Genomic DNA, 54,894 nt, shown 5'->3' with positions numbered 1-54,894 from the left:
TTGACTGCCTCGACGTGGTACTCGGTCTTGGTGCCCTTGCCGGTCTTGTGGACGGCGATGTAGAGCTGCGGGGAGGTGAGGTCGCCGACGTTGTCCTTGCCGACCTTCTTGGGGTCCTTGGCGATGGCCTGGAGGGTTCGGGCAGCACGGATGCCGACCTCCCAGACCTTGTGGGCCCACTTCTCGTCGTCCTCGTCCCAGACGGCCACGTTGAAGGTGGCGACCTTGCGGCCGTAGTGGTCGAGGTCGTCGCAGAGCGGGCAGTCGTCGGCCGGCGCGAGTCCTCGGAAGGAGCGCTTGCCGGAGGTGATCTCGCGGACGTAGTGGTACTCGTAGCTGTCGAACGGCTCGGGCTCCAGCAGCCGGATGAGCTGGGGATCCTTGGTGATCTCCAGGCGCATCTCGTTCTTGGCCTCGAAGTCCTGTCCGCCGCTGCCGGCGACCGAGTCGAAGGCGTCCCAGCCGGATGCCGCACCCTGCTTGCGGGCGGAGTTGGTGCGCTCCCTGCCCTTGCGGGGGGTCTCGTCGTCGTCCTCGTCGAAGGCGTCGCGGCCCTGAGCCTTTCGGCCGCGTCGCGTCTTCGGGGCGTCGTCCTCGTCGAGCGCGCCTCGCCGGCTGCGTCCCGGCCGGCGGGAGGTCGTCTCCTCCTCGTCGAAGATGTCGTCGATGGTGCCTCGGGCCATATCAGTCCTCGTCGTCGGTGATGGCGGGGTGGACGTGCGCGAAGGAGTTGTCCTCGGTGGTGAGGTCGGCCGCCATCTGTCTCTCTCGCGCGAGCAGTTCGTCGATGGCGTCGTCCAGGACCCGCGGATCGGTCGACTTGACCGTGGCGGTCACCTCGATGTGCTCGTAGGAGCCGAGGTTGAAGCGTTCCGTGACCGTCTTCGTGTACTCCAGAACAGGCTTCACGCCGCCGTCTCCTTCTGCCTGAGCTGCTCGAATGCGTCCTTGACCCGCTGAGTGAAGTTCGTGTCGGTGATGCGGATGCCGCGGGGGTCGCCGTCGAACAGACCCTCCTCGTGCGCGATGCGGACGATGACCTCGATCTGCTCGCGGGTGTAGAGGCGGCGGTTGCCGTTGGCGGTCTTGCCGCTGATGACGTAGGTGGCCTTCGGGATGACCCCGTTCGCCTCCCACTTGCGCATCGTCACGGCATCGCGGTGCAGGGCCTTGGCGAGGTCGCCGATGCCGAAGAACTCGCGGTATCCGCCACCGAAGGGTTTGACCTGGGGCTTGGCGTCCCAGCGGTCGTGGTCGACGTAGGTGTCCTGGTGGGCGGCCTGGACGTCGTTCTGGGTGCGTACCGGCCGCCGGGAGATACGGCGGGTGGAGCCGGGGTAGAACTGCGTCGGCGGAGGGCCGGCGATGGTGGCGAACTCGCTGTCCCAGTCCCTCATGCGTCCACCCGCTTGAACCGGAAGCCTTCCTTCTCCGGGAAGATCCGCTCCATGTGCTCGTCCGTCAGGAGACCCTCCTGGTAGAGGACGTAGGCCTCCTGGGGGTCGAACTGGCGGACCATGGGGAAGAGCCGCTCGTAGACGACGGCGTCGGCTCCGTTGTCGGCAGCTTCGGTGTCGAGAACGCGGGCGATGTCCTCGGCTTCGTCCTCGTTCAGGCCCTGGGTTGTGTACCGCTCCAGCTTCATGCCCTTGAAGGGCTTCTCGCCGACTCGAAGGGGGCGCGGCAGCTCGATGATGTAGCTGCCCTTCTCGTCCTGGATCCCGACCTCTCGCAGGTCCGCAGTCATGTCGTCGCGGAGCTTGTTGAGCAGCGTGGTCTGGGTGTCGACGCGGTGCCTGATCAGAGCCCACTGGGCGGCCTTGCGTTCGAATGCGGATTCCGGCGTGTTCGCGGTCAGAACCGACTCTGCCGGGGCGTCTGAGAAATCCACGCCAGTCTCCTCAAGTACGAGTAGGGAACAGTCGCCAGGGCGGCTGACTGCGCGGTAACGCGGACCGCCGCAGTTCGGAGGCTCGCCCTGGCGACTGATCACAGACTAACACTCTTGTGGAACAAGTTGAAGGACAAGTTGTGGATCTAGTTGTTGGGCAGCAGAGAGCCCCGGTGGCACGTACGTCCACCGGGGCTCTTTGGTGACTCAGGCGTTCAGCGACTCCATCTGCTCGATCCGCTCGTCCGCCTCCAGCTTGGCCTTCTGCGCCGCCTCCCACTTCTCCTTGATCTTCGGGAACTCCTCCCGCATGATCTGCCGGCAGCGCTCGACCGTGGGCACCTCACCCTCCCCCATCTCAGTCACCAGCGCCTTATGCCAGGCAGCGGCCGGGTGGTCGTCGTAGCTCTTGCCGTCGTCCAGCCACTTCCAGATGAACTCTCGCGCGGTCGGCCGCAGCCTGGACTCCCGCCGGCCTCGCGGCTTGCTGGCGCGGGCCTCCTGAGCCACGTCCTGCGCCATGAACTCTGCGAGCAGCTCCTCAAGGGTGCGCTCGATGCCGTCAACTCGGTCGCCCTCGATCGCCGGCTCGGCGACCTCGGCGGCGCGCTCCCGAGCGGTGTGGACCTGACGCATCAGCCACGGGGCCAGCTCGCCCCACATCAGCAACAGAGTGGGCATGACGGCATCGAAGGCCGCCTCTCCGTAGGCCTCGCGCATGAAGGCATCGCCGCAGTTGAGGGCGTAAGTCATGACGCCGATGAGCAGCAGCCACAGGCGGGGCTTGCGCAGCTCGCGGTTCGTCCAGCCGCGCAGGGCCAGGTACTGCTGGCCGACCATGAGGGCGAGGTAGCTGATGGTGACGGCTGGCGCGGTGAGTGGCTGGACCTCGGCGGGCACGCCGAGCCGGGCCGCGAGAGCCCAGACGTTGCCGAAGTCGAAGGCGAAGGCGAGGAGGATGGCGGCGACGGCGCCGGTCATGACGAAGGCGACGGTGAAGCGCTCACCGGGGATGCGGGCGTTGTGGTCGATGGGGGCCTTCGGTCGCCGCTTGCGGATAGGGTTTCTCATGGGAGTCACGGCTCCTGTTTCCGACGGCTCTGGGTGCGCGCCCAGGGCCGTCTTTTCGTGTCGGTGTACGAATGTCCACGAGGGCTAAGAACCTGTCAGCCCTTACAGACCTTACAGAACTGCCAGGCCGGTACGCTACCGACATGGCGAGGATCGAGACCGTTGGTGTGCAGCAGGCGCGCGACAAGCTGCGAGACCACATCGACGCTGCGGTGCAGGATGACCAGATCACGGTCATCACGAGGCACGGGAAGCAAGTGGCCGTCCTGGTGCCGGCCGGGTGGTACCAGCGGGCTCAGGCTGCCCTGGATGCTCAGGCAGCCGGCGAGAGCTGACGCAGGGAGCGTTCAAGGTTCTCCCTGAGGCTCTCGACGTCGTTGACGACCTTGCCGTCGGCGTCGGCTCCGCGGCCGTCCAAGATGGCGGCAGCGGTTCTGGTCTTGAACTGCCGGCGCTGGCTGCGCCGCTCCTCGACGGTGCCGGCCGCCATGAAGTCGATCACCTGGACGACGTCGTGCTGACTGGAGGCGCGCACGTGCCGGGTGTCCTGCTGGTCCTGGGCGCCCGCGCTGTCCCTCTGGTCGTAGTTGATGAGGATGCGGGCTTCCGGCAGGTCGAGTCCGTACCCTCCGGCACCTGAAGCCAGGAAGAGTCGTACGTCCTTCTCGTAGGAGAACAGCGCCTTGGCTTCCGCCTTCTTGAGCGCGCTGTGGTCTCCCGTGAAGGACACCGATCGGTACTGGGGCATCGCCTCGGCGACGAGCTTGAGCATGCCCTTGAAGAACGAGAAGACCACGATCTTCAGCTCCGGGTCCAGCATCAATTCCTTCCGCAGAAGGCGGGTGAGTTCCTCCAGCTTGGGCGAGTGGTCCAGGCCGTCGAGGGCCCCGGATTCCACCAGCGACAGGCAGTACCGGCTGCCTCCCTTGCCGGCCAGGTAGCGCTTGGCGCTGTCGCGGATCAGGCCCGGATGGTTCACCAGCATGTGGAGGGCCAGGAGCCGTCCCATCACGCGCCCCTGGGCGGTGTCCTCGGTCGGCTTGGCCTTGCCCGAGTAGAGCGCGGCTAGGTCGATGCTGCCGGAGCCGTGGCCCGCCGCCTTGGACAGCTCGAACAGGGTGTCCTTGGCGATGCGGCGGTAGACCCTTGCGGTGTCCCGGTCGAGGTCGACGAGCCGGCTGCTGTGCTCGACCCGCGGCATGTACTTCGCGACCTCGGGGTCTTCTCGCGTCTTGCGGACCATCGCGGTGGCGACCTTCTGATGCAGAAGGGGAAGGTTCTTGTACGCGACGGGGAAGCCGGCCCTCCCCTTCCCCTTGCTGCGGACGATGAAGGCCGGGTCGAAGTACTCCCAGGGCCCCAGAACTTCCGGGTCGACCCACTGGAAGATGGAGAACAGTTCCTCCGGGTTGCCGTTGTCCATCACCGTTCCGGTCAGGCCGATGCGGTGATCGGACTTGATCCGCTTGATCTTCCGGGTGCGCTCGGCTTGGAAGGTCTTGATCAGGGACGCCTCGTCGGCGACGACGATGCCGGGCTTGATCTTTCGCACCTCGGTCCAGTCGTGCACGAGGTTCTCGTACGCGGTGACGACGTAGTCCGGCTGGTGTTCGTGGATGAAGGCGAACTGCTTCCTCTTCTGTTCCGGTGTTCCGTCGATGACCGTGCAGTGGTGGTCGGCCGGCACAACGATGTGGGCCTTGCCGACCTTCCTCTGCTTGGTGTCGACGTCGGTGAACTGGGCGATGCGCTCGGCCCACTGCCACTTCAGCGCGGCCGGCACGACGACCATGCAGGTGATGTGCTTGTCGCTGTCCATAAGCATCTCGGCCGCGGCGATGGCCATGACGGTCTTGCCGGTGCCCATCCCGTACGCGGCGAGCATGGAGCCGCGCTCGACGATGCGGTCGACGTCGTCGGCCTGGTAGGGGTGAAGGACTCCGGTGAACATCAGCGCCTCCCGAAGGCCGACAGACGGCGCATCATCGGGTGGTAGGCGCCCTCGTACGCGGCCCGGTTCTGCTCGGGCGTCATCTCGCCGGGGTCCTTCACGGCCAGGTCGCCGTAGTCGAAGTAGCGCACGAGCAGGCCGGTGCCGTGGAAGTGGTCGAAGACCTTCCTGCGCTCGCGCTTGCCGTCGTGGTCGTTGTCGTGTGCGTCGACCAGTCGGCTGAGTCGGCCGCCGAGGATACGGAACTGCCTTGGGGTGAGGATGGCACCGTAGGCGGCGAGCCCGCCGGCTATGCCGGCCGTCCACAGCACGGCGGTGTCGATGGGTGACTCGACGAGGACGCCTTCCTCCCCGTCGAGGGCCTGAAGGCCGAAGAGCGAGTCGCCCTTCTGCATGCCCTCGGGGTAGTTCAGGAAGTGACCCTTCCCCTTCTCCTGCCACCCCAGAAGCCTTCCGTTCTCGTCACGGACCGGGAAGATCCAGTACTTGCGCTTGGGGTCCCACAGGATCTCGAAGCGGCGGGCGGCTTCGGCCGTGATGCCCTTGGAGGCGAGGACCTTGGCCGGCGGCTCGGTGAAGAGCGCCAGGTGCGACTCGGTGACCTCTTCCGTCTCCCGCTTCCGGGTGTAGGTCTCGCCTGCCAGGAGGCGCACGGCACGGTCGATGACGCCCTGCTCGCTCACCCACTGTGATGCGTCTTCTGCTCCCTCTCCGCGGATCTCCTCGGCGAGGCGGACGAAGGGACCTCGGAAGTCACAGGAGAAGCAGAGGAAGACTCCGGTGTCCTTGTGCACGTAGCAGGAAGGGTTCCGGTCTTCTCTTCCCTTCCGGCGCAGGTGTGCCGGGCAGGGGATGCGCCAGTTCTCCGAGTCTTCCCCCACGATCTCGATGCCCAGCTTCCCCAGCGCCGAGAGGACGTCGCCGGGGATGGGGGCGTCGAAGAGGTCCTCGCTACCAGCCCGCGTACGCCGGGACATCGTCCTCCACCTCCTCGCCGAAGGGGTCGCCGTCCTGCTCGATCAGGGAGCCGGACTCCCAGTCGAGCTTCACGAACCACTCCGCCTTGGGGACGTTGCGGCCGGCCAGGACCTTGAGCTTGTAGAACATCGGATCGTCGGTCTGCTCGACACCGAGGGCAAGGGTGGCGTCCTGGGCAAACGCCGAGGTGTAGCCCATGGAGCCGGAGTTCAGGCCGTTGGAGCCGAGCTTGCTGCGCAGGGCCTGGGTGGTGACGACGAAGGGGAGACCGTTGCGGGCCGCCATGCGCTTGATGCCGCGGCTGATGTTGGTCATGGCCAGCGGGGTCTGCTGCTCGCCGGAGATCGAGTCGACGAAGAAGTACGCGCCGTCGATGATGACCGCGTCGGGTTTGTACTCGTCGATCTTGGCCTGGACGTTGTCAAGGGTCATCCGGGCGGAAGGATCCTCGGCGATGATGTAGTCGCCCATTCCCTCCAGCTTCCGCATGGCCTTCTCCAGGCGCTTCCACTCCAGCTCGTTGAGTTCGCCGGCTCGGAGCTTGCGCTGGCTGATGCCGGCGAGGAAGGAATCCAGGCGCTCGGAGATCTCCATGGCGGACATCTCGAAGGAGAAGAGCAGCGGTCGGGCGCCGACGGCGTGCATGGCGCGGGTGATCGCCAGGAGTGTCGTGGTCTTGTTGGACTTCTCCAGACCGGTGAGGGTGACCATCTGGCCGGCCTGGAGGCCGAGGGTGAGCCGGTCCAGGGAGGGGAAGCCGGTCGGAAGGCCGATCAGCTCACCTTCCTCCCGCTCGGCGTAGGAGCGGTAGGTGGCCAGTCGGTCGTCAACGGTCCTGGCCCAGTTGAAGTCGTTGCCGACAGGGGTGTCTTCGGCGACCTTGCTGATGAGGGCTCGGACGATGTCCAGTGCGTGGTCGGTGTCGCCCTGAGAGACCAGCGCCTCGACGGCGGCGTTCAGGCCGCGTTCGGTCAGTGCTGTGCGGCGCCGGTCGCGGATGCGGTCGATGAGGTAATCGAGCGGCTCGTCGACCTGGGCGACCTCGAAGGTCGGGTGGTCGGCTCGGACCGCGTCGAGGGTGGGCGCCGTGCCGTACTCGGCGTTGTAGGCGATCATGTCCTCGAACACGCGCCGGATCTCGGCGTTGGTGATGTGCCGAGGCTTGATCTTGGCGTTGAGGACCGTGGAGATGTCTCCGGTCTGGATGACCTTGCAGAGCAGCTTGTGCTCGTGCGACAGGGTCGACTTCACTCGTCTCCCCCCTTCAGGGCCGCGATGATGGTGTTGATCAGGACGGTCTTGCCGGTGCGCCGGGGCCACTCGACGTGGAGGCGGAAGGTGCTCCAGTCGGGCTCAACGCCGTCCGCGCGCATCTGGGCGAGGATCACCGTGAGGCCGGAGCGCTCGATGCGTCGGATCTGGTGGCGGGGCAGCCAGGCCGGCAGTTCGAAGCTGTGCTCGTAGGTGCAGGCGTGGATCACGCGGCGTTCTCTTCCTCGACGAAGCAGCCGCAGCCGCCGATGTCGTACGGGTCGACGTTGATCTGCTCGGACTCGACGCGCTGGCGGAAGTCCGTCAGCGTCATGGGCTTGGTGGTCCCGCCGCGCCGGTCCCGGAGGATGGCGACGTCCTTGCCGAGGTAGTTGCGCAGGGCCTGCTCCTGCTGCTCGTGATAGGCGTAGCGCTCTGGCATGACCTTCAGCAGGTTCTTGAACTGGGCCTGACCGGAGCGGACGCAGAAGCCGCCACAGTTGGCGTGGGCGAAGCCCATGTCGTAGAGGCGGGGCGGCTTGATGCCGCGTTCCCGGAGCTGCTCCAGGATGTCTTCCTTGTCGAGGTAGGGCGGCTCGCAGAGCGGGGCGACGGCCTTGTAGGGCTGGTAGGAGCGCTCGATGGCCGGCAGGCGGTGTGCTTCGCTCCAGTCGATGCCGACGTAGACGGTGGTCTCGTCTGGGTCGCAGTGGGCCTCCAGCCATTCACGCGCTGGCCGTTGCTTGAGGAACTTCGAGCAGTTGGCGAGGCGGGTGTTGCCGAGGAACCGGTCGTCCCGGAAGACCTGCCAGATGTCGCGTCCCTCGGTCAGCCAGACCAGTTGGCCGCCCAGGTCCCAGGCCGCCTGGCGCAGGAAGCGGTAGTTGTCCTTGTCTTCGCCGGCGTGGGGGCTGGGGTTGTCGCCCTTGACATCGGAGAAGACGAGGTAGAGGTTCTCGTTGCCGTGCTGCTCGACCACGCGCCGGGCCGCCGCCCAGGAGCCGGCACCACTGCTGAACATGACGACGTGCTTATGCGCCACGGCGGTGGTCCCTTCCGGCCATGGGGACGACCTCGCAGGCTTCGGTGAGGAATGACTGCATCGAGGCGTTGTAGGTCTTGTCCCAGTCGCCCGGACGGTTGTTGCTGGTCAGGATGGTGGGGCGGCCGTTGCGGTGCCGGCCGCGGATGAGGGCGTCGAAGACGTCGGCTGCGAAGCCGCTGGAGGTGTGGTGCTCCTTGCCCATGTCGTCGAGGACGACCAGCGGGCAGGTGAGCACCTTGTCCAGCAGCTTCTGGAGCGCCAGGAACTTCTCGCGGGCGAACTCGTCGCCCGTGGCCTGGTAGAGCTCCCGCCAGCGGCCGTGGTCGATCAGGGCCTGGATGTAGTCGGCGAAGGGGACGAAGAAGACCACTGCGCCGTAGTGGCGCCGGATGGTGGTGGCGACGCCGGCCGCGGTTGTCGTCTTGCCGGTGCCCGCGTTGCCGAAGAGGAGCAGCCCCTTGCCGACAAGGCTGCGATCCTCCGGGAGTTGGGCCATGGTCGCGTCGAGCGGGATGTAGCGCTGGAGCCACGTCGCGATGAAGCGCTCGACGGTCGTCCGGACCTCGGGGTTCATTTGGTTGAGGTCCTCGATGCCGCGGCCCCAGTGCTTCACCGGGATGCGGGCGGTGCGCCAGACCAGGCTCTCGTCCCTGGTCTGTGGCTCGGCGGTCTGCACGGTCCCCTCCTTGATCGATGAGGACCTCATTGAACCACAAGTTGTGGAACAACTTAAGTAACAAGTTGAGGGTCACCAGGACCAGTCGTCAGCCGGCTTCTCCTGCTCGGGCTCGCCCCAGCCGTCGTAGACCTCATCCGGGCGCTCCTGCGCGGCCTTTGCCTCGCGCCCCTTGCGGACCGCATCGATAAGCAGAGCCCGCTTGCCGATGAAGTCCTGCCAGGCGAGCGTCCGCGGGTTCCGCAGCCCCTCCGTGGTGGCGTACAGCTCGCTCATCTCCCGCAGCTCGTCCGGGGTCAGGCCGGCCTGCTTGAGCTTCACGAAGTGGCTGGCGAGGGCACGAACGTTGCTCTCCAGGCCGAACGCCCACGGCTGCGCCTCGACCGTCTCCCGCCAGTGCCGAGCCAACCCAGGACCGGTGTCAGGGCCCGGCCGGCGGCTGCTGGAGGCGCTGGTGCGCTTGCCGGCTCCCCATCCGCCACGGGACGGCTCACCGTCCTCATGCGGCACCTTCTCGTCGTCCCACAACCCCATGGCCTTGGCCGGGTCGTAGGCGTCTTCCTCAGCCGCCCGCCTCCGTTCCTCAGCTCGCCGGGAGACCCTCCGGGACGTCGTGCGCGGAGCGTGCGGCCCTTCCGTAGGAAGGAGATTCTTTGAATCTCCTTCTTGTTGCGCCACATCTGTCGTGACCCCTACGCCAGTTTTGGCGTAACCCATCTCCTCAGGTGTGGCCAGGTAGTAGTTGCAGGGGCCTCCGGGCCAGCGCCGCTCGGAGCGCAGCCAGCCCCTGTCCCGCAGTTCGGTGATGCGGCGGGAGACGGTGCGCAGGGACCAGTTGAGGTCCTTGGCGAGCGTCGCCTGCTTCGGGAAGGCGCAGCCGTTGCGGCCGGCGTACTTGGCCAGCAGGCAGCCGAGACGGAAGGCGGCGTCGGAGATCTTGTGGTCGACAATGAAAACGTGCGGGGTCTGGACCCACAGTTCGTGGGCCTGGAGGCGGTCCTCTGGTGCGTCGGTCACTGGCCACTCGCAGCGGTGATGAGGCCGGCAGCGCGCAGCTCGACCCACCAGCCGTTGATCTTCGGCAGGCTGTCGGGCAGTTCGCCAGCGAGGGCCGCGGGCGTCATCTCGGCGCCCTCCTCGCGGGTCAGCAGGTACAGGTACAGGCCTCGGGCTCCGGTGGAGAGGCGGCGATCGGTGGCGACCTCTCGCGGGACGCTGACGGGCGCGCTGGCCCAGCCTTGGAGCGTGCCGGTCGGGAAGTCCTCGTGGCTCATCTGGTCACCTCGGGAAGCGTGGGGCGTGGGAAAGCGGGGCGGCTCGTGGCCGCCCCGCTGGCGTGCTGCTTCAGGCAGCGACCGGGCGGATCTCGACTCCCTTGCGCGGTCGGCCTCGCAGCGGCTCCCACCGCTCCGTCTCGGGGTTGAACCACTCCTTGCGGACCTTGCCGCTGCTCCGCTTCGCCGGCTGAGGCTCCTCCGGCTCCGCCGCGGACGTCACGGGCTTCAGGCCGTCGTACTGGAGGGCCTTGGCCCATTCGAGCCCTTGGATCGACCGCTCGGTGATCGGCCGGTACCGGGGAGCGGCGAGGTTGGCGGCGGCGTTCGACTCGTCCACCAGGCGCAGGTGGTGGGTGACGTCCTCCAGGACGGCAATGACGCCCTGAATACCCTTCGGGTCGGCGGCCGTGATCCGGTGGTGTGCCGCTGCCACCTCGTCCTCCAGGGTCGCGGCCGGCTGCGGCTGCGGAAGGGGGACGAGGGTCTGAGTGCCACCCTCACAGGGCTCTTCGTCGGCCTCGGCCTCTTCCTCGGGGGCCGGCTTCTCGTCGACCTGGTCCGCGCTCTCTTCGGCGTTGTCGGCCTCGGGCTCGGGCGGGGTGATCTGCTTCAGTGCGTCGCGCAGGTCGAGGACGGTGATGTCCTCGTCGTGGCAGTAGCCGACCAGGTCGGCCAGATCCTCGTCGTCCTGGCCGCCAGCAACGAGGAGGAAGCGGTCGCCGGTGAGACGATCGGCGAGCGTGCGACCGAGGACGGTGTAGACCTCGCCGTCGCGGGCCGGTTCGGCGCTTTCGGCGTTGTCGCGGATGACCTTGGAGGCCTTGTCGAGGGTCTGGGCGACGACGGCGGTGTAGGGGATCTCGGGGTCGACTTCCCCGGACCAGTTGTAGACCGCCTTCACGGCGGGGGTGACGTGTTCCGCGGCGGCCGGGAGGACGAGAAAGACCTCTTCGTCGGTGGTGGGCTTGCCGTTGGCGTCGATGCCGAGCCAGTCGTCGAGAAGTTCGGTGACGGTGCTCTTGTCGACCGGACCGGCCCCGGCGACAGCGATATGGATGGCCAACTGTGCTCCTTGTACGGGCACGCCTCGTCGTCCTGACGGACGCGCCGAAGATCATGACTTGTGGAACATCTTAACGTACAAGTTGAACAACAAGTTGGCCAACAAGCGGAAAGCCCGCCCCACGTAAGGACGGGCTTCGCCGCAACGGAGCTCGGTCAGCCGGACGTGTCCGCCGGGGCTGGAGCCTTGTACAGGGCCTTGGCGAGCAGCTCCTGGACGGTCGTTCCCTTGTAGACGCCGTAGTGGGCAGCGACACCGAGGACGAAGGCGGAGGCTGCGCTCCAGCCGGCGACGCTCAGCCTGAAGGCGTCGGGGTCGGCAACGAACTCTGTCCCCAGACCGCCGGCCGCCGAGAGCGCCGCGAGCAGCAGGCCCTTGACCCAGCCGGCCCAGGTCTCCTTCGAGATAAGGGCGACGATCAGCGGAAGGACTGCGCCGACCAGTAGGTTGACAATACTTACCTTGTCCATTGACACTCCGGAATTCCTAGGAGAAGACGAGATCGAATGTTGTTCCCCACGGCACATTGTCCCGGACAATTTCGGTAAGTCGTTGCGCGTGCCTCGCCCTTCCAGGGAAATAGAGACTCTTCGACATGTTGGAGGTGCCCTGCCATAGATAGTCTGCGGAGATGTCAGCCCCATCGAAGTAGTCGCGCAGTTCGTCTGTTTCCTCCAGCAGGACATCGTCCAGCCAGAAAGACAGCCCATTGCTGCTGGCCGTGTAAGTGGCCTTGGGGACCAGGACTCCGCCGTAGAACTGGCGGGTGCTGGTTGCTGGCGGAGTCCACGTGTAGTAGACGCGGACCCATTCTCCTTGGACCAGCTCAGGACGGTTGGCTCTGATCCAGTCGGAGTTCGGGCCGTACCTGTAGACAGCGGCGAGCGGGTCCCAGGCAGCCGCACTCACTGGCGGGTAGCCGGCAGGCACCTTCACCCAGGCCGAGAGTATGTGGGGTACTCCCGTCCGCAGCATGTCGCCGCCCTTAGTGCCGGGGTTGATGCCAGATATGGGTGCGATGCCGACTATCGAGTTAGTGACGGTGTTTCCGTTGGCGAGGTGGAACTTGACCGACCCCGGTTTCCCTCTCCCGGTAGAGCTGTCCCAGGTCATCTGCCCAGACACTCCGGAAGCTCCGAAATAGCCCCATCCCGAGCTCCCGGTGTTGAAGCCCGGATTGTTCACTAGATTGACGCGTGCGGGCTTGACACGAATTTTCAGACTTCGCGGCGCACGCCACTCGGGAACGCGGAAATTCGGGTCGGAGATGTCGTAGGAAAGGTAGTGGGCGTCGGAGTAGAAGTACCAGCCCGGCTGAGGGGTGGCACTGTCGTAGTACACGTATGGCGTGACAGCCACGTACCGGGCGGTACTCGGCATCGTGGCGCTGAACTGAGCCGTTGACCAGACACCGTTGGCATGCGAGGTGTTGTTCGGTGCGGAGGAGAGCCCGTCGTAGACCAGGCTGTAGTTGGAGTCGTACGCACGGATACGGACACGCCAGCGCCGAGGAACGTCGGTGGATACCGAGACCCGACCGGTGACGCGGCCACCGCCGGCCTTCAGGGAGGCGAGCGCATCGGTGTGCGGGGACAGTTCCCATCCGTCGGTACCGCCGGGGATGTAGGAGAGAAGACACTTTGCGCTGTACTCGCCGACCATCGTCCGTTCACGCGTGCGGGTGGTGATCGTGCCGGCGCCGGACTCGTAGCACATGTGGTCGTCGTGGAAGGCGGCCGAGCGCCCGAGCAGGTTGCCCGAGGGCGTCCTGGCGAACTGGACCCGATCGAACGCCACGGTGCTACTGGCTGGCAAACCGTCCCAGCTCAGTCCGACACTCGCGTACGCGGCACCGTTCCACAGCTTTCCGGCTTCTCCGCGCTCATAGTCGATGGGCGCCGTGGCAGTAAGGCTCATGCGCTGCCACGTCGAATTCAGGGTATGGGGCGTTTCGGATCCGACCACGTAGGAGATGGCCGGGTCCACCGTGGTGCCTACAGCGACGCCAAGGTCCGCGAACCCGCCGGCCGGGCGCAGCGTTGTGATACCCGCCTCGCCGCTGGAGGTGCTGGTCGCGCTGCCGCTGATGACGATCGGGTACTGGATGAGGGGGTCGCTGCCGTGGGTGGAGGCGGCGGCCTGTGCCGGCTGGCTGGCTGGCTATCAGCAGGGTCGCCATCACAGGCTCCGTTCCATGAGGCCGAAGCCGCCGCCGTCCGGCGTAGCTTGGGCAACCGAGGCGATCTTGACGGGGGCGACGCCGGGGCTGACGTACCGGTAGACCTCGATGAGGCCTGCTGCGAGGTGGACGTAGATGCGCCCGCCATCCGGGATCTCTGGCCAGGTGGCCATCACAGTGACGGCTCCATTGACGTTCTTGGTCAGCCGCGTGCGCGAGGCCATCCAGAAGTTCGCGGCGGTGTTGTCGGAGCGAAAGATCATGCCTTGCTCGGCGCCTGCACCCAGGCGCGGTCGGGTCATGAACGTGATGTAGAACCGCAGGTCTCCGTTCGGGGCTGCTCCCGTCGGAATGGTGTTCAGTGCCCACCGTGTGTAAGGCGTGGTGCTGGGTGTGACCGGGGATAGCACGCCGTTGGAGACGACCCAGGTGCCGCTTGTCGACCAGGCGCCGCTGCTGTCCCACAGCCAGTCCGTCGAGTAGCTCCGGTCGCCACTGAGCGTTGTGGTCGGTTCATCGAAGCGCTGGAAAAAGCCGGAGGGGGTTGCACCTGTCACGGTGGTGATGAGATTTCCCTGCGCGTCATACCAGTCGAGGAAGAGCTTCGCGGTGGTGCTGGTCGTTCCAGCCAAGAGCTTGGTGTACGCAGAGGCGGTCCACATCCGCTGTGCCGGGCCGTCGAACTGCCAGTAGGTGTTGTCCGCGGCGTCGCCGTCCGGCTCCCGGTTCCGTGACGAGGTCATGGCGGTATAGGTGAAGTTGTTGTACGCGACCCTGTCGCCGGCTGCGTACTCGACCTGGGGACTCCACTGCGGTGTTTTGTTCAGCGGAGCGCCCCACTGGCGGACCATGGCGGCGAGCGGCAGTGGGTCACTGCTCTGTATGTCGGCCACCTCCCAGACGTCGCGGTCCGTGCCGGGGGTGACGCCCCGGCTGGCCGCGAGCGCCCGCCAGACGGTTCCTTTGGTGTCGCGCACGAGGTTGTCGAGAACGTACGCAGTGGTGGACGACCAGGCCGGGGCCGTGGGCGTGCCGACCGAGCGGACGCCGAGGTTCGCAGCCGCCCCTCCTGTGTTGGTGACTGTGCCGGCACTGTTGTTGGTGTCGGTGCCAGTGACAGCGGCGATGCCTGCGGCAACGCTGAGTCCGGCCGGGTAGGAGCCGGTCGTCATGTTGCGCAGGCTCCACGTGGAGGGGCCTCGGGTGATCGGGTTCGTCAGGCTGCTGGTGACGTCAATGCCGGTGGCGGCCGTGACCTTTGTCCACCAGCCGCTGCCGTTCACAGGTTCCTGGCCGCGCGAGGGGTCGGCGGTGCCGGTGACAGAGAGGCTGTACAGGCCGGCCTTGTAGTCAGTGGCTGCGGCGTTCTTTCCGACCACCTTGATCGTGAAGGTGTGGGTGCCGGCTGTCATGGTGTACCGGCCGAGGTAGCGGGTGGAGGAGGTCGTCATGGGGACGGTGCGCAGGGGCGGGACGTAGTGGTCGACCTTGCCGAGGCTGCTCTGGACACCGTCGATGGAGTACGTGGTGATGCCGTAGGCGGTTCCGTCTGCTGCGCGAATGGAGAGGTCGTACGTACCTGATGCCGCCACGGTGAAGGAGACCGTCACGTAGCTGTTGACCGGTCCGCTCAAGATCATGTACGGGGTGGTGTTGTAGATGTACGGCGTCGGTCCAGTGCCCCCCGAGGCCGGCGGGTTCTTGGTGACGGTCCCGGAACTGGCGGTGACCGTCATTGTGTCGGCGCGCGTAATGGCGCTGACGGACTTGGTCGCAGTCCAGAGGGCGCCGTTGTGGTTGACCACCTCTCCGCCGAGGTAGGTGACGTCCTTGTCCCAGGCGGGGTAGTTAGGACTCGCCCAGTTCGCCTGGTCCTGGTTGAGCATCAGGTTGGTGCTGCCTTCGACCTCGACGTCCCAGCCGGTCAGGGTGTTGATGAGGTCGGCGAGCCCAGCGTCGGTGCCGCGGTTCCTCGCCAGCTCGACAGCCTTCGTGGCGTGCACCCGGCGGCGGATGGGCTCGTCGCTCACTTCGGTGAGAACACCGAACTGGTGGGTCAGGCTCCTGACGGCGTCGTCCGGCGCGGTATCGATGTGGCGAAGGTCGCGCAGGATGTCGGTCTGGGTAGCGAGGGTGTCCAGTTGGTGCCCGAAGAGACTCAGGAACTTGAAGAGGTCAGGGTTGGTGACTCCGTCCTCGTAGCCGGTGACTTCGCTCGTGTCCAGTCGGTAGGGCCTGGGGATCGACTTGTACAGGCGCATGGCGTAGCCGTGGTCAGCCACCGACAGGCCGGCAGCCGCGCCCGCTCGAATCCACGGGTCGCTGGTGGTGGTCGGCTGCCAGACGCTGGAGTTGCTGCCTGGCGTGATGCCAGTGCTGGCGGCGACGGCTCCATAATTGATGCCGTTGTAGGCGACGATGTCGCCGGACTGGTAAGCGGTCGTGCTCGACCAGGTGGTGACGCCGAGGAAGAGCCCGTAGTAGAAGACACGGCCTTCGGGAAGGTCGATGTCGTCCCAGGTTCGGCCGGGGGCGGTCTGTGGGATCTCGGCGATGACCGTGCCGTCGTCGCCATGGGCGGGCACGCCGAAGGGGTTGCGGACGAGCCGCATCGTGTTCCATGCGTTTTGAGTCGCGGCACCCCAACCGAGCTGGATGTGGCCGGGTGCGATGGGAGTCGCGGTGACGGGCTCGACGCTGTACTGAACTGCGGTTTCCGCGCCGTACAGCGACTTGCCGTAGTAGTCGTAGCCGTACACGGCCATAGGTGGGTCTCCTGGGGATGGGCCGTGCTCAGGCCGGCAGCGCCGGGTCGACGTCCTCGATCGGTCGGCTGGTGAACGCGTTGGGGAGGGCTCGGATGTAGGTCAGTCCGCACCAGGCGTAGGAGGTGATGTTGCCGACGGGGTTGGGGTGCTTCGCGCGGTTGTTCACCTTCATGGAGTCCATGTGGCGGATCTGGAGCTGGAGCCGCTCCCCCATGAACCACTCGCCGGCGTACGTGAGGTCAGCGCGGTGCCAGCCGCGCGTGCCGCGGGGGTTGGTGGAGGCACCTGTGGCCACGTCGGTGTCGTGGTCGGACAGGTACATGCGGGCGAAGCACATGTGGTCCAGGCTGGTGGGGCCCGAGGGGATGGAGGAGATCACCCGCATGGTGATGATCCACCAACCTGTCTTGGGGCAGGTGATGGTGGGGCTGGTGGCCCACGGGAACATCCGGACGGGGTGAGGCATGTCGGTGATCCGGCGGTTCCAGAGGACCGGCTGCCAGTCGGACTCCTGGATGCTCAGGTTGTGAACGGTCGGCCGGATGGTGCTGCCGGTGGATCGGACCGTGCCGACGGGAAGGTTCCAGCCGGTCTGGCTGGCGTCGACCAGGGCGTTGACTGTCTCGGCGACCTGGTCGTCGTAGCGCTGCATGGCGTCGAGCCGGGTGACGACGTCCTTGTACTCGGACTTCTTGCCTGCCGCATTCGTGTAGACCTGAGGCTTGGTGCCGAGCACCGTCTCCACACCCGTCAGTTCGTCCTGGATCTCGTTCACATCCGCAGCGAGGACGAAGTCCCGGCCATCCTTGTGTGTCGGGAAGTTGCGGATTGCGTTGGGGTAGACCTTGGTCATCTGGTGTCCTTACTGGCCGCCGTCAGCGGTGATGAAGATCTGGCCGGCCACAGGGATCTCCCAGTCGCGGCAGATGATGTCCTGGGTGCCGTTCTGTGGCCCGTCGGCGCGGGCAAGGAGCGGAATGTTCACGTACTCCACGCCAGGGATGGCGTCGAAGAGCGCGTAGATGCGGGAGGCTGGGATGCGCTGACCGAAGCTGCTGCGCTGGCTGGAGAGGAGGTCCTGGATCGCCTTCTGAGCGGCCAGGACGACTTCTGACGCCCGGAAGTTCGGGTAGATGCCGAGCACGACCGGGGATGCTGAGCTGCCGAGGTTGACGCCGACAAGGGTGCCGGGAGCGACGTGGACGTAGACGCCCGTCAGGGTGCGGTCCTGGATGTAGCGAACGGTGGCAGTGATCTGGTCGTCGGACGGGGTTGCGTTGTCGGCACCGATGATGCTGATGGTGATGGACGAGTGGTGGTTGCCGGTGGCCTTGGCCTTGGCGTTGCCCGGTACCGCGAGCGCCAGGTCCTCGAAGTCCCGCAGGGTCACCGCGCGGTCCTGGGTGCGGTAGGCCTTGGGTGCGTTGGCACGGATGGATTCGGTGCTCTCGATTTCCCGGCCACCGGTCATGGCGGAGGAGCTGGCGATGAACACGCCGGCTACTCCTTGGGAGATGTCGATCACCTGGTTGGCGTCGATGTTCCCGCGCTCGCCTCCGCCGACGCGATAGGAGGCGTAGATGGGCAGGTCCAGGTTGGGTATGGCTCCGAGGGTGCCGTCGCCGAAGGTGATGGTGACGGTGCCGCTGTCGGACACGGTGAGCTTGAAGACCTGATCGGTGGGAGCTGCGGTGAGCATGTCGCTCGTTGCATGCCACTCCACTGGGGCGTCGGCGCCCACGAAGACTCGGACGCTGTCCACCAGGGCCGGAGAGGACGGCAGGGTGAAGGACTGGTTCTCGGTGCCGCTGGAGGTGCCGAGGCTGTCGACCAGGACGATGGTCTCGGTTCCTGTCCCGGTGTTCAGGGTCAGTGGCTGTGTTCCGGCCGTGGCCCCCTCGGTTACGCGTGCGGTGATGCTGCCGCCTCGCGCCGGCACCGTGACATCCTCATCCAGTTCGAAGGTGAGGGGCGCGTCGATCGCCGGGATGAAGGCGGTAGTGACCTGGGTCCCGGCCGGCAGGATCACGTCGGTGGGCTGACTGGTTTCGGTGAGAAAGGTGACGGTTCCGGTGGACGGGGCCGCCGACGCTGGGCTGTAGCCGAGCGTGGCTGCGTGGGCGAGGACGCTCGACCGGAGCGTGGCGGTCTCCAGGAATGCCTCTCGTGCGGCGGCGTCCTGGTAGTAGCTGAGGATGTCGCCCATGTACGCAAACAGGTTCACCAGCAGGACACCGAAGTCCGCCGTATTCCGTCCGGACCACTCCGGGTATACGCGGGCGGCATGCGCGAGCATCGCTTGCCGGAACCCCTCGAAGTCTTTCGAGGTGTAGTCGATAGCCGGTGAACTCGAAGTCAGATCCGCCACGGTGCGTTACTCCTGAAATGGGACAGGGGGGTTCCCAATTCGTGCACCGTATGGAGATCAGTTTATGAGGCTCGGAGGTTGAAGCGTTAGAGGGAGCCGCCGACCACCCGACCGCCGGGAAGGACGCTCACGGTCTCGATGTGGTCGGCTTCCACTGCGGGCGTGTTGGCCTGAGCGACGTCCACCTCGACGTCCACGATGCCTTCCTGGTCGTCGTGGACGACGGGAGTGATAGCGGTGACGACGGTGTCGGGCTCCCAACGTGTCATGGCCGTCCGCACAGCATCGGTGATGATCATCGGGGCGATGGGGTCGCTTGGCCGGAACAGTGCGGAGGAGATGTCTGAGCCGAAGGCTGGCTCACCGACGTACTCGCCGGGCACGGTGGCCACGACAGCGCGCGCTCGCTGCACCATCATGTGGTCGCTGTCGGTGAGGACGGCCACCCTGCCCATGGCGTCGAGTTGGAACGGCATGCGCATCTGTACGCTTCCCGTCCCCGGATAGCCGGCTGTGCTGGCGGCGGTTTCCGGGCCGGCCACGGGCTGGATGCTTGTTGGCGTCGGCGGTCGCGACTCCGGCCACGTAGCTGCTACAGCGTTGATGACCGCTGTCGCGTACGTGTAGAAGGCGTCGGTTCGGTTTTCTGCGATGGCTATGGAGGCCAGCGTCAGGTCGCCGCCGGCATAGAACGACTCGCGCAGCCCCCTACTTAGCTCCAGTTGGACGCCTCGGCCGGTCCTGTTCCGGTTGGTGATGTTGAGGGGGTCGTCGCCATCAATCTCGGTGGGAACTGATGGCGCTACGAGAAATCCAGCCGCAGTCAGTCGGTTCCGGATTTCCTCCCCCAGCTCAGTGTCCAGCCCGCCAATGTAGGTGAGCTGATCGCTGCCGCTGGCCCCGTGCCAGGAGACCGTCCACTCGACTCCCCGCTGAATCTGGAAGACGGTCGGTTCATCGAACCGGGTTGCGGTGATGTGCAGTGCGCTGTTTCCGCTGCTCATCACGCCTTGGAACGAGTAGTAGGAGGACCCGCTCGTCGCTGCGCAGTAGTCCGCCAGTTGCGTGGTGGGGGGCTCTATGCCGCCGCCGTGTATGGCGATGTGCGAGCCTCTTGCGTCGGCCACGGCGCGTGAGGAGATGAGGTAGTCGACGCCGCGGGTCTTTGCTGCGGCCAGTTCCGCGTAGCTTCGATAGGTGTCAGCCATTCGGTACTCCAGTGGTTACGTGCGTCACGGGCCGATCCACTCGACGCTCAGAGCGCAGGCCGTGGTGCTGAAGGACCCGGTGGTGGCGGTGGAGTACAGCAGGAAGGCCACGTAGTCGTTGGCGTCGAGGTAGGTGATGCGTGATCCGCTGCTACCGACTGCGCCGTTGGCCTGCGAGACGAGGTCGAGCTGGTACTTGGGCGAGGTGAGGCTGTTCACCCCGATCGCCGCACGGGCATCGGTCTGGCTGCCGGGCCATGTGCAGTTGGCCGTTATTCGGTACAGACCCGCTGTCTTGATCGTGATTCTGTTGGGGATGGTGGTCAGCCACATGCTGTCGTCGGTCTGCACGGCGCAGCTCGTGAAGGGGACGGCCTTGTACGCGCCGCCGGTCAGTGCTCCGAGGTTGTTCACGTCGCAGTGGGCGTAGTGCTTTTCGTTGACTGGCACCCATGTGCCACCAGTGGCGACTTCGAGGTAGCCGGCCTGCCCCTTGCGCTTGAGGATGAGCGTTCCGTCTTCCGGCGGGATGGCTGCGCGCCAGGCGTCGTTCTGGGCCTGTGGCACGATGAGCTGGCTAGCAGTGGGCCTGGTCGCCGGCTGCGTGGCCGGGGGCACTGGTTCTACGGAGAGCTGTCCGCCCCGGATCTTGGCGTTGAAGGCTCCGCCGGTCTGGGTGACGCTGGAGACTCGCCAGTTCGGCACCAGCGTGTACAGGGCTCCGGGCTTGAGGTCGTCCAGGAGCACACGGCGGCAGGCATGGACGCGACGGTTCGTGCCGGCACCGCTGACTTCCTTCCGGGCCGTGGGGATGTCGTCGCTGGGCCCGACGAGCGTCCAGGAGCACGTGGAGGCTGCTGCCTGGCTGTTGTTGTTTGACACCGCGGCTGAGACCGTGACGAATGCCTTCCCCGATGCTCCGGCGGTGAAGGTGAGCGATGGCCAGGCCGCCTCGGTGAAGGCGGTGGTCACGGCCACCACGTCGAACGGCGGATCGGCGATCTGCTTGGTGCTCGTTGGGGCGTATGGTGCGCTCGTCTCCCCGACCGGCTCGACGATGAGCTGGCCGGCGCGCAATCCGGCGTTGGTGACCTCGGTTGCACTCACTCGCCACTGCGGAATGACGGTCACCCGCTGGCCTGGCGGCAGGTCTTCGAAGAGGACGCGTCGCGTGGCGAAGACGCGGTGGAACTCACCGCTTGAGGACAGCGCCAGGGACTCGCCTTGAGTGTTGGAGTCGGTGGTGTACGCACCGGTCAGGCGGTAGCCCATCCAGGCGACGGACGCCGTCTCGAATTGGGAGTTTGTGCACATGCCGCTGACGGATATGTACGCCTTCCCGCTCGGCGGCACCGTGAAGGTGATCGGGGCCCACACCGCTGGGTCATAGTCTGTCCACGTGTCGTTGGCGACGTACTGCGGCACGATGTTCTGGTAGGAGCAGGCGGGCGGATACGCCGTATGGGCGACGGGTTCGACGAGGAGCTGCCCGTCCTGCATGTAGATCTTGGATGCGTCGATGGGGCTCGTCACGAACCACACAGGGCGCGCGTTGTAGGTCCGGCCAGGGATGAGGCCCTCGACGAGGGTGCGCCGCGAGCTGGACAGCCGGGATCCGCCGGCGTCGCCCTGGCTGTTGAGCTGGCCTCCGGCCGCGGATAGGGCCTTGATGTTCGACGAGACACCGTCGGATGTTCCCAGGACGGAGTCGTAGACTTCCCAGCCCAGCAGGCACGCTGCCGTGCCTGGCGCGCTCGATGTGGCGCCGGTGTTGTTGTAGATCCTGCCGGAGATGGTGATGAACGCCTTGCCGCTGTTGGGGGCGGTGAAGGTGATCGTCGACCATGCGCTCTCGGGGAACTGGTTCCACACGTTGGCGGGCTGAGTGAGGTCTGGTCCGGCGGTCTGCCAGGTCTGCAACGGCTCGATGATGTCGAACTCGGACTGGTCGCCCCCGCTGGTGGCAATCCAGTACACCAGCCGGCTGCCGCTACCGTCGAAGGCGGCCCAGACCCGCTCCCCCACGACGACCTTGTGACCGACCGCCCCAGAGGGGTAGGCCCAGTCGGTGATCGCGTCTCCGGACACTTGCGGGATGCGCAGCCGTACCCGCCCGCGGCCCTCGGGGTCGACGGCGTGCGTGACGACAGCGGCGTAGACGTCACTGCCGGCGGCGGTCAGCGCCACGGTCATGCCCTCCCTATGTGCTGAGCGCGCCAGCGCCCATCGATCAGTGCTGTCCCGTCCTGGACGCTGTCGACCACCTCGTCCTTGGCGACCAGGTCCAGGCCCCCGATGCGGTTCCGTCCGAGGGTTACGTCGAGCCAGTAGCGGCCAGCGGCCGGCTGGTCAGGGACTACGGAAATCCGGTGGGTCGCTGAGCGGACCATCCACGGGCCCGGATCGTGGGGGCCGAGAGCCCCGCCCGTCATCTCCAGATCCGTGCCGGTGCGCACACGAGCGTCCCCGATGACCGTCGCCTTCGCGTGGACCCACAGGACATCGCGTCGCGCCTCGGCGTTGAGGATCTCCACCGCCTCGGCCTGCGAGGTGAAGGGGCGCCCGGTGCTGTACTGGGTGATGGGTGAATCCTGGGTGCCGGCAGCCACATGTCGGACCAGTGCACCCGTGTTGATGTTGAAGGAGTAGCCCTCTCGGCGGGTGTGTCGGCCACCGAGAGGGTCAAGTTGTCCGGTGGTGGACTCCCACGTCTTCACGGTGTCCGTGGCGTCCTTCGCGTAGTGGAACGTGGGACGCTCCTCGTCGGCTTCGCGCAGCGACACCAGGGGGTGCGTGAAGGCGAGGGTGGTGCCGTGAGGGGTCAGCCGGTACCCGACTTCGTCGGCCAGGTCCCGCAGGAAGGCGAAGTCGCTCTTGGCCTGCTGCGGGATGGTGCCGAACAGGCGGGTGCTGCGCTGTACCTGGGGGCGCAGTCCAGATCCGCGGGCGAGTTTCCGGGCGACGAACGAGGCGGTGGTCGAGGACCAGAGCCGGTTGGCCTGTGACTGCATGGGGTGGGTCGGGCCAACGCAGGTGTACACGACGGGAACTTGGACGGCCCTGAGGGAGGTTTGCGGTATCTCGTCGCCGAGCACCGACACTGCGGTGATGTATCCGTGCCAGATCTTGGAACGGGCAGCGGTCCCGTATCGCAGCGCGAGGGGCTGCCCTTCGGATAGCACCCCGGCAAAAATCAGATTCCAGCCCGAACCACTCGCCGTCCCGCGCGTCACCTCGTGGATGACGGTTATCTCGGCGACCTCGTGCAGCGATTCGCCCTGGGTGATGACGGTGTCCGTCACCCATTTCCGCCCTGTGAGGGCCGGCATCTCCAGGGAGAGTATCGGCTGCTTACTGGACAATCGGGATCCTTATCCTCGTGCCGGCCGGTATTTCCGTCCAGTCCATAACGCTGGGGTTGACGTCCGCGATGCGCCACCACTGTGAAGCGTCGCCGTAATTTCTGTAAGCGACCAAGTCCACCCGGTCACCTTCGACCCACGTGTAAATCCGCACCGAGGCCGAGAACATCTCTGCCCCCTTCGGGAGGATCACCTTACGGGACTTGCCGTCACTAGCGGTAACGATGGCCGTTCCGGCGCCGACGAAGCGAGAGTTCGCCGAAATCATTGCGCCGCCCCCTTCTGCGTCATTTCAACGGTGACGTTGACAGCGCACCGCTGCGGGATCATTTCCCGCGTGAAATGCGTGTACTGGACGGACAACGTCGATATGTATCCGTAGTAGGCGAGAGAATTGCTACCCACTCCACCGAAGTAGAAATTGCAGTTGTAGGACTGCATGGGGTTGAACTGCCTGGCGTTCACACCCTTGGCGGATACGTCATACACCCCGGTCACCCTGTAAAAGGCGTCCATATCGGCCAGCACGCCGCGCTTGGTGGCTTCGTTTCCCGACCTGTTTGAGATCATCTCGTACGTTCGGTCGTAGAGGAGACTGAAGGTGACCTGGCCGATGCCGCCGGCATTCACGTACTGGCCGTCGGTGGACCGCTGGTCAGCCGTCAGCATCGGCCCGCTCTCGTGCGAGACGGTGATGGTCGAGGGGTTGAAGAGGAAGTCGACCCGGTAAGTCGCGGTACTGGACTTGGGGTGGGCGTGGACCGCGCTCGAATCGTTGTCGCGAACGATGGAACCTCGCCAGTACACCCCGAGCGGGGCGCCGCCGGGGGCCTGGCCAGCAGTTCGGCCACGAAGTCCCAGTTGCGGAATCGCGGTCATCCGCGAGTCGAACTTGGGGTTGGAAACAGTGCCCATCAGACACCCACTCCGAGGTTCTTGATGCGTTCGTCGGCAGCGATGTAGTGCACGACACGCTTGGCTGCGTCGGAGGCAGCCCTGTCGGACATTGCGCCGTTGACGTTGATCTGGATCGCGCCCTTGGCGAAGGACAGGGAGACTCCCCCGCCGGGCTGCGTGCCTCCCGCGGCGGCCGAGGCGGTAGCTCCAGCCGGCGAGACGACGTTGACGGAGTCCTTGATCAGTGCTTGACGAATCGTTTCTGCCTTGGCGGCAGGAATGATCATCTCGCCCTTGTGGACGACGGCGTCCTGATCCTCGGGGATGTCCCAAGCCCCGGCGGCGTACCAGTTCTTCGAGGCTCCGGGCACGTGCACCGTGGGGTTCTGCCAGAAGGCCCACGCCTTCGCGGGGGTCTTGTAGCGATCCTTGATGTACTTCAGACCCCACTTGATCTGGGTTGCGGGGTTGGTGCGGTAGTCCGATCCTTCCGACGCCATCTTGGTGGCCGGGAGGGCCTGGGGGATTCCGTACGCTCCGGAACTCGGGTTGCCGGCCTTGTGGTTCCAGTTGGATTCGTGCTGCCACAGTTGGTAGAGCGCATCCCACTGGGGGCCGGTCCACCCGAACATGTCCGCGGCCATCTTCTTGCCGAGTTTGACGTTGCCCTTGGGGTTGGCGGGTGCGCTCTTGGCGTTGGTGGTGACGTCCTCCGCGCTGTTGCTGGACTCGTCTGTCCCTTGCGAGCGGGTGCCCATGGAGTAGGCGCCGCCGCCGGACAGAAACGCGGACAGGGCGTCCACCTCTTCCTGGCTGAAGGACTCCCCCGTTCCGCCCCACCAACCAGCGTTTCCCGCGCCGGCCTCGTTGTCGTCCTGCTTCTTGTTGGTGTTGTACTCCGCGAGGGCACCTACCGAGCTTGCGACGCGGCGGACTTCCTTGATCTCGCCGAGGTTGAAGGTACGGACGCGGACGTCGAGGCCAGTGCGAGGTGCCTCGACGAGTTTGCCGCCGCCGAGCGCCATCATGACGTGGCCGGGGTTGGGGAAGAGGAGGTCGCCGGGCTGGATGGCGTCCTTGTCCACGCGGACGCCGACCTTCATCTGTTGCTGTGAGGTGCGCGGGATCTCGATGCCGGCTTGGCGGTAGGCGAACGAGGTGAGGCCGGAGCAGTCGAACGCGTCTGGGCCCGTGGCGCCCCAGACGTAGGGGTCGCCGACCTGGGCTAGCGCAGTCTGGATGGCCTTGGTCGCGTTGCCGTTGGCCACGCTGCCTGCCTTGGCGGTGCTCGGCTTGTCGCTCTTCTTCTTGTCCCCGCCGCTGTTGGACGTGGGTTCGCCGGCTCCACCGCCAATGTTGATCGGGAGGAGGCGCTTGCCGAAGTCCCAGACGCTCTTCAGCGTACTGACCTGGTCCTTGGTGACCGAAGCCCATGCGCCACCGCCACCGACGATCTGCCTGATGCCGGGCAGCTCCAGGATGTGGTTGATCGCTGACTCGAACTTCTGGACGGCCTTGGTGGCGTTCTCCATGGCGGGGGCGAAGGAGCTGCCCATGTTCGCGTCATGCTGGCGTTCCTGGGCCTCGAAGGTCTTCCTCGCCTGTCCCAGACTTTCGGAGACGCCGTACTTGGTCAGTGTCTTCCGGGCCGCATCGCCCTTCTTGCCGCTGTGCGATGCGTCCGCGATGAGCTGGTCGGCTTCCGCCGACGACATGCCTGACTTCTGGAGCAGCGTGTTGCGGCCCCGCATGTACTCCTTCAGGTTATCGACCGTGGCGTCGTCCCAGCCTGATGCCTTTCCGAGTTGGTCCAAGTTCCAGTCGAGGGCCTGGCCGCTGGCTGTGGCTGCCGCGAACTTCTTCGCGGTGATGGACGTAGATCCGAAGGTTCGCTTCATGATGCCGTCCGCCAGCGTCCCCATTCCCATGGCCTGGCCGCCGCGACCGATCGTTCGTCCGAAGCCGAGCCGCTGAGCGGCCAGCGACGCTTGGGGGTTGTACGTGCTGGAGTAGAGCTTGGCGCCGGTCTCGGCATCGAGGCCGGCAACGTATGCGGCACCGAAGGCGTTGTTACGGGCGGCAGCCTGCGCTGTGGTGCCGAAGGTGAGGCCGAAGTTCTTGTCGAGGAGGAACTGCGCGTTGGAGACGTCTTCGGTCGACTTGCCCACGACGGTGCCGTAGGACGACGTCCGGATCTTGTTCTTCCAGCCCCATTTGTCGTAGCCAGCCGGCGTATCGCCCGAGGCGATGGCAGCCCAGTTGGTGTACCGGTCCATCTCCTCCATCTGCGGGCGCATGCGGTCGCCGTACTTGACAAGCTCCTTATAGGCGCCGCCGGCCATACCACCGAAGTCTGCTACCTGTCCGCCAGGAGGCGTCGGGCTGCTGTTGGCCGCAGGAACTGTCGGGTTGAAGCCGCCAGAGGGCGGGACGGTGACGTTCCCTCCGCCACTGCCTCCTTGGCCACCACGAGCACCCCCGCCCCCACCCATCTGGAAGACGGTGTTGTTGCGGGTGACGTACAAGCCACTGCCTGAGACGGTGGCACGCGACAGGCCGGTGGTGCGGTTGTACGCCCACATCCTCTGCCCGACCCGCATGCCCCACGTCGGCACGTTTGCCGCATCCTGGCGGCGGATCGCCTCATCGAAGAGGGAGCCGTAGTACGCGTCCAGGCGTGACTGCCGCGCCTGAGCCCGGCGCTCCGGAGATGCAGCGCTGAAGCGGGCCTGAAGGTCCGGATTGACTCCGGACCGCGCCCCTGCGGCACTCTGCTGGGCCTGGTAGCGGGCCTGGGCGGCGGCAGCCTGCTGCTCCCGCTGGGCATCCATCTGGGCACGCCGCTGGGCCTCGCGCTGCAACTGGGCGTCGTGACGCTGCTGCTGGCGAAGCGCCGACTGCTGCCGTGCAATCTCTTGTGCGCTCCGGAGCTGCTGTTGCGCCTGGGCTTGCGCGTATGCAGCCTGTGCCTGCAAGTTCGAGCGGCCGACCTGGGCGTCGTACCGGTCTGAAAGGCGAGACGCCATAGGCCCGCTGTAGACGCGACCAGTGACGGGGTGGGTGAACGTGGTGGCCGACCCGCCGATGGGTGCGGCGGTGTTAGCCGGCGGATGGTGGACGGGGGCTGGGGAGAGCCGCGTGCCCTGGTTGGCCGGCGGGAATGCGAGAGTCGGCTGGCCGCGGTAGGCAGCGCCCTGGGACGCGGTGTTGATCGCCCCTTGGAGGGCACGGTTGAGCGCGGCGACCTGGGCGCCGAACTTGTCGATGTCGCGGGCCACTTTGTCGGCTGCCCGCTGCATTCCGTTGGTGCCGAGGAGGCGGCCCGTGAAGTTCGGCTCCTGATTCCGGATGTCGTCGTTCTCAGCCACTGGAAGCCGCCTCCCTTCTGTTCTTGACCCATACGGCCAGGTCGCGCCAGTACCAGCGTTCCTGAACCGTCAGTTGTCTGATCTCGCTGAGCTGCCACTCCGGGTGGGCGTAGGCGAGCGTCGTGAAATCGGCCCGCGCTGCTCGGGCATCAGAAATCGCGAAAGATGTCGGCCACGCTGAGCGGGAGCGGCACCTCACCTCCGCACTCCTCGTGCTCGATCGTCGTCTCCAGCAGGCGGGGGCCCGGCTGGGTGGCGGCGAGCTGCTTGAGGATGGTGCGGATGTCACCCATGCCGAGTGACGCGACCACGTCCGCTCCGCCTGGCGTGACCTTGCCTTCGGCATCGCGTATCTCGACCAGGCAGCGGGACAGCAGCGTGCTGTTGTGCTCGGCGTTGGTTGCCTTAGCGTTAGCCAGCATGGCCGCCTGATCCGCCCCCGTCGGGTACCGGACGATTGCGCAGCCGCCCTTGCGGAGGGGCACGGTGAGCCGGCCGATGGGCGCGGTCTGGGACTGGATTGCACCGAGGGAGATGGTGGCCGAGAAGTACTCGCCGCAGTTCGGGCAGTTGATCTCGTCGAACTCCATCTCGTCCCCGAAAGTCACCCGCCTGATGGCGATGACCAGGGCATCTCGATCTCCCAGAAGGAGCTGAGGGAGGACGTCGGAGGTGGCCGGCACGTCGCCGATGCGCACGGTGCCGAGCTCCAGAAGCGTCTCCAGGAGGCGCAGCGGGTTGGCCCGTACGCGAGCGAGGGCTTCCTCGTCCGACCCCGTGAGCTCCCGGACTTCGGCCTCGGTGAGGATGACGTCGTCGCGGACGAGTCCTACGGGCAGAGTCACCAGGCAGTCAGCCGGCTCAGGGATGGCCGGCGGATCCTCGGTGGAGTCGGACAGGAGCGAATGAATGGCGGCGGTCGCACCCTGGGTGTCGGCCAGGACGTCGACCTGCCGGCCACCGTCGGGAGAGTCGAAAGTCCAGTCGTAATGCATATCGGTCATGAGTTGTGTCCTCGTGTCGGTTCTTACTTGATCTGCGCGTAGCTGCTCGGGCCGTACTTGTCGGCCACCTTGAAGTCCCAGCCCTCGTGCGCAAATGTGAGCTGGGAAACGGCGAATGTGTTACTGCCGGCGTCAAGATCGCCGAATGCGACCGACGTGGGCCAGGCGTTGTAAAGCCGCCATACCGCCTTCACGGCAGCCTTGTTCTTGGTGACCGGGTGGTCGATCAGCATGATGTCGATCGTGGCCCGGAACTCGGTGCCCGTGTCACTACCGGAACCGTTGCCCTGCATGACGTCGAATAGCTGATACATCCAGTTCACGAGGTTCTGGTCGCCGGGCATCATCCCCTTGGAGAGGGTGACGGGACTGAAGTCACTCTGCCCAGGCATCTTCTGGGTGGTGGTGTTCATCCCACCGGCCCGGTAAGCGATGACGTCAGTGGTCACGGAGAGCCCGGAAACGGTCATGAAGCCGAGCTTTGGATAGGCCGATGCGAGCTTTCCGACCTGACTGATCTGAACGTGAAACTTGAAGGACCGCAAAGGGTCGGTCTGCCGGCTGGCCAGGCTCTGGCTCTGGGTCACCGTCTTGAGGGTTGCCATTCACTACTCCCGTAGCACGAAGTGCACCGGGTGTTTCTCCCAATTGGGTGCCGAGTGGTGGTTCAGAATGCTTCCGATGGGGCCGGTCTCGGTGCAGCCGATCCGGCCCCGTTTACTCACGCGGATTCGGTGACCGTGGCGCCGCCGTCGAACTGACTGATGTGGATGGCGATGTACTCGGCCGGCCGTGCCACGGCGACGCCGACATCGATGTGCACCTCACCGTTGTCCACAGTCGTCGTTGTGTTGTTGGTGTCGTCGCAGACGACGACGAACGCCTGGTCGGGGCTGGCGGAGGCGAACATGCCGGCCTGCGCCATGGCAGTGAGCTGCTGAGTGACGTTTGCCGCGATGGAGTGCCACAGCTCCGGCGTATTGGGCGCGAAGACAGCCGACCGGGTCAGGTCGACCAGGATCTTGCGGGTGTACGTGAGCAGCCGGCGGACGGCGATGTACCGGTCCGGGTAGCCGCTCTTCAGCGTGCGCGCACCCATGATGCAGATACCGGCTTGCGGGACCTGGCGGATCACGTTGATGCCCCAGGCGTTGAGGCTGTCGAGCTGGCTGTTGGAGAAGCGAAGCTCGGTGGAGTACACCCCGACGAGACGGCTCAGCGTGCCGGCGGCAGACTGCTGCTGGCCGTAGAGAACGTCGGTCTCGCTGTACTTGCCCAGGACTGCGCCGCCCGGCGGCAGCAGGCGCGTGGCGCCCGGCGCGACCGAGGAGGGGTCGGCAGCGAGAAGCCAGGGACCGTAGACGGCGGCGTAGGAGCTGGAGCGCAGGGGGGCAGGCGTCGAGCCGCTGTTGGCGGCCGGGGAGAGCTTGGCGTACTCGGTGACCGCGGCTGCCGGGTCGAGGGAGGCGGTCTTCGGGGCGTCCACGACGACGAAGGCGTAGCCGTACTCCTCGGCCCAGGTGATGACCGAGTTGAGGATCGTGGTGTCGGACACGCCGGGCAAGTTGACGTTGACGATCTCGCCGGTCGCTTCGAGCTGCCTGGTCGCGGCGACGAGGTCTGGCGCGGCGACACCGTCGATGCCGCCGGTCATCGGGGTTGCGCTCTGGAGCGCAGGAGTGATGCTCGCACTGTAGGCGTCGGTGGCGAGGTACTCGGAAGTAACGAAAGCGGAGCCGTTGACCGGGGAGTTGACCATCGCGACCAGGTTGCGGGCGTCCGCCGGGTCCAGTGAGACGTCGTTGTAGCGGTCGGAGATGTACGCGTCGGTCGTACCGCCGACCTTGATCGCGCAGTTGAACCGGCCGGCACCCGTGTTGGAGTTGGTGATGTCGATGTAGATCCGGTTGCCGAACGCTCCGGCCGCCTTCGCGGTGAACTTCAGAACAGGTTCGGGCGTCGCCTGCCGGTCGTTGAGCGTGACCGTGGCGGCCACCGAGTCCGAGGGAACGGCTCGTGCGACGTACGCCTTTCCGCCGCCGTTGTTGAAAAAGGAGTAGACGGCGTAGGGCAGCAGGTCGGTGCCGTTGCCCCAGCCGCCGTACACCTGCTCGAACTGGCTCCAGGACGTGACCAGGGTGGGGACCGCCGGTCCGAAATTGTGGCTTCCGACGAAGGCAGCGATTGCCTCGCCTGGGGTTTGGACCACAGGGTTGGAGATCGCATCCAGCGTCTCGTCCACGTAGATGCCGGGGCGCAGGAAAGTCGCCATGGTGAAAAGCTCCTTCGGGGCCTAGTGGCCGAGGGGATGAGTGTTGAGTTCGACCGTCTGGACGGGCTTGATTGCTGCGATTTCGTCGAGCAGCTCAGCGCTGACCTGGATCAGGTAATCGACCTGCCAGAGGCGCTTTCCCTGTGCGTCACGGCCATCGTGAAACTCTGGTCCCCCGGCGACTTCGAGACGCCGGACAGTTCCGTCTTCGGGCACTTCCAGATAGGCCCACCGGGGATGGAGGTAGTCCCTCCCGGACAGCGCGTGTGCGATGTTCGCCGCGTGCCGCTGCTTCCTTGCGTAGACGGTGACCTGGTACTCGATCAGGTACGGGATGGGGTCGGTCGCCAGGTACGTGGAGGCGCTGTCCTGACCTTCGGGGGTGTATCCGAGTACGACCGTCCCCCGGTGTTCCGCCTGGTGGTCGGGCTCGGCGCGCGTGCGCTCGATGAGTATGAGCGGGAAGGTGGCGGTGGCCAACTCGTTCTCAGGGAGCCGAAATCGGACGTCGACTGGAAGGCCGCCGGCAGGGGTGTTCGTGTCGTTGACGAAAATGCCCTGGAGCTTCGCCTTGATTGCGGCGTCCTCATTCTCTATCCAGGGCATTGCGCGCCTTCCGGTGTCTACGACATCGAGCCTCCGCGATCAGAATGCCAGTAATCAAAGAAAACTGTTACAACCCAGTTCCTTATGACAGCGCCACGAAATAGGAGGCGGATCCGGGGGAAATGGTTCCCATATTGATGGACGCAGGGAGCGAGGTTTGCCCAGTCGGGCCGTTGGCGAATCGGAGCGAAGCCCCTGTAACGCCCATGTTGAGGCCCGAGGATGAGTTGTTGCTGGCGGCCGTGAACTGGGGGATGGTCGTCCCGTTCGCCACGAACGCGATGAAGTAGTCGCCGGCCGCGGCGTTGTACGGGGTTGTCAGCGACATCTTCTTTTCGCCGATCGTGGACCAGGCCGTGGACTGGTCCGCCGTGACAGCAACGCGGGCACCGGCAGTCGTGTAGAGGCCGGCGAAGCACTGGTTGGCCGTGAGCGAGGTGCCGCCGGATGTCAGGTGCATCCAGATCCAGCCGATGGTGACCGGCCGCTTGAGCCGGACCTTGATCATGCGGACGCCGCCGGACTCCGGCTGGCCGCTGCTTCGGAGGTGCTCAAGACCGCATGACCATGTGAACATGCCGTGGTCACCGGGGCCGTACTGGTTGTCGAGGTTGGTACTGGCGGTGACGTAGGTGTTGGCGAGGTCCGGGATCTGAGAGACGGGCACCTTGGAGGCGGAGTCCAGCGTGGCGACGCCGGATGCCGCACCGCGGGTGCTGGTCGCGACGTAGGTCCCGGAGAGGTCAGGAACTTGAGCGGTGGGGATCTTGCTGGACGCGTCGAGTGTGGCGACACCGGACGCGGCGCCGGCCGAGGTCTTGAGGATGTATCGGGCGTCCGCCTGTGCCTGGCTGAGGCCGACGTTCGTCGGGGGGAGCTGGGCGCTGGGCACCTGGCCGTTGGCATCGAGTGCGGCTACGCCGTTGGCGGCCCCGACCTTTGAGGCGTCGAGGACGGCTTGGCCGCCTTGGGAAAGCGTTCCCTCGACGACAGCGAGCGTGCTCGGTCCGACGCGGCGCAGTACGACGTCCGGATCGGAGGTGCCGTCGCCGAAGGTGAGTTCCCCGTCGGGGCTTACGGCGATGCGCGGCTGGGAGTCGGTGTCCTGCTGCACGGTGAGCGCGGGCCCGCTGCTGAGCGGTATGGACAGGTTCACCGGCTGGCCGAGCCGCTGATATCGGGCGTCGGCCAGGGCCACCGTGAGCAGGTCTGCGGCGGACAGGGACGCGGTGTCCTCGAAGGTGGTCAGTTGCTCCTGGACGAAGGCGTCCGGGTAGGAGTAGGGGGCCATCGTGCTCCTTGCTGTGCCCGGTCAGCGTTCGCCGGCTCCCTGCGCGGGGATGTACTGCGCGAAGACGCTGTCCGCGGTGATCTCGTCGGGCTTGACCTCGACGGCCGTGATCGAGACGAGTACGTCTGCGCGACGGATCTGGCCGAGGATGCTCATCTGGGTGATCCGGAAGAGCCTGCCGTCGTAGGCGATGCGGTCCCGGAGGTAGCGGTCGTGATGGATGTCGGCCTGGGTGATGCCGGTCTTCTGGACCTGGTCGAAGCTGGCGGTGACGTCCAGGGTGTCGACGGTGTAGAAACCGCGGTCGCTCTCCTGGTCGCCCTTTTCCACGTGCGTGGCGTGCAGGACAGGCACCGGCCATGGCCCGTCGTAGGCCAGGCCGCCTGCGTCTCCCTCGTCGTAGATATCGTGGGAGACCGAGCGCAAGTGGGAGAAGCGCCACCAGGAGATGACGTCTCCCATGTGGCGCTGCCAGGCCCGTAGGCCGCGGTCGATGCGCTCGGTCTCCTCGGTTGCGCTGAACCGTCCCCGTTTCCAGTCGGCTCGGCTCATGCAGCCCACCCCGGATAGGTCGGGTTGGGGATGCCAGACGGGTCGACGTCGTGCTTGTCGATCTGCGGCAGGACGCGCTCGGGGTAGGCGTGGTCGTCGAACTCGCGGTCGACGTAGATCGGCACGTAGCGGCCGGTGGTGCGAGACACACGGCGCAGCGTCGCCATTTCGATGCGGAACAGGCCGATGTTCAACTGTCGGCAGAGTTCCTCGTACCGATCGGTGAGGACCGAGATCTGGTGAAGGACCTGCGTGTATCGCTGTCCGCGGTCGACGTGGGTGCCCTCGCCCGTGGATATGTTCACGTCCGACGAAGCGTCCGTCGCCACCGCCCAGAGGGCGTTGATGACGGTGAGCAGTACGACCGGCAGCTCCTCGACATCCGGCAGGTTCTCCAGCGTGAGCGGCTCATCGGCGTAGCGGATGAACCCGTTCTTGCTGCGGTACCTGACCGTGACGTGCCTGTTGTGGCAGTGCTGGAGCTCGGCGTCGCGCAGGTGCTGGGTGAGTTCCTCGTCGGTGAACATGCCGGCAGCCGCGCCCTCAACGATGAGGACCTGGCCGAGTGGGAGTGGAGCGCGGCTGCCGAGGAGCGTGACGCGACCCTCGCGCCCGTCCACACGGTAGTCGGTGCCGACTACCAGGTCGGTCAGCGTCCCGCCGTTCAGCACGCTGACGCGGGTCAGGGTGACGTTGACCGCGCTCAGGTCGTAATCCGTCAGCTCTCCTGTCCCAGAGAGCACGTCGCGGAAACTGGTGCCGAAGTCGCCTAGCTCTCCGCGTATTCGAGAGAGGAGCCTAGTCAGTTCTGCCATGAGTCCAACCCAACTGCCAAGCCAGCCGTGCTCAGCATGAGGTTCTCGTTCTGCGAGGCGGAAACAGGTGTGTCGAGTTGCCAGACCGCCATCACCCCACCGCCCGTGCCCGTGGCCGCGCTGACCAGCGCTGCGTGTGTGGCGACGGCTCCCATTCCCCCACTGGCCGTGAACGGTCCAAAGAACACGGGGGCCGAATTGCTGACGCTCGACCCGCCGCCAAGTGGTGACGTGGCCACGGAGAAAGGCAGCGGCTGCCGGCTGTACCCGGTGGCGGTGATCTCGACGGCCGCCATGTCGGTCATCGCCGTCCGCCGGCCCGGATCACTGGTCAGCAGAGCCAGGTACAGCGTGCCCGTACCGTCTGTGCGGCCGGTGGTGAGCCCGTTCAGCCAGGCGCCGCTAGTGTCGGCCTTGGTCTGCGCCGAAAACTCGTTTAGGAAGGCCACAGGCAAGTAGAAGGCGACCCCCGACAGCCCCTGTTGCTGGTACAGCTTGACGAGGTACGACCGCAACACGGTGGGGGACGGTACCTGCGCCGTGGTGGCAGTGGACGTCACGAGCTGGAGCGCAGCACGCTCCGCGACCTGGGTCAGATATCCCGCCATCAGTCCACCTTGATCGTGAGTGTGCCGGCCGACGCCAGCAAGGACTCGCCCTGAGCTGCGGTGACCGGAGAGTCCAGGGGCCACACCGCGAGGACCGCAATGTCTGTGCCGGTCGCTGCGGTGACCAGCGCCATGTGCGTCACGGCACCACCGGATCCAGTGGCGTCGGTGAAGGGACCGAAGACCACGCTGCTGGACAGGGACGCCTGGGCAGGTGTTGCTGACTCCACGACGAAGGCCGCCCCGTTCTTCGGAGCCGACATTTGAACGGCCTGACGCTGGTAGCCAACTGCGGTCAACTCGCTGGACAAACCCGTAGCCATGTTGCCGGGATTGGAAGTGCACAGCGCCAGATACAGCGAGCCGCTCGGGTCTGCTGGACGGGCCTGTATCTCGGCGCGCACGGCCGCGGATCCTTGGGAGTCGACCTGGTCCAGGAGCGAAAGCAGGTATGCCTTGGGTGCCCAGACACCGATGGTCGGCTCGGCCATGTGCCTGATCAGGTGCGCCTTCAGCAGACGGTCAGCCACCGGATCGGTCCCCGAAGCAGCGTTCTCGCCACCGCCGGTCATCAGCGTCAGAAGGGCCTTACTGGCGTACCGGGTGAGGTATCCGGGCATCACTCACCACCCGGCGGGGTGGGGTCGGCCATCTCGGGGTCCGGGTTCTCCGGAGGCGGTGCTGGCGGAAGGTCGGATTCGAGCGTGAAGGACTCGTCGAAGGCGGACAGAGCGATGGCCAGGGTGCGCTCGATGGTCGTGCCGGGGAAGGTCAACGCATCCGCATAGGTACTGATCACCACGTTCTCGGTCGAGTAGCCGACGCCGGCTGTGCCGGGCTCGACCTCTTCGACCGGTGTCACCACGGCGCCCTGCGGTAGGGAGCCGACCCCAGCGCCGTATCCGCCTTCAGCCATCAGGACGTATCGCTGTCCGAACTGGATGTCACTCACAGATGTCTCCTGAGAAGAGAAAGGGGGGAGAGGGAGTGGATCCCTCTCCCCCGCGGTCGCGTGCTGGCTCAGTGCCAGAGCAGGCCCTTCTCCTCCAGGTGGTTGGCGACGAACGCCGGCACCCGGTACTGCACACCGGTCTCGAAGGTGAAGTAGTTGCCCTGGCCGATCACGACGTCGTTCAGGTCAGCGTTGACGCGGATGACACGGTCCGACTCCTCGACGACGACCGGCTGCTCCTCGACCTCGGGCTGGGGGCCATCGACCAGGTCGACGACGGTGTCCGCCTTCTCGGACTCCGCGACGACCGTCGCCGTCGCCATCGACTTCGCGCGCTCCTTGGCCTCGGTGTCGCGCTCGCGGGCGAGCTTCTCGGCGGTGCGGCCGGTGAGGTCTCCGGCGGGCTTGCGGGCAGTCGCCATGTGGTTCTCCTACTCAAGGGAAGTTTGGTGCGAACCCGCAGGCAGGCCTCCGAGCGAAGACCTGCCTGCGGGGGGTGACTGCGAAGCCCGAGCTTCACAGTCTCGAAGACTCAGTTGGTCTCCGCGATGACGACAGAGGCGTCGGTGATCAGACCCAGGCCGAAGATCGAGTACCAGGCCAGGAGGTGCTCACGGCCGAAGTCCTGGACACCGCCATCACGCAGCTCGACCGGCAGGGAGATGGCGTGACCGAAGGCGTTGTCACCGATGCAGATGCTCTGGTAGACGTCCGCCGGGGTCGTGCCGTTACCGTTGCCGATCTTCTTGACCTGCGTGGTCTCGATGAAGATCACGTCGTCGATCCGACCGATCTCACCCAGGCTGAAGGCACCCGGCTGCGCGTACTTGCTGGACTCGATCCAGGTCGGGTCCTCACGCAGCCAGCGGGACTGGTGCGGGTGGACGAAGCACACGTAGACATCGCCGAGCCTCGGGATGTTTCGGGTCGCGAGGGTTTCGACCATGTCCTTCACAAGCGCGCTGGTGAACCGGTAGTTGCCGGTCAGGCCGGCACGGTTCGCGGACGGCGCACCCTTGTCGTACGGCGAGATGCGGGTCGGTGCGTTGCCAGTCGTAGCGAACTTGTCGTAGCCGTACAGGACCGAGCTGGCCTGAAGCAGGGTGTCGCGCGCCTGTTCGTCGAGGTACTTCGCCATGTTTCGGCCCAGGAGTCGGGATCCCGAGGCGAGGACGTCGTCGAACGAGGAGTTGAGCAGTAGCTCCGACACCGCGATGGCGTAGCCGTGCTCGCTGACCGTGATGCTGAACTGGGACGCGGTGAGGGCGTGCGTCTCCATGCGGACGCCTTCGACGAGCTGGGACGCGTTGCCCAGGTTGTCGTAGCGCATGAAGTGGATGGTGAGACCGGGGCTGACCCCGAGTTCGGTCTTCTTGACTGCGAACTGCTCGACAATTCGCGCTTGTTACCCGCCGGCTGCGGGGCCAGGTCATTTCTGCCTGACTCTTACGGTTTTCCATCCCGCAAGATCGGACTATATCTTCACCTCCAGCTCCAGCTCACTTCTCACCTAAGAGCTGGACCTGTAGGAGGTGCCTCGCGTGTAGTCTCTACGGAGTCCCAGGTGTTGGGTTCCCTCGGTATTCCCCGTGCTACGAATGATTGCTACGAGGAGGAGGGGTTCACCGATACAGCGTGGTTCTCACTAACCCATCGCTAGGTTAGGCGGCCCGAGACCGGAGAATCGGCATCGACTGAAACAGGATCTCCTTCGACCAGAGTTCCTGGATCGCCGGAGAGAGTTCAGAGTTCGTGCCGGAGTAGTTCGTCGGAGACGCCGACAGATTCGGCGTACCGGTGATGGCAGATGCCATGCTGTGCTTCCCTTACTTGTGCGGCGGGTTAGCCGAACATGCCCTGACGCGCGGAGGCGGAGGCAGCCGGCAGGAGCTGACCGCGGAGCTTCGCGTACTCGGACATGGGCATGTTCTTGATGTCGCCAGCGGAGTACTGGCGGTAGCCGGCGTCCGTGTCGGCGGGACCGACGCCGTAACCGGTAGGAGCGGTGCCTCGCATCTGGGCCCGCGCGGCGACCTGTGTCTGCTGGATCTGGGCGACGATCGCCGAGGACTTCTGCTTCATCAGCTCGATGCTGGAGCGCAGTTCGTCTTCGGTGTTGCCCTGGACCAGGTCGACCAGCTCGGGCGCGATGTCGTCGGCAGCCTGGGCGAGCATCTCGGCGCGGACGTTCTGGAGGCGGTTGTACTCCTGCTCGCGGGCGAAGAGCTCGCGGTCGGTCTCGTACTTGGACTGGAGCTCGGTGAACCGGCGCTCCCACTCCTCCTCGCGCTCCTTGAGCAGGCTCTTGGCGGACAGTTCCGCCTGTCGCTTCGCCTCTGCCTCGTCCTCGGCGGCCTTGCGGGCGGTGGCCTCGGCGGCTTCCTTCTCCTCGCGGGCCTTGCGGACAGCTTCCAGCTCTTCCTTGGTGGCCTTGAGGATCTCGTCCTGCTGGCTCAGGCGGCCGTAGAGCTTCTCGCGCTCCTCGCGCCGGACCTTCTCCAGGTCCTCGGCGGTGAAGCGTCCCTCAGCCGGGGTTTCCTGCGGCGGCTCGGGGACGACCGGGATGGTGATGACCTGGTCGTTGGGGCCGTTGTCGGACGCAGGGGCGGGGGCGTTGGCCGGAACAGTCATTAGCGCGTCTCCTGGTTACTGGCATCCTCCGAATTTCGGCTCTGCGGCAGCTTGGTGCCGTACGCCATGGTCACGAATTGGTTGATCAACGATTTGGTGTCCACACCGAGGTCGATCCCGGTTGCTCCGGGAAGAACTCCGGTCTGAGCATTGCCAGCGGGCGATCCGGACTGATCCGGGTTTCCCCCGCTTGACGGAGCTGGCTTACCACTTTCCTCAGTAGCAATTCCAGTCATCTGGAGAATAGCAGAGGAAATGGTCGCCTTGATAAGCTCCAGGGCTCCCTGCTCTACAACGTCCCGGCGCTGCTCGCTGAACATCTCTTCCAGGCGCTCGTCGGGGAATTCCTCCCCGAGTTCGACGAGGGCGTTTCGCTTGGATTCCAGACCGATTGCGAGCTTGGCCTGGATTTCGTTGAGCTTGACGAGGTTGTCAACCGGGAGCGGACTCGGCCATACGCAGTCGACGTTGTAGACGTCTGGGTCGTTCGGGTCGATGATGTCGGGCTGGGCGTCTTCGGTCTTGATGCCGTCGGTATAGGGGTCGTACAGCAGTGTCTGGGGCTCGTGACAGAACAGGGTGCGGAGCACCAGCTCGTTGATCCGCTTGATACCGACCCCGTAGTTGAGCTGCTTCAGGGCATTCTTGTTGATCAGCGGATACCACTGAATGGAGAGGGCAACTCCCGACGTGTTGGAAATCGGCTGCATCTGCCCCAGGGCGCTTTCCGGGACGCCCGTGATTTCGTGCATCGCGAGCTTCAGCGTCTGGATGTAACCCATCGGACCGTTCAGGTCGACGCCGTTCTCCAAGTTGTAGACCTTGGCCTTTTCCGGCAGGCCGCCCCAGATTTTGCGGGGGCCGCGTTCCAGATTGGTCGCCTTGGCGCCCTGGATGATCGTCGTCGGGCTGGCGTGGTAGTTGATGATGTCCGAGACGTCGGTCATCTTCTCGTTCAGCTCGCGGTTGATCGAGATGATGTCGCCGATGTCGGACAGGCCCCAGGGCGAGCCGGACACGGATATGTTCCGGATGTGAGCGACGGGGATCATGCCGAGGGGGTTGGGCCTGGCGTCGATCAACTCGTCGTTCAGGTACTCCTCGATCTCGGTGTCCGTGATGACCTCGGTGTAGGTCATCACTGTCCGAGCTCCGTCGGCGCCCGTGGTCCAGAACTTGTACTTCAGCTTGAACCGGATCAGCCGGTCGCGGTCGTGCGGGTGATACTCAGGGAAGCAGTGCGCGGAGTTCAGCGGGAGGACGCGGACGCGGCCCGGATGGATCCCGCCGGCAGTGTCGACCCACTGCGGCTCGTAGGCGATCTTGACGAAGGAGTCGCCCGTGACGCCACCCTGTTCGCCAATGGAGTTCAGCAGGGACTGCTTGTCGTTGTCGACCTCCCAGACCCTCTTCAGCAAGGCCGGCACGATGTGTTCGTACCGCTTGGGGACCGCGAACTTCACACCCTTGGAGAAGCAGAAGTTGGTGATGTAGCGCGAGAAGGTGGCCACATAGTTCAGGGTGATCTGCGGCTCGCCGGCTTCTCTCCTGTAGGCCCAATGGTGCCCGAGGAAAAACGCGAAGTTGGTGGCGTACCGGTTCAGTCTCGGGCCATGAACTTCGAATTCCTCGTCGCTAAGCTCGACCAGGCCCAGAGGACTGATGGAGATGGTGAGGTCCGAGCCGGCCGCGCGCTGATTCGGCGGAAAGAAGGCGAAGGACAACCGACACATCCTCGACTAAGCACCGAATGGTGCACCTGTAGGGAGGCGCGGTGCTACGAGTTGATGTGACGAATTGCGCTATGCCCAATCCTCACACGGAGGCTGGTTCGAGTGTTAGCGGGAAAAGGAAAGCCCCTCTGCCATCCAGAGGGGCTTCCAGCGGCCAGTGGTCAGTCCGACGTCTTGGCGTAGTTCGGGCGCTCCTGGTGGCCGCCATCTCGAACAACCTGCTCGAACCGCAGTTCCGCACCATGGCCAGCGCCGTGAGCGAAAGAGCCGAGGAACTCCGGGGCCTCGGGCCAGGCGGCGGACCCGACGTGGGCTCGCTCGCGCATGGTCTCAGCCGCAGGCTTCTCGAAAACGTTCAGGTTGTGGTTGTTTCGACCGGGGGCCGTCTGGTAGCCCTGCATGACGCCCTTGCCGAATTCAGACGGGATGTCCGTGTCGGTAGCGATTCCCTCTTCGAAGCGAAGTCGACCGCGCCGTGCAGTATTCGCGCCATGCTTGACGCCGTAGTCGTAGTTGCCCTTTTCCGCGAAGTCCGGAGTGGGCGCCAGGTTCCCAGCCATGCAATCCTCTATTCCTTGCGAGACGTCTCAGATCAAGGTTGAGGCAGATTATGGAATTGTGTTAACCGTCGCAGGAGTATCGGCGCACGGGAGGCGGCCACGAAACATCAGGTTATGAAGTAACGCGGCGTGTTAGTTCGCAAAGCTGGCGGCCGGTGGTCGTGATGTCGTATCGGCGTGCGTTCTTGAGAGCCGCGCCGGTCAGCGCTTGACGCCGGTGAAAGTCCCGGCTCATCTCGTCCAGAGCCACGGCCAGCGAGCGCGGGTCGCCAGGAGTGTAGGGAACGCCAGAGATCCCGAGAATTTTCCTCACACCGGGAAGATTCGAATAGACGACTGGAAGACCATGGGCTTGTGCCTCAATAAGGACGAGCCCGAAAGCCTCCAAACCCCTGGTGGTGAATACGAAGGCGTCGAAGCTCGGCAGGCGTTGCCACAGTTCGGCGCGGGGTAGGAACGGATGAAAATGAACCCGGCCGCTCAGCCCGAGTTCGAGAGTCCGTTGTTCCAGATGTTCCCGGAGGATGCCGTTGCCGATCACGGTCAAGTGGTGTGGCTGATTGGTTAGCGCGAGGGCGTCGACTGCTGTGATCGTGGATTTGTTGTCGTCCAGACGGCCAGCGTGCACAAGGGACAGTGGGCCGGTTCCGGTAAGCGGTCGCTCGCGGACGCGGGCATCGCTCAGCCGGATGCCCCACGGGATGACGGTGAGTCGGCCAGTGAATCGGCGCCCGGTGAGGCGGTCGATGCGGTCGGCCAGGGCCGCGGTCGGGGCGACGATCGCGGTGCTTGCAGCGGCGACTTCGTTCAGGGTTTGGCACTCCTGCACGCTGCGCTCGGCTGCCATGACCTCAGGGCCGTGGGCGATGGAGATGATCGGGATACTGTCAGCGGTTCGGGTGAAGGCCAGGCTGAGAGCGAAGCCGAGGTACTGGGCGTGGATGGCATGGGGCCGGGTCTTCTCGATGTGCGTCCCGACCTCACGCGTCAGCTCGTCGACGTAGGCATCGAACTCCGGGCCTTGGGGGCGTTTGGTCGTAGAGAGGGGGACCATCTGAGCAAAGGCGGCACTCCATACCTGACCGACGGGTTCTCTGCCGAGGAAGGTCGTGTGTGTCTCGGGCATCGCGCGGTAGAGGTCGTTGGCGAGGATCATGCTGCCGGACGAAGGCTCGGAGACGCGGTTGATGCCAGTCAAGATGTTCAGGGGCTCGGTGGTCATGTGGGTACCCCGCTCTTGGGTGACCGTTGGGTGGGGATCGGTGATCGGGTGACCGGGGCCGGCTCGACTCGTGACTCGTAACTGGCACTGTGCGTCTCGCGCTGGCGAGGTGGTGCCCACCACGACGCGAGGTGCGGGGTGAGGACGGCCTCGATCTCCTGGTCCGGGTGCAGGTAGCCGTTGCTGTCTCGCCGTGCCGTCCATACTCGGACTGTCGATCGAGGGTAGGCCGGATTGATCCCTATCTCTCCCTTGGGGATGACTGCGTTGAACGGGGCGGGGATGCCTTCGCTGTTCCAGTAGTCCCACGCCTCCAGCGCTTTGGCCTTCTCGAAGTAGTGGTACAGATGTTGGTAGCGGGCCATGTACCGGATCTCGCGGAAGATCATCTGGCCGATCAGTCCGGGCGCGGCTTTCTGGATCGTGCCGAGATCAGCGCCCTGGAAGGTGACTGATGCCGCGTCCTGGGAAGGATGCAGCGTAGTCATGGCGAACAGGTGGGACAGTCGTCGCCGCACATACTCGGCGGCTCCCGGGGCGAGAGCCGGCTCGATGCCCTCGATGAGCTGGACGAGCCGGTGGTGGCGCGGGCTGAAGCGGGCCAGGTCGAACAACTTGTCCATGCCTTCCACGGCGGCGAAGGCAAGTCGCTTGTAAAGCCAGTTGTTCAGCTCTCCCGCCTGGGCGTGGCTCCTGGTTTCCGGAGTGGTGGAGTGGAGCAGTAGGTACTCGGACAGCACCTCGAAGTACAGGTAGCCGAGGAACGGTACGGCAGACACAGCAGCGGCTAGCTGGTCGATGAACTCGGGTGCCGCAGTGACATGGCCGGCGGCGTTGCGCAGAGCGACGTCGAGGAACGGCGCGGCGGAGCGCAGCCCGGCCTGCACGGCGCGGCCAAGATGGTCGTTCTCGGCCGGGGTGAGAAAGCTTCGGTATCGCAGGTAGGTGCGCAGGTGGATGGTGCCGAGGTGCAGGTAGTCGACGCCCTTGGGCCGGATCGGCGCATCTGGGGCGACTTCCAAGATCATGGGCGTGGCGGAAGGCTTCGTTCGCATCAGGTAGGCGCCGAGGTTGTGGGGGCGCAGTCCCTCACGCTGACGTGCGAGAGGCGAGCAGTACAGCGCACCGACCAGACAGCCGGCGGACACATGCAACTGCCGACTGACTCGAATGGCGTCGATGGCTCGGGTGACGTGGAGCAGGTACATCGGCTGTCCGCTGACGAGCGCATCGGTCATGGCGTTGTTCCGGAGCAGCCAGCCGTTGGGGGTCGAGCTCTCCAGGTAGTGGCGCCAGTCGCTCTCGCTTTCGGCCAGCGACGCAGGAGAGCGACGCTGCACGGGCATGGTGTAGTCCGTGTGGGCGTGGTCCCATTCGTCGCGCAAGGAAACTCCTTGGGATAGGGGATCGACAGCCGGTGAGGGGTACCGCAGAAGGTTAGAGGAGCTCGACGTTCGCTCCGGACATGCGGTTTCGACAGTCGAGTACGTAGGGCGCGCTCTCCTGGACCATCGCGAGGTCGAATCTGGCGTGGTCCATGAGGAGCACCACGGCGTCCGAGGCTGCGGCCTCCTCCGCGGTCGCGTCCACCAGGGGCAGCGTCAGCTTGGCGCGGTCGCCGTCCGGGATGTTGGGGTCGGCGCCGCGGACCTCGGCGCCGAGGCCGATCAGAAGTTCGGCGACTCGTGCCGAGGGCGACTCGCGCAGGTCAGTCGCGTTGATCTTGTAGGTCAGGCCGAGCAGCAGGATCCGGGATCCGCTGACAGACATGCCGCGCCTTTCGAGGGCTGCCACGAGACGCTGGACGACGTAGTCGGGCATGTGGCGGTTCACGTCAGCGGCGAGCTCCACGAAGCGAAAAGGGACGCCGAGCTCCTGCTGGACCTTCCAAGAGAGAAACAGCGGGTCGACGGGCAGGCAGTGCCCGCCGACGCCCGGCCCTGGGGTGAACCGCGTGAAGCCGAAGGGCTTGGTCGCGGCGGCGTCGATCGCCTCCCAGATGTTCACGCCGAGCGGCTTGGCCAGCGTCGCCAGCTCGTTGATCATGGATATGTTGACCAGTCGGAAGGTGTTCTCGATCAGCTTGGCCAGCTCGGCGACCTTCGGCCCGGATACCGGTACCGTGGTCTGGAAGATGCCGTCATAGAAGCCCTTGATCACGTCGAGGGATTTGGCGTCTATTCCAGACACCAGCTTGGGCGTGCTCTCGAACGAGAACCGCTTGTTCCCTGGAGCGATGCGTTCGGGGCTGAACCCAGCTAGGAATTCCACCCCGCCTTTGAGGCCCGAGGTCTCTTCCAGGATCGGCAGCAGCAGTTCCTCGGTGGTGCCGGGATAGGTCGTGGACTCCAGGACCACCGTCGCACCGGGACGGAGGTGCTCGCCCAGCGTCCGGGCGCAGGACTCGACGTAGGTTAGGTCGGGGACGCTGTCCCGCAGTGGGGTCGGCACGGTGATCACCGCGATGTCGAAGCCGGCCAGCGCGGCAGCGTCGGCGGTCGCGGAGTAGGCCCCGGAGTCCAGGACGGTGCGCAGCCGGGAGGAGTCCACGTCCCTTACGTAGGAATGGCCGTCGGCGAGGTGCTGGACGCGGTGCGTGTCCACGTCGTAGCCGACGACACGGTGACCCACCTCGGCGGCGCGTACGGCCAGGGGAAGCCCTACATACCCCTGACCAGCGACAACAACATGCATGGCAGCTCCTACTCGTTTGCGGTGCTTGAATGGACCGTCGTTCCTGGTCTGGCAAGGAGAAGTGCTGTGCCCTTGGTGTCCGTCGTGATGCCCGTGTATAACTCGGCAGCCACCCTTGGCGCAGCCGTTCGATCGGTGCTGACGCAGACCCACAGCGACCTGGAGCTGCTGGTCACCGACGATCAGTCCTCCGATGGCTCCATGGACCTGCTTCGCGGGTTCGCCGAGCAGGATGAGCGCGTTCTACCGGAGTCGGCGCCCGAACGGGGCGGTGCGGGCCGGGCCCGCAACCTCGCGATCCAGCGGGCTCGCGGGGACTACATCGCCTTTCTCGACAGCGACGACATGTGGCTTCCGGAGAAGACCGAGAAGCAGCTCGCCTTCGCCGCGGAAGGTGACGCGCCGCTGACGTTCACCGCGTATTTCAAGATGGACGCCGATTACGACGGCGAGAGCACCGACTGGGTCCCGAACGGGCGGGTGGTTCATGCGCGAGAGCACGTGGACTACCGCGCAATGCTGGTCCGAGACCACATCGGTGCCCTCACCGCCATGTACGACCGCAAGGTCCTGGGCACGAGGCTGATGCCGGAGATGCGCAAGCGCCAGGACTACGCCCTCTGGCTGTCGATCATGCGGGACGGCGCTGACGCCCGGGGCCTGGCAGAGCCGCTTGCGGTGTACAGGGCCCACCAGGCGGGATCGCTGTCCTCCAACAAGCTGTCGCTCGTCCAGTACAACTGGGCCCTGTACCGCGAGCACGAGCATCTGTCGGTCCCGCGGGCGACGCGGGCGCTGGCCGGCGCTGTGTGGCAGTCGCTGCGCAACGCGCGCATCTAGATCGTGCACGGGCTCGGGGAGCCCGGTGCGCGACCGTTGCCGGGGGTGCCCGACCGGGCCCGGTTCCGTGTCGCACGATCGGCGGCTGGACCCGTGGGCGGGCCTCGGCGGGTCACCGGTGCCGTCGGTCGGCTACTCGGCTGAGCCGTCGCCGGCCCTCGCCCGCAGGAACAACTGGAGGAGCAGCCGCCGGTCGCAGACCGGGACGGTCTCCTGACCGCTGTGGAGCGCCTGCCGGCCATGCAGGAAGCGGCGCTGGTTCACGAGGAGGTAGTCCCCGGCCTGGAGCATGAAGGAGACCTGCCCCCGGACGAGCTCCTCGGCGAGCTCCCTGGCAGCCTCGGCGTGCGCTTGGCCGAGCTCGGACCGCTCCAGCATCTTGGCGGTGAACCGGACGAACCCCTCGCCCAGGTCGGAGTCGTCCAGGATCGGGAACGGCTTGTACTCCTCTCCGACTTCGTGGAGGTCGAAGAAGGTCCCGTAGTGGTAGGCCGACTCGGTCAGCAGGGCGCGGCTGGCCTCCGACAGCCGCCCCACCGCCGCATGGGCGTCGGAGAGGATGCTGAGGCCGCCGCCAAGCGGGTCGGGGCGGACGCACAGGAGCGTGGTGTAGTCCGGAGGCAAGGTCGCGTTCACCAGGTCCATGTGGAAGGCGTTGTACCCGATGCCGCTGGACTTGCCGGGGTCCTTGTCGACCTTGACCCCGATGTCCTTCCACAGGAGCCACCGCGGGAAGGGCGAAAACGGGACCGCCACCTCAGCCGCGAAGCCCGTCGCCAGCCGCCGGAACCGGTCGCCGGCCCCCAGAGCCTTGGCGAGGTTCCCGAGGCGCAGCACCGCGTAGCCGCCGCCCTCATCGATCAGCGCGTGGCGCAACGTCTCGGCGATCTCCTCGAACCGCGGGGTCGCCGCCAGCTCGGTCCGGTACCGCTCCATCGTGGACGCCGCCAGGAACGAACCGTCCAGCTCCCACGTCGGGAGAGGAAGATCGATCAGAGCGGCTTCGAGTTCGCCCGGGATGTCAATGAACACGCGGAGCCTCCTGTTTCTTGGGGTTTGCAGGATTCCGGGACCCGGCCGGGTCCCGGGGCTTCAGGTTCGTGCGTCACAGCCATCCCCGTCGAACCGCTTCGACGCCTGCGCGGAAGCGGCTTCCGGTCCCGAGCTGCGCCATCAGCTCGCCCACGCGCCGGCTGTACGTACGGGCCGATATGCCGAGTTGAGCCGCAGCCGCCTCGTCCGTGAGCCCTTGCTCAAGTACACGCAGAACCTCGCGTAGGTGTGGCGGCGCTGGGGGCGACGGGGGTGTTGCCGGGACTCCGTTCGCGCCGGCTCCACACGGTGCCTGGTGGTGCAAGGTGTTCTCCAACCCGGCATCAGAGCAGCCGCGACGATGCCAGGTAGACGGCGTGGGCAGCGGTCCGAGGCATGCCCAGCCGCTGACGGACCCGCGCAGACAGGTGATCCGCCTCGGTGACGTTCATGCCGTACACCTCCGCGTGCGCCTTAAAGGTCCTTCCGGCGGCCAGCGCGCGCAGGTAGGCCATCTCGTCCTCTAGCAAGGGGCCGGGGTCATCGGGCTTCGGCAGGTCCACGATGTCGTTCACCATGGCGATGTAGACCATCGCGGGGCGACAACCTCGCGCTGCACACCCGCGCACGCCTAGCTTGGAGGTGAGGTGTTCGAGCACCGGGGGCAAGCGCCATTTACCCAGGCCCGTCTCGGCACCAATCTCGCTGTTGGAGTGCCCCAGTGCACTGAGTTCGAGAACCCGCTTCTCCTGCTCGGTCAACGGCTCCATTCCCTCCGGCAAGGGAGGTCTGACCAGTGTGTGGATGACGGTGGACATGGATATTGCTCCTTGGTGTGGCGAGCTTGTCGATCACGCTGACGAGCCGTGCCCGTACGTGTCGTTGCAGGGGCCTTCGCAGGTGGCGCAGTCCACCTCATGGACCTGGCCGGGCCGCGGGAGCCGGGAACTCGCCCCCTGATGCAGCGACGCACTCATCGGCGGCGTACTCATGGCCCTTACGACCTGGTCGATTTCCTCAGCGAGCTGGGTGAGCGAGGTCGGGCACGCGGTGGTGTACCTCGTACCCACAGCGATCGGAGGCCGATCACGGAAGAAGACGATTCGCTTGCCGCCCCCGACCAGGACCATGTCCTTCACGCGATGCCGACCTGTGCTCAGAATCAGCACGTCGCCGCGATGAAGTTCGTCGGGGTCAATCGGGCGGGAGCCGCCAATGCGGGTGGCCACAATGACGGGTTCCGGCAGCTCGCGCCGAGACGCCCGCCTCCTGTTCAGCGACAACGGCGGCCGATCGATGTCAAGCGCGGCGGCCACCTTGTCGTTCCGAAGGCGCTCCAGCCGCTTCTCAATGTCGCGGGTCAGCATGCGTGTCCTCTCCCCCGATACTCCATTGCCGGCGTAACGGGATGCTCGTGTTCAGCGCGGTTCGCGACAGCCGAGTCCGGGTCGAGGAAGCCACCCATTAGAAGGTGGTGCAACCAGTCCAGGCACCCTTCACAGCAGTAGAGGGCTCCGTGCTGTCCGTTCCAGACGATGGGACCGACGTAGGTGACCGGGACGCCGTCGCCGTATCCCTGGCACCAAGTGCACATGGGCCCCGTCACCCACTCGATCTCCAGACGCCGTAGGTGAGGTGTGTAGGGCCTGCTCACCGCTCCAGTCCCTCCTCGACCTGGAAGGCGCAGTCAGGGGTATCGGGTTTCCGATGCGCCAGGCGGAGGAATATGGCCGGCCGGCCAGCCCAGCTCACCACGGATCCGTGGTGCTCTACGGACAGCCCGGCCTCCTGGCCGGCCTCCAGGGCGCTCAGCGTCTCTCGAAAGCCGGCATGCAGCCATTCGTCAGCCAGCGCCTTCTGCTCGTCGGCGAGAACGTGCTGCACCTGACGGACCTGGACACGCATCCACCGCGTTGCCACAGCGGCGGTTTCGGCGGGCGATGAGTACTGACGTCGTGGCTCAAGGTCACCGACGAGCCGGATCTCCGCGGTACACCAGATGCCGCGCGCCGTAAGGGGCTGTGCACCGCTCCGGGAGGCGGTCACGGGGAGGGGGTTCGCCTCGACCGGAGCGGTGGTTGTGGGCGCTGCGCTCATTTCGCGCACCGGAAGTCGGCTACGACTCGCTTGCCGCGCCGTACTGAGTAGCCATCGAAGAAAAGGTCGTCGCTGAGGGCGGCGGCGAGCCACAGACCGCGGCCGGAGTCGCTGTCGAGGTCGGGCTCGTGCAGGGGGAGGTCCGGCACGAGGGTGCAGTCGTCGTCGACCTTGAGGCGCACGCCCCAGGTGTAGCGCTCCAGGATCAGAGTGCAGCTCGAAGACGGCACGTGCTCGATAACGTTGGCCAGCAGCTCGGAGAGGACAGTGGTGACGTCCCTCGATCGGAGGCCGTGGCCCCAGAGGTCGAGTACGTGCTCGACGGCCTTGCGCATGCTGGGTACCTGCTCCCGGCGCAGGCCCGGCATCGGGACCACGAGAGGGTCGGCTTCCTTCACGGCTTGGGTGATCTCCAGCGCGAGTGCGGAGTCCACGGCGCCTCCAAGGTGGGAGCAGCACAAAGGATCTTGTAGCGCTCCGAACCCGCCGGAGCACTTAACGTCACGAGAGCATCGTGCTCCAGCTTCTGAGGGACCGTCAAGGCAGATGACTGTCAATTGCCAACTCAGTTGACTTGGCATATGCATTGGAGGGCAGGGCTAGCAGGATCGGCAGACGCCTCTGCGGTAGCCTCTCCCCGACTCAGTAGGTGGAAGGAGGGCTGGTGGCAGGCACCAACACGCAGTTGATGGCCCGCGTCGCGCTCGGCCGCGCCCTGCGCCGGCTTCGCGAGGAGACCACCGACCTGAATATCAAGGCGGTGGCCGAGCACCTTGGTTGCGACGATTCCCTGATCAGCCGAGTCGAGACCGGCAAGCGGGCGTGCAGCCAGGAGCTCTTCGAGGGTATGACGCGCCTCTACGGGGTGTCCGGCCAGCAGCTTGAGGAGCTGGCGGAGCTCCACGCCGCTACCCGCGAGCGAGGACAACCGTGGTGGGCGCGCTACAACGAGATCATCAGCGCCAACTACGAGCGGTTCCTCGGCTTCGAGGCGTCCGCCGCGGATGTGCTCGAATACCAGGTAGGCATTCTGCCTGGGCTCCTGCAAACTGAAAGATATGCGCGGTCCGTGACCAGCGTTGGCTTCGCTTCACTCGGCCCCGATCAGGTGGACGGCCTGGTTGAGGTTCGAGGGATAAGGAAGCGGCACCGGCTCCTGGACGCGGACGAGCCGCTGAGATGTCGGTACGTGATCAGCCAAGCGGTGCTCCACTTCCAGGTCGGTGGACCGGAAGGCCACCGGGAGCAGCTTCAACACCTGTTGGAGCTGTCGGAGATGGAGACGGTGGATCTGAGGGTGATCCCTTATGAGAAGGGAGCGGATGGAACTCAGACAGGAGCGTTCACGATCTTCCGCTTTCCGAACCCCGACGTACCTGACGTGGCCTTCGGCGAGTCCGTAGCCGGTAGCGTACTGATGGATGACCCGCGAGATCTTCGGCGGTTGCACCGCTTGTTCAGCACGCTCGCCGATGCCGCTTTGCCACCCGATAAGACCCGCGATCTGATCGCACGTATCAAGGAAGACTGACATGGAGCAGCAGCAGAAGCAGGACCTCTACAGCATCGACCCCGCAACGCTGGCATGGCGGAAGAGCAGCTTCACCGGCAACAACGGCCAGTGCGTCGAGCTGGCTCCCCTGCCTGGTGGCGGCGTCGCCATCCGTGATTCGAAGAACCCGGAGGGCCCCCACCTCTGCTACACGGCGGGCGAATGGGCCGCGTTCGCGCAGGGCTGGGAGGCCGGCGAGTTCACCGACCTCTAGCCTTCACAGCGCGAAGGCCCCCCGAGCACTGCTCGGGGGGCCTTTCCTCTGCGCCCTCAGACGCCGCCCAGCCGGTGGCTGAGGGCATAGATCCGTGGCGGCCGAATCGGCGTGTACTCGGCTTCCACCACCAGGTCGTGCAGCCGGAGCGGTCCGACCGCGTTGTACGGGACGGAGATCATGAACTTCCGGCCGCCGGGCACGACCTCGTGCACGGAGTACAGGAACGGCTCGTCGAGGTCGGGATCGTCACCGGCCGGCAGGTCGACACTGAGCGCCCCGTTGACGACCTTGACCCGACGCGCGTTAGGCACGACCACGTCCCCCGTCGACCGGTCCCGGTAGCGGCGGTTGGCCTGGATCAGCACGCTGCCGGGAAGTGGCTGCCCTCCCTCGACCATGTAGGTCGCCCGCACGGTCTGGATCGCGATGTCGGCCGGGTAGGGGGCCGGCGGGTTTGCCTCCGGGTGTCCCGGGCCGGCGAGCTGATTCTGGCTGGTCCAGCCGATGATGTTGTACGGGTCGTTGGGGTCGTAGGTGTGGTAGTTCGGGTCGATCGACACGTGGCTCCTTACGCGGCCCGGGAGAAGAAGAAGTTGCTCTCCTCCTGCACTTCGGGCATGGACAGGTCAGCGGTCATGAAGCACGCGTTGGCGAGGGAGTCCACGTAGTCGTCGTGGGCGCCGGTCTCCTCCGGAGCGTGAACGATGACGTTGGGGCCCTGGAATTCGAGTTCGGCGTCTTCCATCTGCGTATGGAAGCGCTGGAAGACCTTCGTCCTCTTCACCTTCGAGTGCGCCGGCCAGGAGAGGTTGTCCGTCCGCATCAGCTCCATGAGGTGCTTCCACCGCTTGGACTGGGCACCTCGGTCGGAAGGCAGGTCAATGATGTCGACGCCGGGCATGAGGACCCGCAGCCTGCTGGCCACCACGTCACCGATGCCGCCTGCGTCGATGCCGATGGCCAGCACGTTGTAGTTGGACAGGAAGTCGACGATCCGGAAGTACTGTTCCTCCCACCCGAGTCCCGACAAGTCGAGCCAGTTCAAGATCCTATGCTCGTACTGGCCGAACTCGTTCGGGTAGTCCCAGTTGACCCAGACGACGGTGACGACGGTGGCGTCCTGCTTGCGGGCGGGGTCGATGCCGACGATGACGGGGGTCCTATTCCAGGCCGGCACGGTCTGCATCGACCGGTCCCCCAGCTCTTCCATCCGCTCGCTGGTGGTGAACATGCCTCGGTCGAGGAGCCACTGGAGGCGGTAGGAGAGGCGGAACTCGTCGGAGTCCTCGCCGATGGTGAGCATCTCACCGCGGATGTAGACGCCGTAGTCCGGGTGTGCCTTCGCCACGTCCCGCCAGGTGGCTTCGAAGTGGTTGGGCCGGGCAGCGCGCCGGGTCGCGAACCGCTTGTTCTGCTGGATGATCTTGTAGAAGATCCCCTTCGTGTAGGTGGGGGTCCCCGTGAGGATCATCGTGCCGCGGGTGCTCGCGAGCATCGGGCTGATCGACTTGTTGACGACCTTCTCGTCGGCGACCTGAGCCTCGTCGATCAGCACCACGTGGTAGGTGCGTCCCTCGATCTGGGCCCTGGGGTGGCAAGTCTGCTTGCGGACGAGACTGCCGCACTTCACCAGCCGCAGCTCCTTGCCCTTGCCGACGACCTTCTCGTCGATCTCCGGGTCGGCCATCAGCTCCAGGGCGCGCTCGGACGTCAGCCGGCTGACGATGCGGCCGTAGATGTTGTCCGCCATGTCATCCACCGGAGCAAAGGCCCCGAGCCACACGCCCTCTGCGAACCGGCCCAGCAGATTGGGAAAGATCGGCGCAAGGCGCGGGAACATGATCAGGACCGCGGCGAGCGTGTTCGCGAGGGTCTCGGACTTGCCGGACTGCCGGGCCCAGCAGGCGGTGATCTTGGCGGTGTCGCCGAGGATCATCGACTCCAGGATTCGCCGCGCAAGTGGGACCTGATAGTCGCGGAGGGGGTGTCCGCTCAACTCGTCGATGACGAGGAGCATCTTCTCGATAATGCGGTCGACGGTCTCCTGGGATATCTCGGAATTGACAGGGAGTTGGAACTCCTCGTCGTCGCCCTCGACGTCTGTTCCACCGACGACCTTCAACGCCATGAATTACCCCGCATCGCTCCAATTGGTGCAATCAGGGTAAGAAGGGTCTATGGAATTGTGTTAATCCGGCGGGCAGAACGGACGGTCCGGAATATAGGGCGGCGCCGTCCCAGTGGTATGCGCCACCACGAAGTCCACGCAGGAGTTGAACGGCGCAATCCAGAGGTGCCCGACCTTGCGAACGGGGTCGGGCGGCATACCCAACTCCGCCTGGTACCGGTAATCGGGGTGCGGCTTCCCAGTGAGACGCGACCTCGCTACGACATGGCCCTGCGGTACACCATCGAGCTGGACCTCGTACTTGGCATGGTTCCCCCTCTTGGGCACCGCCTCCCAGCCCTGGCCAGCCGGCTCGCCGGGGACGTTCACTGCGCGCCAACCGTAGCGCTCCATGGCGTCTTCGACGATCCTGATGAAGTCCATACCCGCCCTTTCACCTGTTACCACCAGCCTACTTGCGCACACCTGATCAAAGGCCTAGTTCGGCAGCTACAGTTGCTTCACACTTCGCACACAGACCGGGGGCGGTAATGGGAATCGACTGGGGAGCGCAGGACAACTGGGCTCAGCGCATAACGCGAGAGGCTGACTCGGTCCGCTCCGTCCCCGGCCACGGCCTCACTGACGGGCAGGCCTACCTCGTTGCCGCCGGCCGCGTCGTCGAGCGCCGGCTGGTGTTCATGTACCGACTCATGATCTGGGGCGGCACACTCCTGGCCCTGTACGTCGGTTCATTCACCTGGTACGACTCGGGCAGCTTCCGCGACTCCCTCGCCCCCATGGCCATCACCATGTGGATCTTCTCGGCGATCGTCTTTCGCCTGACCCGCCGCATGCGCTGGGCCGGCTTCAGCGTCGGCCCCTACGCCCGCGAGGTCGAGTCCTCGCTGCGCCGGGCCCAAGGAGGCATCCACCTCATCACGCAGTCAGGCGGCATCATCCTGGCCAGTCTCTTCTTCTACGCCATCTGCGTCTCCTGGGCCTTCCCGCTCAGCTAGCCCGGACAGCACCAAGCCCCAACCCGTCAGCTCGGGTTGGGGCTTTCCCACGCCTTCTGTCGCTCCTGAAGCTCGCGGACGATGGCCGCCAGGGCGACGACTCCGTCCACGGCTTCTGCGAGGGCCTCGTCGCTCGGAGCCTTACGGTGCCGGTACAGCGCCGCGGCGATCGTCGAGCCCGTGATGTCAGCCGTGTCCAGCAGTTCCACGAGCGGCAGCAGCTTGACGCGCCGCTCCGCTCTCTCCAGCAGCCGGTGTGCCGGCCAGAGCCGCTCGATCAATCGTCTCAGCTTCATCCGTCCAACCCCAGCATCTGTAGCAGCTCCCATTCCTCGTCGGTGTCCTCGCTCCGGCGTGCCACCTGCCGGCGGGCCAGGTCCTCGTCAGTCATCGCGGCCGGGGATGAACGGCTTCGGGCTGCCCAGAACCGCCACCAAGGCGTGGTCCTCGCTCGGGAGCGTCCCGGTCCACCGGCCAACGCCGATGCCCTGCCCGAACGGCAGCCGGATGACGAGGGTGTTGCCGCGGCGAAAGGGCTCCCTCATCTCCTGGGTCCATGTTCTGTAGGCGAACGGGAATTCCTTGAGGGTGGGGACGCGGCGCACGAAGAAAGGAAGTCTCATGCGCCGCACCCTAGTGGCGGATTTCCGATTGTGTTAGCGGATGCGCCGGTATGGGTGGCCTTCGAGGGCCTTATTGATGATGTTCCTGCCTTCGGACCCGGTACGGCGCACGTTCTTCCACACATTCGGACTCACGCGGTAGTACTCGTAGACCGGCCCGCCCGGCTTTCCGCGCCCGTCCTCGCCGTTTCGGAATTCGACTCGAAGGGTGTGGGACTTCGAGTCGTAGCCGGCGGACACGGTCCGTGGGCGGTCGCGGTTGATGGTGTGGTTCGGCCAGGTGCTGAAGGTCAGGAGCTTGTCGGTGTTGCCGGTCTTCTCGAACTCCTCCAGGGCCGCGCGAGTCTTGGGGCGCATGTCCCGGCGGTCGTACTGCTGGAGCCGGTCGACCTGGCGCTTGGAGTAGCGGCTGCCACCCAGGGCCGGCTCGGGCAGTGCCTTGACCGGAGGCGGCTTCCATCCGCGGTTAGGCATCCTTCTTGCCTCCTGGGTTCTGTACGGTCCACCCGACGGGGTGCTGATCGCCCGCAGGGTCGATCTCTACGCCCTGCTTGTGCGGGCAGAAGCGGCCGGCCTGCACGTGCCGGCCCTGCCACCAGACACACGTGGACACCTGCATCACAGCCTCCCGGCTGCGCGGGCGCAGTCCTTGCAGAGGTGGATCTGGCTGTGGGCTCCACCGCTGGTGGTGTTCAGAGCCGCCGTACGCTGGGGATGGTTGTCGCAGTTGTAGCGAGGCTCTTCATCGGCCTTGGTCTTACGGGTGGTCATGCTGCTCCCTGCTGGTCCACGATCTGGGATTCGACTCGGTCGGTGAAGCGCCGGGCGTCTGCGGTGGCGTGCCGGGCCTTGATGACGGTGAGGCGCAAGGAGACCGCTGCTTTGGTCATGCGCGCTGAGGCGTCCGCGAGGTCGATCGAGTTGTGCTGGGGACGCTTGGTGTTCCAGAGGGCCACGGTCGCCCCTTTCAGCCTTCGCGGCGGGGGTCGGCCAAGGTGGTGACGACGCGGTCCATCACGTCGGTGACGCGGGAGGTCGCCGTGACCATCTCCTGCGCAGTAGCAGTCATCGACTCAGCGAGGGGAATGACTTGCTCCACGAGGTCGCGCAGTCG

62 protein-coding genes and 2 pseudogenes (2 of these 64 cut by a window edge) are annotated in these 54,894 nt (G+C 65.7%); 5 read left to right on the top strand and 59 right to left on the bottom strand.

Annotation, left to right across the window (positions count from 1 at the left end):
* From BKD26_RS20050 to BKD26_RS20030, 5 genes are all read right to left on the bottom strand, one after another.
* Positions 1-683: the 5' portion of a hypothetical protein gene (locus BKD26_RS20050; RefSeq protein ID WP_084899912.1), read on the bottom strand. Its footprint begins 175 nt before the window's first position; the window shows 683 of its 858 coding nt (coding positions 1-683); its start codon is at positions 681-683; its stop codon lies beyond the left edge, outside the window.
* A 1-nt stretch (position 684) separates the two neighbouring features.
* Positions 685-909 (bottom strand): hypothetical protein, encoded by a 225-nt coding sequence (locus BKD26_RS20045; RefSeq protein WP_084899909.1) that lies wholly within the window; start codon positions 907-909, stop codon positions 685-687.
* Positions 906-1,397, bottom strand: coding sequence for a MerR family transcriptional regulator (locus BKD26_RS20040; RefSeq protein ID WP_084899907.1), 492 nt, complete (start codon positions 1,395-1,397; stop codon positions 906-908). Before BKD26_RS20040 ends, BKD26_RS20045 begins: the two co-directional genes overlap by 4 nt.
* Positions 1,394-1,891 (bottom strand): hypothetical protein, encoded by a 498-nt coding sequence (locus BKD26_RS20035; protein WP_084899905.1) that lies wholly within the window; start codon positions 1,889-1,891, stop codon positions 1,394-1,396. Before BKD26_RS20035 ends, BKD26_RS20040 begins: the two co-directional genes overlap by 4 nt.
* A 207-nt stretch (positions 1,892-2,098) precedes the next feature.
* Complete coding sequence (locus tag BKD26_RS20030) at positions 2,099-2,962, bottom strand: hypothetical protein (protein ID WP_084899903.1); 864 nt, start codon at positions 2,960-2,962, stop codon at positions 2,099-2,101.
* Between the two features lie 143 nt (positions 2,963-3,105).
* Between BKD26_RS20030 and BKD26_RS20025 the strand changes: the two genes are divergently transcribed.
* The gene (locus BKD26_RS20025; protein WP_179166613.1) at positions 3,106-3,297 is read left to right on the top strand and encodes a type II toxin-antitoxin system Phd/YefM family antitoxin; all 192 of its coding nucleotides are present in this window, start codon (positions 3,106-3,108) and stop codon (positions 3,295-3,297) included.
* Here BKD26_RS20025 and BKD26_RS20020 read toward each other — a convergent pair.
* The 39 genes and pseudogenes from BKD26_RS20020 to BKD26_RS19840 form a co-directional block, all read right to left on the bottom strand.
* Positions 3,276-4,913 carry a DEAD/DEAH box helicase gene (locus BKD26_RS20020; protein WP_084899897.1) on the bottom strand — a complete coding sequence of 546 codons (1,638 nt, stop codon included), beginning with the start codon at positions 4,911-4,913 and terminating at the stop codon, positions 3,276-3,278. The two genes, BKD26_RS20025 and BKD26_RS20020, sit on opposite strands and share 22 nt — an antisense overlap.
* Entirely contained in the window at positions 4,913-5,890 is a 978-nt protein-coding gene (locus BKD26_RS20015) for a toprim domain-containing protein (RefSeq protein ID WP_084899896.1), read from the bottom strand. Before BKD26_RS20015 ends, BKD26_RS20020 begins: the two co-directional genes overlap by 1 nt.
* Positions 5,865-7,142, bottom strand: a complete 1,278-nt coding sequence (locus tag BKD26_RS20010; protein WP_084899893.1) for a DnaB-like helicase C-terminal domain-containing protein — start codon at positions 7,140-7,142, stop codon at positions 5,865-5,867. The genes BKD26_RS20015 and BKD26_RS20010 overlap by 26 nt, the downstream gene beginning before the upstream one ends.
* Positions 7,139-7,372, bottom strand: coding sequence for a hypothetical protein (locus tag BKD26_RS20005; protein WP_084899891.1), 234 nt, complete (start codon positions 7,370-7,372; stop codon positions 7,139-7,141). The genes BKD26_RS20010 and BKD26_RS20005 overlap by 4 nt, the downstream gene beginning before the upstream one ends.
* Positions 7,369-8,184, bottom strand: a complete 816-nt coding sequence (locus tag BKD26_RS20000) for a hypothetical protein (RefSeq protein ID WP_143662685.1) — start codon at positions 8,182-8,184, stop codon at positions 7,369-7,371. The genes BKD26_RS20005 and BKD26_RS20000 overlap by 4 nt, the downstream gene beginning before the upstream one ends.
* Complete coding sequence (locus BKD26_RS19995) at positions 8,174-8,863, bottom strand: ATP-binding protein (protein WP_179166612.1); 690 nt, start codon at positions 8,861-8,863, stop codon at positions 8,174-8,176. The genes BKD26_RS20000 and BKD26_RS19995 overlap by 11 nt, the downstream gene beginning before the upstream one ends.
* Before the next feature lie 72 nt (positions 8,864-8,935).
* Positions 8,936-9,880, bottom strand: a complete 945-nt coding sequence (locus tag BKD26_RS19990) for a helix-turn-helix domain-containing protein (RefSeq protein WP_179166611.1) — start codon at positions 9,878-9,880, stop codon at positions 8,936-8,938.
* The gene (locus tag BKD26_RS40345; RefSeq protein ID WP_179166610.1) at positions 9,877-10,137 is read right to left on the bottom strand and encodes a hypothetical protein; all 261 of its coding nucleotides are present in this window, start codon (positions 10,135-10,137) and stop codon (positions 9,877-9,879) included. Before BKD26_RS40345 ends, BKD26_RS19990 begins: the two co-directional genes overlap by 4 nt.
* Before the next feature lie 70 nt (positions 10,138-10,207).
* Positions 10,208-11,203 carry a hypothetical protein gene (locus BKD26_RS19985; protein ID WP_084899880.1) on the bottom strand — a complete coding sequence of 332 codons (996 nt, stop codon included), beginning with the start codon at positions 11,201-11,203 and terminating at the stop codon, positions 10,208-10,210.
* Between the two features lie 155 nt (positions 11,204-11,358).
* A complete protein-coding gene (locus tag BKD26_RS19980) occupies positions 11,359-11,673 on the bottom strand; it encodes a hypothetical protein (protein ID WP_084899878.1) in 315 nt (104 codons plus the stop codon).
* Between the two features lie 16 nt (positions 11,674-11,689).
* On the bottom strand, positions 11,690-13,189 hold the full coding sequence (locus tag BKD26_RS19975; protein ID WP_143662684.1) for a hypothetical protein: 1,500 nt from the start codon (positions 13,187-13,189) through the stop codon (positions 11,690-11,692).
* 192 nt (positions 13,190-13,381) lie between these two features.
* Positions 13,382-16,147 carry a phage tail protein gene (locus tag BKD26_RS19970; RefSeq protein WP_084899873.1) on the bottom strand — a complete coding sequence of 922 codons (2,766 nt, stop codon included), beginning with the start codon at positions 16,145-16,147 and terminating at the stop codon, positions 13,382-13,384.
* 28 nt (positions 16,148-16,175) lie between these two features.
* Positions 16,176-17,003, bottom strand: a complete 828-nt coding sequence (locus BKD26_RS19965) for a hypothetical protein (protein ID WP_084899870.1) — start codon at positions 17,001-17,003, stop codon at positions 16,176-16,178.
* Positions 17,004-17,012: 9 nt separating this feature from the next.
* The gene (locus BKD26_RS19960) at positions 17,013-18,518 is read right to left on the bottom strand and encodes a baseplate J/gp47 family protein (RefSeq protein WP_143662683.1); all 1,506 of its coding nucleotides are present in this window, start codon (positions 18,516-18,518) and stop codon (positions 17,013-17,015) included.
* An 86-nt stretch (positions 18,519-18,604) separates the two neighbouring features.
* Complete coding sequence (locus BKD26_RS19955) at positions 18,605-19,726, bottom strand: poly-gamma-glutamate hydrolase family protein (protein ID WP_084899863.1); 1,122 nt, start codon at positions 19,724-19,726, stop codon at positions 18,605-18,607.
* 24 nt (positions 19,727-19,750) lie between these two features.
* Complete coding sequence (locus tag BKD26_RS19950; RefSeq protein WP_084899862.1) at positions 19,751-21,919, bottom strand: hypothetical protein; 2,169 nt, start codon at positions 21,917-21,919, stop codon at positions 19,751-19,753.
* Positions 21,916-23,088 carry a hypothetical protein gene (locus BKD26_RS19945; protein ID WP_084899859.1) on the bottom strand — a complete coding sequence of 391 codons (1,173 nt, stop codon included), beginning with the start codon at positions 23,086-23,088 and terminating at the stop codon, positions 21,916-21,918. Before BKD26_RS19945 ends, BKD26_RS19950 begins: the two co-directional genes overlap by 4 nt.
* Entirely contained in the window at positions 23,078-23,356 is a 279-nt protein-coding gene (locus tag BKD26_RS19940) for a tail protein X (RefSeq protein WP_084899856.1), read from the bottom strand. Before BKD26_RS19940 ends, BKD26_RS19945 begins: the two co-directional genes overlap by 11 nt.
* A complete protein-coding gene (locus BKD26_RS19935) occupies positions 23,353-24,003 on the bottom strand; it encodes a hypothetical protein (RefSeq protein WP_084899853.1) in 651 nt (216 codons plus the stop codon). The genes BKD26_RS19940 and BKD26_RS19935 overlap by 4 nt, the downstream gene beginning before the upstream one ends.
* A 368-nt stretch (positions 24,004-24,371) precedes the next feature.
* Positions 24,372-24,617 (bottom strand): annotated as a pseudogene (locus BKD26_RS41390) (transglycosylase SLT domain-containing protein); the annotation flags it as partial.
* Positions 24,618-24,950: 333 nt separating this feature from the next.
* Positions 24,951-25,517 (bottom strand): annotated as a pseudogene (locus BKD26_RS41385) (C40 family peptidase); the annotation flags it as partial.
* A 1,985-nt stretch (positions 25,518-27,502) separates the two neighbouring features.
* A complete protein-coding gene (locus BKD26_RS19925) occupies positions 27,503-28,357 on the bottom strand; it encodes a hypothetical protein (protein ID WP_084899848.1) in 855 nt (284 codons plus the stop codon).
* A 23-nt stretch (positions 28,358-28,380) separates the two neighbouring features.
* Positions 28,381-28,962 carry a phage tail protein gene (locus tag BKD26_RS19920; protein WP_084899846.1) on the bottom strand — a complete coding sequence of 194 codons (582 nt, stop codon included), beginning with the start codon at positions 28,960-28,962 and terminating at the stop codon, positions 28,381-28,383.
* Positions 28,963-29,078: 116 nt separating this feature from the next.
* On the bottom strand, positions 29,079-30,629 hold the full coding sequence (locus BKD26_RS19915; RefSeq protein WP_084899843.1) for a phage tail sheath subtilisin-like domain-containing protein: 1,551 nt from the start codon (positions 30,627-30,629) through the stop codon (positions 29,079-29,081).
* Between the two features lie 21 nt (positions 30,630-30,650).
* Complete coding sequence (locus BKD26_RS19910; RefSeq protein WP_084899841.1) at positions 30,651-31,235, bottom strand: hypothetical protein; 585 nt, start codon at positions 31,233-31,235, stop codon at positions 30,651-30,653.
* An 82-nt stretch (positions 31,236-31,317) separates the two neighbouring features.
* Positions 31,318-32,526, bottom strand: a complete 1,209-nt coding sequence (locus BKD26_RS19905) for a hypothetical protein (protein WP_084899838.1) — start codon at positions 32,524-32,526, stop codon at positions 31,318-31,320.
* Between the two features lie 21 nt (positions 32,527-32,547).
* A complete protein-coding gene (locus BKD26_RS19900; protein WP_084899835.1) occupies positions 32,548-33,078 on the bottom strand; it encodes a hypothetical protein in 531 nt (176 codons plus the stop codon).
* The gene (locus BKD26_RS19895; protein WP_179166609.1) at positions 33,075-33,893 is read right to left on the bottom strand and encodes a hypothetical protein; all 819 of its coding nucleotides are present in this window, start codon (positions 33,891-33,893) and stop codon (positions 33,075-33,077) included. The genes BKD26_RS19900 and BKD26_RS19895 overlap by 4 nt, the downstream gene beginning before the upstream one ends.
* A complete protein-coding gene (locus tag BKD26_RS19890; protein ID WP_084899829.1) occupies positions 33,881-34,501 on the bottom strand; it encodes a hypothetical protein in 621 nt (206 codons plus the stop codon). The genes BKD26_RS19895 and BKD26_RS19890 overlap by 13 nt, the downstream gene beginning before the upstream one ends.
* Positions 34,501-35,121, bottom strand: coding sequence for a hypothetical protein (locus BKD26_RS19885; protein WP_084899828.1), 621 nt, complete (start codon positions 35,119-35,121; stop codon positions 34,501-34,503). Before BKD26_RS19885 ends, BKD26_RS19890 begins: the two co-directional genes overlap by 1 nt.
* On the bottom strand, positions 35,121-35,453 hold the full coding sequence (locus tag BKD26_RS19880) for a hypothetical protein (RefSeq protein ID WP_084899825.1): 333 nt from the start codon (positions 35,451-35,453) through the stop codon (positions 35,121-35,123). The genes BKD26_RS19885 and BKD26_RS19880 overlap by 1 nt, the downstream gene beginning before the upstream one ends.
* Before the next feature lie 68 nt (positions 35,454-35,521).
* Entirely contained in the window at positions 35,522-35,875 is a 354-nt protein-coding gene (locus tag BKD26_RS19875) for a hypothetical protein (RefSeq protein ID WP_084899822.1), read from the bottom strand.
* A 110-nt stretch (positions 35,876-35,985) separates the two neighbouring features.
* The gene (locus BKD26_RS19870; protein ID WP_084899821.1) at positions 35,986-36,849 is read right to left on the bottom strand and encodes a N4-gp56 family major capsid protein; all 864 of its coding nucleotides are present in this window, start codon (positions 36,847-36,849) and stop codon (positions 35,986-35,988) included.
* A 446-nt stretch (positions 36,850-37,295) separates the two neighbouring features.
* Positions 37,296-38,084, bottom strand: a complete 789-nt coding sequence (locus tag BKD26_RS19865; protein ID WP_084899818.1) for a hypothetical protein — start codon at positions 38,082-38,084, stop codon at positions 37,296-37,298.
* Positions 38,084-39,808 (bottom strand): phage portal protein, encoded by a 1,725-nt coding sequence (locus tag BKD26_RS19860; RefSeq protein ID WP_206603694.1) that lies wholly within the window; start codon positions 39,806-39,808, stop codon positions 38,084-38,086. Before BKD26_RS19860 ends, BKD26_RS19865 begins: the two co-directional genes overlap by 1 nt.
* 170 nt (positions 39,809-39,978) lie before the next feature.
* A complete protein-coding gene (locus BKD26_RS19855) occupies positions 39,979-40,377 on the bottom strand; it encodes a hypothetical protein (protein ID WP_084899813.1) in 399 nt (132 codons plus the stop codon).
* A 112-nt stretch (positions 40,378-40,489) separates the two neighbouring features.
* Positions 40,490-41,599, bottom strand: a complete 1,110-nt coding sequence (locus tag BKD26_RS19850) for a glycosyltransferase family 4 protein (RefSeq protein WP_084899810.1) — start codon at positions 41,597-41,599, stop codon at positions 40,490-40,492.
* Positions 41,596-42,984 (bottom strand): hypothetical protein, encoded by a 1,389-nt coding sequence (locus tag BKD26_RS19845; RefSeq protein WP_084899809.1) that lies wholly within the window; start codon positions 42,982-42,984, stop codon positions 41,596-41,598. The genes BKD26_RS19850 and BKD26_RS19845 overlap by 4 nt, the downstream gene beginning before the upstream one ends.
* A gap of 52 nt (positions 42,985-43,036) precedes the next feature.
* Positions 43,037-44,293 (bottom strand): nucleotide sugar dehydrogenase, encoded by a 1,257-nt coding sequence (locus BKD26_RS19840; RefSeq protein ID WP_084899807.1) that lies wholly within the window; start codon positions 44,291-44,293, stop codon positions 43,037-43,039.
* A gap of 66 nt (positions 44,294-44,359) precedes the next feature.
* Here BKD26_RS19840 and BKD26_RS19835 point away from each other — a divergent pair, with 66 nt between their 5' ends.
* Positions 44,360-45,133: a glycosyltransferase family 2 protein gene (locus tag BKD26_RS19835; RefSeq protein ID WP_084899804.1), complete on the top strand. Its 774-nt coding sequence runs from the start codon at positions 44,360-44,362 to the stop codon at positions 45,131-45,133.
* Between the two features lie 132 nt (positions 45,134-45,265).
* Here BKD26_RS19835 and BKD26_RS19830 read toward each other — a convergent pair whose 3' ends face one another.
* From BKD26_RS19830 to BKD26_RS19805, 6 genes are all read right to left on the bottom strand, one after another.
* Positions 45,266-46,165 (bottom strand): TauD/TfdA family dioxygenase, encoded by a 900-nt coding sequence (locus BKD26_RS19830; protein WP_241518740.1) that lies wholly within the window; start codon positions 46,163-46,165, stop codon positions 45,266-45,268.
* Between the two features lie 73 nt (positions 46,166-46,238).
* On the bottom strand, positions 46,239-46,490 hold the full coding sequence (locus tag BKD26_RS19825) for a LuxR C-terminal-related transcriptional regulator (RefSeq protein ID WP_241518739.1): 252 nt from the start codon (positions 46,488-46,490) through the stop codon (positions 46,239-46,241).
* A 19-nt stretch (positions 46,491-46,509) separates the two neighbouring features.
* Positions 46,510-46,983: a hypothetical protein gene (locus tag BKD26_RS19820; protein WP_084899797.1), complete on the bottom strand. Its 474-nt coding sequence runs from the start codon at positions 46,981-46,983 to the stop codon at positions 46,510-46,512.
* Positions 46,984-47,016: 33 nt separating this feature from the next.
* The gene (locus BKD26_RS19815) at positions 47,017-47,532 is read right to left on the bottom strand and encodes a hypothetical protein (RefSeq protein WP_084899794.1); all 516 of its coding nucleotides are present in this window, start codon (positions 47,530-47,532) and stop codon (positions 47,017-47,019) included.
* Between the two features lie 283 nt (positions 47,533-47,815).
* Positions 47,816-48,049: a hypothetical protein gene (locus BKD26_RS19810; RefSeq protein ID WP_143662682.1), complete on the bottom strand. Its 234-nt coding sequence runs from the start codon at positions 48,047-48,049 to the stop codon at positions 47,816-47,818.
* Positions 48,050-48,258: 209 nt separating this feature from the next.
* Entirely contained in the window at positions 48,259-48,696 is a 438-nt protein-coding gene (locus BKD26_RS19805) for an ATP-binding protein (protein ID WP_084899789.1), read from the bottom strand.
* A 230-nt stretch (positions 48,697-48,926) separates the two neighbouring features.
* On the opposite strand from BKD26_RS19805, the gene BKD26_RS19800 reads away from it, so the two are divergent.
* Positions 48,927-49,793: a helix-turn-helix transcriptional regulator gene (locus BKD26_RS19800; RefSeq protein ID WP_084899788.1), complete on the top strand. Its 867-nt coding sequence runs from the start codon at positions 48,927-48,929 to the stop codon at positions 49,791-49,793.
* A 1-nt stretch (position 49,794) separates the two neighbouring features.
* Positions 49,795-50,028: a DUF397 domain-containing protein gene (locus BKD26_RS19795; RefSeq protein ID WP_084899785.1), complete on the top strand. Its 234-nt coding sequence runs from the start codon at positions 49,795-49,797 to the stop codon at positions 50,026-50,028.
* A 56-nt stretch (positions 50,029-50,084) separates the two neighbouring features.
* Here BKD26_RS19795 and BKD26_RS19790 read toward each other — a convergent pair whose 3' ends face one another.
* Genes BKD26_RS19790 through BKD26_RS19780 form a run of 3 tightly spaced genes read right to left on the bottom strand, consistent with a single transcriptional unit; the run spans position 50,085 to position 52,582 of the window.
* A complete protein-coding gene (locus BKD26_RS19790) occupies positions 50,085-50,591 on the bottom strand; it encodes a hypothetical protein (RefSeq protein ID WP_084899783.1) in 507 nt (168 codons plus the stop codon).
* An 8-nt stretch (positions 50,592-50,599) separates the two neighbouring features.
* Positions 50,600-52,159: a hypothetical protein gene (locus tag BKD26_RS19785; protein ID WP_084899780.1), complete on the bottom strand. Its 1,560-nt coding sequence runs from the start codon at positions 52,157-52,159 to the stop codon at positions 50,600-50,602.
* A gap of 60 nt (positions 52,160-52,219) precedes the next feature.
* On the bottom strand, positions 52,220-52,582 hold the full coding sequence (locus BKD26_RS19780; RefSeq protein WP_084899778.1) for a hypothetical protein: 363 nt from the start codon (positions 52,580-52,582) through the stop codon (positions 52,220-52,222).
* 107 nt (positions 52,583-52,689) lie between these two features.
* Here BKD26_RS19780 and BKD26_RS19775 point away from each other — a divergent pair, with 107 nt between their 5' ends.
* Positions 52,690-53,157, top strand: a complete 468-nt coding sequence (locus tag BKD26_RS19775) for a hypothetical protein (RefSeq protein ID WP_084899776.1) — start codon at positions 52,690-52,692, stop codon at positions 53,155-53,157.
* 26 nt (positions 53,158-53,183) lie between these two features.
* Here the strand turns inward: BKD26_RS19775 and BKD26_RS19770 are convergent, their stop codons facing one another.
* The 6 genes from BKD26_RS19770 to BKD26_RS19750 form a co-directional block, all read right to left on the bottom strand.
* Positions 53,184-53,453 carry a hypothetical protein gene (locus BKD26_RS19770; RefSeq protein ID WP_143662681.1) on the bottom strand — a complete coding sequence of 90 codons (270 nt, stop codon included), beginning with the start codon at positions 53,451-53,453 and terminating at the stop codon, positions 53,184-53,186.
* An 87-nt stretch (positions 53,454-53,540) separates the two neighbouring features.
* The gene (locus BKD26_RS19765; RefSeq protein WP_084899771.1) at positions 53,541-53,780 is read right to left on the bottom strand and encodes a hypothetical protein; all 240 of its coding nucleotides are present in this window, start codon (positions 53,778-53,780) and stop codon (positions 53,541-53,543) included.
* Between the two features lie 33 nt (positions 53,781-53,813).
* Entirely contained in the window at positions 53,814-54,254 is a 441-nt protein-coding gene (locus tag BKD26_RS19760; RefSeq protein WP_084899769.1) for a KTSC domain-containing protein, read from the bottom strand.
* Positions 54,255-54,398: 144 nt separating this feature from the next.
* The gene (locus BKD26_RS40335; protein WP_179166608.1) at positions 54,399-54,551 is read right to left on the bottom strand and encodes a hypothetical protein; all 153 of its coding nucleotides are present in this window, start codon (positions 54,549-54,551) and stop codon (positions 54,399-54,401) included.
* The gene (locus BKD26_RS19755; RefSeq protein ID WP_084899766.1) at positions 54,548-54,736 is read right to left on the bottom strand and encodes a hypothetical protein; all 189 of its coding nucleotides are present in this window, start codon (positions 54,734-54,736) and stop codon (positions 54,548-54,550) included. The genes BKD26_RS40335 and BKD26_RS19755 overlap by 4 nt, the downstream gene beginning before the upstream one ends.
* 11 nt (positions 54,737-54,747) lie before the next feature.
* Positions 54,748-54,894: the final stretch of a hypothetical protein gene (locus BKD26_RS19750; protein ID WP_143662680.1), read on the bottom strand. Its footprint extends 180 nt past the window's final position; only the last 147 of its 327 coding nucleotides appear in the window; its start codon lies off the right edge, out of view; its stop codon occupies positions 54,748-54,750.

The organism is Streptomyces sp. CB03238, from assembly GCF_002099185.1.
In the GTDB taxonomy this organism is placed as follows: Bacteria; Actinomycetota; Actinomycetes; order Streptomycetales; family Streptomycetaceae; genus Streptomyces.
Note: the sequence above shows the minus strand (reverse complement) of the source record. Positions and strands in the feature narration are given on the sequence as shown.

What these genes read in the sequence shown, in the direction of transcription:
- BKD26_RS20040 (WP_084899907.1), bottom strand. Translation starts at nt 1,397, where the DNA reads ATGAGGGACTGGGACAGCGAGTTCGCCACCATCGCCGGCCCTCCGCCG.
- BKD26_RS20030 (WP_084899903.1), bottom strand. Translation starts at nt 2,962, where the DNA reads ATGAGAAACCCTATCCGCAAGCGGCGACCGAAGGCCCCCATCGACCAC.
- BKD26_RS20025 (WP_179166613.1), top strand. Translation starts at nt 3,106, where the DNA reads ATGGCGAGGATCGAGACCGTTGGTGTGCAGCAGGCGCGCGACAAGCTG.
- BKD26_RS20020 (WP_084899897.1), bottom strand. Translation starts at nt 4,913, where the DNA reads ATGTTCACCGGAGTCCTTCACCCCTACCAGGCCGACGACGTCGACCGC.
- BKD26_RS20015 (WP_084899896.1), bottom strand. Translation starts at nt 5,890, where the DNA reads ATGTCCCGGCGTACGCGGGCTGGTAGCGAGGACCTCTTCGACGCCCCC.
- BKD26_RS40345 (WP_179166610.1), bottom strand. Translation starts at nt 10,137, where the DNA reads ATGAGCCACGAGGACTTCCCGACCGGCACGCTCCAAGGCTGGGCCAGC.
- BKD26_RS19980 (WP_084899878.1), bottom strand. Translation starts at nt 11,673, where the DNA reads ATGGACAAGGTAAGTATTGTCAACCTACTGGTCGGCGCAGTCCTTCCG.
- BKD26_RS19970 (WP_084899873.1), bottom strand. Translation starts at nt 16,147, where the DNA reads ATGGCCGTGTACGGCTACGACTACTACGGCAAGTCGCTGTACGGCGCG.
- BKD26_RS19965 (WP_084899870.1), bottom strand. Translation starts at nt 17,003, where the DNA reads ATGACCAAGGTCTACCCCAACGCAATCCGCAACTTCCCGACACACAAG.
- BKD26_RS19955 (WP_084899863.1), bottom strand. Translation starts at nt 19,726, where the DNA reads ATGGCTGACACCTATCGAAGCTACGCGGAACTGGCCGCAGCAAAGACC.
- BKD26_RS19950 (WP_084899862.1), bottom strand. Translation starts at nt 21,919, where the DNA reads ATGACCGTGGCGCTGACCGCCGCCGGCAGTGACGTCTACGCCGCTGTC.
- BKD26_RS19940 (WP_084899856.1), bottom strand. Translation starts at nt 23,356, where the DNA reads ATGATTTCGGCGAACTCTCGCTTCGTCGGCGCCGGAACGGCCATCGTT.
- BKD26_RS19935 (WP_084899853.1), bottom strand. Translation starts at nt 24,003, where the DNA reads ATGGGCACTGTTTCCAACCCCAAGTTCGACTCGCGGATGACCGCGATT.
- BKD26_RS19925 (WP_084899848.1), bottom strand. Translation starts at nt 28,357, where the DNA reads ATGACCGATATGCATTACGACTGGACTTTCGACTCTCCCGACGGTGGC.
- BKD26_RS19920 (WP_084899846.1), bottom strand. Translation starts at nt 28,962, where the DNA reads ATGGCAACCCTCAAGACGGTGACCCAGAGCCAGAGCCTGGCCAGCCGG.
- BKD26_RS19915 (WP_084899843.1), bottom strand. Translation starts at nt 30,629, where the DNA reads ATGGCGACTTTCCTGCGCCCCGGCATCTACGTGGACGAGACGCTGGAT.
- BKD26_RS19910 (WP_084899841.1), bottom strand. Translation starts at nt 31,235, where the DNA reads ATGCCCTGGATAGAGAATGAGGACGCCGCAATCAAGGCGAAGCTCCAG.
- BKD26_RS19905 (WP_084899838.1), bottom strand. Translation starts at nt 32,526, where the DNA reads ATGGCCCCCTACTCCTACCCGGACGCCTTCGTCCAGGAGCAACTGACC.
- BKD26_RS19900 (WP_084899835.1), bottom strand. Translation starts at nt 33,078, where the DNA reads ATGAGCCGAGCCGACTGGAAACGGGGACGGTTCAGCGCAACCGAGGAG.
- BKD26_RS19895 (WP_179166609.1), bottom strand. Translation starts at nt 33,893, where the DNA reads ATGGCAGAACTGACTAGGCTCCTCTCTCGAATACGCGGAGAGCTAGGC.
- BKD26_RS19890 (WP_084899829.1), bottom strand. Translation starts at nt 34,501, where the DNA reads ATGGCGGGATATCTGACCCAGGTCGCGGAGCGTGCTGCGCTCCAGCTC.
- BKD26_RS19885 (WP_084899828.1), bottom strand. Translation starts at nt 35,121, where the DNA reads ATGCCCGGATACCTCACCCGGTACGCCAGTAAGGCCCTTCTGACGCTG.
- BKD26_RS19875 (WP_084899822.1), bottom strand. Translation starts at nt 35,875, where the DNA reads ATGGCGACTGCCCGCAAGCCCGCCGGAGACCTCACCGGCCGCACCGCC.
- BKD26_RS19865 (WP_084899818.1), bottom strand. Translation starts at nt 38,084, where the DNA reads ATGACTGTTCCGGCCAACGCCCCCGCCCCTGCGTCCGACAACGGCCCC.
- BKD26_RS19855 (WP_084899813.1), bottom strand. Translation starts at nt 40,377, where the DNA reads ATGGCTGGGAACCTGGCGCCCACTCCGGACTTCGCGGAAAAGGGCAAC.
- BKD26_RS19850 (WP_084899810.1), bottom strand. Translation starts at nt 41,599, where the DNA reads ATGACCACCGAGCCCCTGAACATCTTGACTGGCATCAACCGCGTCTCC.
- BKD26_RS19840 (WP_084899807.1), bottom strand. Translation starts at nt 44,293, where the DNA reads ATGCATGTTGTTGTCGCTGGTCAGGGGTATGTAGGGCTTCCCCTGGCC.
- BKD26_RS19820 (WP_084899797.1), bottom strand. Translation starts at nt 46,983, where the DNA reads ATGTCCACCGTCATCCACACACTGGTCAGACCTCCCTTGCCGGAGGGA.
- BKD26_RS19815 (WP_084899794.1), bottom strand. Translation starts at nt 47,532, where the DNA reads ATGCTGACCCGCGACATTGAGAAGCGGCTGGAGCGCCTTCGGAACGAC.
- BKD26_RS19795 (WP_084899785.1), top strand. Translation starts at nt 49,795, where the DNA reads ATGGAGCAGCAGCAGAAGCAGGACCTCTACAGCATCGACCCCGCAACG.
- BKD26_RS19785 (WP_084899780.1), bottom strand. Translation starts at nt 52,159, where the DNA reads ATGGCGTTGAAGGTCGTCGGTGGAACAGACGTCGAGGGCGACGACGAG.
- BKD26_RS19780 (WP_084899778.1), bottom strand. Translation starts at nt 52,582, where the DNA reads ATGGACTTCATCAGGATCGTCGAAGACGCCATGGAGCGCTACGGTTGG.
- BKD26_RS19775 (WP_084899776.1), top strand. Translation starts at nt 52,690, where the DNA reads ATGGGAATCGACTGGGGAGCGCAGGACAACTGGGCTCAGCGCATAACG.
- BKD26_RS19770 (WP_143662681.1), bottom strand. Translation starts at nt 53,453, where the DNA reads ATGAAGCTGAGACGATTGATCGAGCGGCTCTGGCCGGCACACCGGCTG.
- BKD26_RS19765 (WP_084899771.1), bottom strand. Translation starts at nt 53,780, where the DNA reads ATGAGACTTCCTTTCTTCGTGCGCCGCGTCCCCACCCTCAAGGAATTC.
- BKD26_RS19760 (WP_084899769.1), bottom strand. Translation starts at nt 54,254, where the DNA reads ATGCCTAACCGCGGATGGAAGCCGCCTCCGGTCAAGGCACTGCCCGAG.
- BKD26_RS40335 (WP_179166608.1), bottom strand. Translation starts at nt 54,551, where the DNA reads ATGACCACCCGTAAGACCAAGGCCGATGAAGAGCCTCGCTACAACTGC.